Here is a 57,373-nt window from a genome sequence, read left to right as displayed (position 1 = left end):
CCCGGGCGCGGGCGGCGATACGCAATTGGTAGCGCGAGTAGCGGCGGTGCCCGCCGGCAGAGCGTTGCGGGGTGATCAGTTGCGCCTCGTCCAGGCTGCGCAGGAACGCTTGGGTAGTGCCGAGCATGTCGGCGGGCCCGGCCCATCGTGTAGACGGGATAGTCGTCGTCGTCAAACTTTTCGTTCGCGGTTGGCATGTCTCCCGCGTCGGCTCCGGCCGCGCCGGTGTTGTCGGAGACTGCGCTCACTCTGGCACGGTCAATTAAGCGTCACCTACCCGCCCGCGATCGGGACCGCCATCGGAGGCGCCCCCATCCGGATGATGCCTGCTGGACAGGCAACAACGACGGAATCACGAGCCTATAGCTGGTATTCGGCTTCAACAACTAACTGGCCGCTTGAGAACCGCAGGTCGAGCCGGTTCCCATGTTCACGGCGCCCCGCCGAGGGCACTATCATTTTCCACTCTGCGCCATGGCTATTTCGGGATCATCACCACCAGCGGCGACGACCCCGCGGACGAGGCCGACGCCACTTCGCACACGAAGCCGGGCGACTCATGCCAGTCACACGACAGCCCGCAGTGTGGAACCGGATCCACGATTCACCGGTGACGCGAGTCAGTGCAGGTCGTACGTCCACACCTGGCCGTTGTCCCGGATATTGAAGACGATGGTGCCCGCCTGCGAGAGCGGCGGCGAGTTCGCGTAGCTGATGGCCGCGGGGACGTCGGCCCACAAATGCGCTACCCACGAAGTCTGATCGAGCAGATCCTGTTTCTTGATATCGGCTGCCTCGTTCGCCATGTGAACAACTGCCGAATCCATGCCTGCGGTCATGATTTCCTCCATTTCGCGTAAACGTTCTTTGCCTGCGAAATCGCCCCGCAACGGACGATCCGATTCCCCGAGTCTTCGCCTCGGATGTCGTCGTCTCACGAGTAGTCGACTACGGGTTCCTACCCGGCGATACTCATCGGGACGCGGGGCGGGGTGATCGCTGGATCCGTTCGCGAACCTCGTCATGTGCGGTCCGGTGCTGACCGGCGCGAGCTGTTACTCCACCGCTGTGCGGCGGGGTCGTCGCCGATCTTCCACATATTTCAAAGTTGTACGGACTTTAGCCGCGCGAGGTCGGATGCAGGTAGTCGCTACTCGTGTCACGGCCGCAGAATCGGCGAAGCATCCTTACCGGGCGATTTCATCCGACTGATTCGCGAAAGGATATGTGATGGCCGATCTTCCTACACCTGGTGCACGAAGCCGCGAATTGTGCGGCACCATGGCAGTTCACCATAAACTGCTCCAACAGAGCGAAAGCTACCGACAGCGTTCGGCGATGTTCGAGAACCGCGCGCTCGCCTACGAAGGCCGTATGCGCGCACCGATGCGCACCGGTCCGATCACGATCCCCGTGGTCGTCCACGTCGTCCACAATCCCGCGTTCCCGGCCGAGAACATCAGCGCGGCCCAGGTCGAGAGCCAGATCACGGTGCTCAACCAGGACTTCCGGGCGACCAATCTCGACCGCGTCGGCGTGCCGACCGTCTGGACCGATCGTATCGCCGACTGTCGAATTCAATTCGCCTTGGCGACAACCGATCCTGATGGCAATGCGACCGACGGCATCACCCGGACCGCCACCGCGAAGACATTCTTCAGCGCCGAAGCCGACGATGTGAAAGCCACCGCGACCGGCGGCGCCGATCCCTGGCCGAGCGACGAATACCTCAACCTCTGGGTATGCGCCGATCCGCAGACCGCGCCCGGAAACTCGATTCTCGGTTACGCGCAATTCCCTGGCGGTCCCGTCGACACCGATGGCGTCGTCATCGCGACAACCTGCTTCGGCACAATCGGAACCGCCACCGCGCCGTTCCACCTGGGGCGCACCACGACGCACGAAGTCGGGCACTGGCTGAGTCTGCGCCATATCTGGGGCGATGACGGAAGCGGCTGCTCCGGTGGCGATCTGGTCGACGACACGCCCAACCAGGCCACCCAGAACTTCGGCAAACCCCAGTTCCCGCACATTTCCTGCAACAACGGCCCCAATGGCGACATGTTCATGAACTTCATGGACTACACCGACGACGCGGCGATGTTCATGTTCACCACCGGCCAATCCTTGCGGATGAACGCGTGCCTGGATGGGCCGAGGGCCTCGTTCCTGGTCGCCGCTCGCGCTCCGGCCGGGGATCTGCGACCGGCGGTGTCCTCCATGGTCGCGGATGCGACGCCCGGACGCGGCGAGGCGGCCGCACCCCGTTCCGTGCCATCGACGAATTCGAGTTCCTCCGGCGGCGCGGGTGCGGTCGCCGACCTCGAGGGCGAGGTAGCGTTGTTGCGTTCATTACTCGACGAGATCAACGGCGTCCTCGCCCGAGCGCCACACTGGTCGGCGCCGGGGACCCGGTGAGGATTGCCGGTGACCGGACCGATCCCCATCCTCGGAATATGGGTGCACTCCCACGAGGAGGACACCGACACGGTGTCCATTTATCGGCCACGTGACTTCCCGTTTCCCCGGTCACGTGGCCGGTCCGGCCTCGAGTTCGGAGAAGACGGCACCGTCGTCGAATACCGTCCCGGCGCCGATGACCGGGCCCGGGCGACGACCGGCTCCTGGCGTGACCTCGGGGACGGCCGTTACTCGATGTCTTTTCCCGCCGAAGGCGCAGCGGAGCCCACTACACGTACGCTGCAATGCGTCGGGGACGCCCTTCTGGTGGACACCGGGTAATCAGCTTCGATCACCAATCCCCCACCTGAAACCCTTGTGGGTCTCGCTGACCTTCGATGTGGCGGCGTCTGGATCGGGATGAGCACCGTGACAGCGGTTCGGAACGAAACCCCGAAGCTATCGGCCGCCTTCGCGCCAACGGATATCTCCTGGTCGTCGGCGACTGACGGGTAGGTAGGACCGGTCAGATATCGGGCGAGCATGCAGCGTGGGCGACGGATCGAGAGTGTGCCTGCATCAGGGGACTAGCGTGCTGCGCCCGAATCGTGGTGGGCCTTTGTTATGGGTGGGGTGCGAGGTCGATGCGGACGTTGTCGTTGTTGCTGATGACGAATACTCGGTCGTGGTTGGCCTTCGTCCACTGGTGCGGGATCAGGAAGAAGCGGTCAGGAGTGCGCGCCAGTAGTAGGAGCCCGCTGTAGGCGTAGCGGTATTTCTCCCCGGGTGTGGTGATCGGGAGAACTTGGGAGCCGCCGCCTTCGATCGCGAGCCGATCGACGCTGAGCAGCAGGACGACCGGACGTGCGCCGAAGCCGGTCTCGACGGTGAGGCGGGCGTCGCGAATGGCGCGCTGATGGGCGTAGGAGCCCACCGCCCACGAGAAGCCGAGGAAACCTAAGCCCAGCAAGGCCAGGATCGGTAGCCATGGGGTGGATTGTGTGCGTCTGCGACCGGCGCCGGGGCGGCTGAAAATGCGGGGATGGGTTTCCCGCAGCGCGATGGCGTACCCGAGGAGTGAGACCGCCGCGATGAGCATGATCGGCATGTATGAACCGAGCCACGGCGGTAGCCAGTCGCGGACGATGACCAGAAGCGCGAAGACTGTGGCCAGGATGGCGCCGCTGATCAAGATGGCCATCGTCCAGCGCCGGAGCGTGGCGACGGGTCGTCGGCTGCGTACGGCAACGGCAAGCGGAACCGACCGAAGTGCGTAGCAGGCGAGCACGACCAGCAAGACGATGGTCACGGGCCAGTAGCTACTGGTGAGGCTGCCGATGACGTAGTCGGGGGTGGACAAACCGAGCATCCCGACATCCACGCCGAAATAGCCGTACCAGGCGCGGGTGTACACCATGCCGAAGTAGTAGAGCACTGCGGCGATAACCGCGCCCTGCGAGGCGATGGCTCCCGCAGCGGTCAGAGCTCGACGAAGACTGTGCCGGCCAGTCGAATCGGCGTCGTCCCCACTCATCGAGGGGGCTCACTGGTCGTCGCTGGGTGAGGCGCAACAGTCGTCGTGATATCGACTCCAGTGCCCGGCCTGCCCGGAAGAATCGGAACCGTCGGTGGCACGTTTGTGGGCGGTGTTGTCGGGATGATGACTCCGGTCGTGCTACTCGCCACGGAGACTGACACGGTTGAGGGGATCACCCGCCCGGTCTCGGGGGATACGGACGGAGTAGCTGAAAGGACCGAGCTGGCAGTCGCCGAGTCGGGAGAGGTGGTCACTGCGCTGGACGTATCAGCTTTCGGGGCGGTTGTGGTCGGAGAAACCGTGGTCGGTGCATCGGGCGACCCGCACGCGGCCAGCCCACCGATCAACAAGCAGGAACAGACCGCAAAAAGCTGCGATACCGATCGCATCAAGCCCTCCTCGGACAGTGGAGAACAGCACGAGTATTTCACAGAACCATTGCGTCAGTGCAGGTTTGAATTCGAATCGGATCCTCGGCAAAGAAGCGCCTCCGGCCACATCACAGCGAGTGACGGCACCTCCCAGGAACCCTACTGCAACATATTTGCCGGCGACGGAGGGCGCCGGTCGCTTTGCCCGGTGCAAGCGCCACAGATTCGACGAAACGGTTCTGTCCACATCGCTCGATCAGCGGCATGAGGGGAGTCCGGTGCGGCGACCCGGATGTGTCGGCCGACAACGGGCCAGCCGCCTCTGCAGCTGTGGACATCGAATATCACACCGCAGTCCGATTCCCTCTCATACCAGAGGGTTACGAGTAACGAGAATCCGGCCGATAGCTTCGGGGTATCGAAATCCGCGCCCCGCTCCGACATCGACCGGCCGACATCGTCGACGGATGGGGGTGGCGTCTCCGGCTCAGCTCTCAGGAAGATCTATGACGACACCTGCCTTGGTCCCCGAGTCATCTCCACGGTCACCGCGGCGCGGCGCCGACGGTGACTACGCCCGTCTGTTGCGCCGGATATCCGACGCGGGGCTGATGAACCGGCGTCCCGTCTACTACGCCGTCCGGCTAAGCCTCGTCGGGGTCGCGTTCGCAGCCTGCTGGGCAGCGTTCGTCCTCATCGGCGATTCGTGGTGGACGCTGCTGGTCGCGGGGTTCATGGCCGTGACGTTCGCTCAGATCGCGCTGGTCATGCACGATGTCGCACATCGCCAGGTTTTCCGGCTACGGCAGCCGACGGAGCTCGTGGGAAGAGTTGTCGGCAACGCCGGCATCGGTCTGGGCTACGGCTGGTGGCAGGACAAGCACACTCGGCATCACGCCAATCCGAACCACGAGGAACTCGACCCCGATGTCGCGCCCGACATTCTGGTCTGGTCACAGCAGCAAGCACGGTCCAGCCGCGGTCTGCCTCGTCTCATCGGGAGGGCGCAGGCGTTCCTGTTCTTCCCCCTCCTGATGCTGGAGGGCCTGAACCTCCATGTGGCGGGCGTTCGGGCGCTGAGAAATCGATCGGTCAAACACCGCGGGTTGGAGGGCGCGCTGCTGTTCGTCCACTTCGCCACCTACCTGACCGCACTGTTCGCGGTTCTGCCCGCCGACAAAGCCTTCGCGTTCCTCGCTGTCCACCAAGGCCTCTTCGGCCTGTACATGGGCTGCATCTTCGCCCCGAACCACAAGGGCATGCCGACCTCGACCGGCGACGACCGCCTCGACTACCTCCGTCGACAGGTGCTGACCTCCCGCAACGTACGAGGTGGCGCGTTGACCGACCTCGCCCTCGGCGGGCTCAACTATCAGATCGAGCATCATTTGTTCCCGAGCATGCCGACGCCGAATCTGCGTCATGCCCAGGTGATCGTCCGCGACTACTGCGCCGAAATCGGCGTGCCCTACCACGAAACCGGGTTGATCTCCTCTTACCGCGAGGCGCTGAGACACTTGCACCATGTCGGCGCTCCTCTACGCACCCCCGATCGACACCCGGGTACCGAAGTGTCACAACGGGATCGTTGAACACAAGCTGGGCGTCACCCCCGCCCCGGAAGCACCCGGCAGATGCTTTACACCGCCATCCGGCGAAAGTCCCAACGCCCGTTGTCTTCCGATGGCTACGCTGACCAGTGCAGATCCGCGCGGTATGCGCGGACGTAGTCCGGCGGTGGCCTACCCAAGCGTCGTCCCTCTCGACACGTTATGTGACACCTACGGCTTGGCCGACAAAGTGATCGGCGGCCCGGCCGTGGCCCTGGAGTCCGGCACCCCGGTGTAGTCGGGCAGCTCCACGCCGTTGATCGCGCGCTCGACCAACTCGGCGAACCACTCCCCGGTGAAATCGGGGCTCGGCTCGGCGTCCGGCCCGGGGACGTCGCGGCTGCGGGCGTTCAACTGGGCGATCTCCTGGTTGGCCTCGACGAACGAGCGCATCCGCGCCTCATAGCCGGCGAACCCGGCCTCCGGGTCCCACCCAGCGGCGGCCAGCTCTCCCGCCAGCAGGTAGGCGCCTACCAGGGCCAGCCCGGTGCCCTGCCCGGACATCGGCGACGAGCTGAACGCCGCGTCCCCGAGGAGCACCACCCGTCCGCTCGACCAGCGGTCCATCACCACCTGGGCGACCTGGTCGAGGTAGAAGTCCGGGGTGTCGTCCAGGTGCGCGAGGATGCGCGGGGTCAACCAGCCCATGCCGGCCATCCGCTCGCGCAGCAGGCGCTTCTGGGCCGCGACGTCGCGATAGTCGACATCGAAGTCCCCCGAGGGGAAGGAAAACATGGCCATCGCCCGGGTGGCGTCCTGGATGGGCCGCAGCCCGGCGGAGCGCCCGGACTCTTGGTAGTCGATCAGCCAGCGGTCCAGCCCGAACTCGTTGGGAACGCTGTAGAAAGCCAGCACGTGCCCGAGGTGGCGGACGAACCGCTCGCGCGGCCCGAAGACCATCGCTCGCAGCGCCGAGTGCAGCCCGTCCGCGCCGACCACCAGCTCGAAGCGCCGCCGGTCGCCGCCCGCGAAGGCCACGTCGACCCCGTCCGCGTCCTGGGTGAGCTCGGCGATCCGATCACCGAAGACGTACTCGACACCGTCACGGGTGTCGTCGTAGAGCACCTGGGACAGGTCCCCGCGCAGGATCTCGATCTCCGAGATGTACCCGTCGCCGCCATCGTCGTCCGCGCGATAGGTCTCCAGCACGTTCCCGTTCCCGTCCACGGTGTACGCGCCGGCCGTCTCAGTGCGAGCCGCGCGCACCGCCGCGTCCAGCCCCATCCGCCGGATGACCTCCTTGGTCACCCCACGCGCGTCCACCGCCTGCCCACCGGGACGCAGTTCGGGGGCACGCTCCACCACGGTCACCTCGGCCCCTCGCCGGCGCAGCCAGTGGGCCAGCGCCGGCCCCGCGATACTCGCCCCCGCCACCAATACCCTGGTACCGCTCACTGCGCCTCCCGCTCACCCGGCCGGATCACTGTCCGGATCGATTGCTCTGACCCACCGCTGTCGGTGTATCCACAGGTATCGACGACGGATCCACAAGAAATTCATCGGCGCAGCCGAGATCGTGTCCACGCTCCTGCGAACACCACACTCGTCTGCCCGATGCCGCACCGACCAGGCCGGGCCGGAGGCGTCCACGGCGGCAACCTCAGTCGACGCAGGGGATGTTGGATCCGATGCTGGTGGTGACGGGTTTACCGGAGTCGGGCGGCGCGTCGGCGGGTTTGGAGGTGGGGGCCCCGGTGGGCGAGGCTGTGCCGGTCGGTGTGGTGGAGCTCGTCGATGTGCCCGCACTCAATTCGTCGGGCATGGTGAAGTCGCTGCCGATCACGATCTCGATGTGGCCGGGGTCGATATTCTTGGACGCGGCTGTCGGTAGCCCGCCGAGCAAGTTCGCGGCCTGGGTGGCGTCGGTGTCGGCGCCTGTGCCGTAATAGACGACCGAGCCGGAACCATCGGTGGAGGCGGCGTTGCCGATGTTTCCTTTGCCGAATCCCTTGTCGGCCAACACTGTCGACACTTTGGCGGCCATACCTGCCGGTCCGCCCGCGTTGACGACGTCGACGGTACTGGTGGGTGTGGTCGTGAGTGCGGTGGGCGTGGCTGCCTGCACGCCGAACGCCGTGCGCACCGTCTTTTTGATGGCGGCCGGATCGATGACGTTGACGTCTTGGCCGTCGATGGTCCGGTAGCCCTGCACCGGCAAGGTCTGGAATTCGATCGGAATCGAACCCGCCTTTCCCATGGTCTGCGCGAAGTCGAGCACGTCCCAGCCTTGGGAGAGCACCACATCGTTCTGTGCGGCGTTGATCAATTGCTGCAGTTTGCCGATGTTGGTGAGTGTGCCGGACTCCGCGAGTTGTTTGGCGACCGAGGTGAGGAACGCCTGCTGGCGGTGGGTCCTGTCGAGGTCGCCGTTGTCGAGTTCGTGACGTTGCCGGACGAACGACAGCGCGTTGGCGGCATCGAGGTGCTGAGGTCCGGCCGGGAACACCGCGCCGGAGTAGTACTCGTCGTCGACGGCGTGATTGAGACAGACATCGACGCCGCCGAGAATGGCGGCCAGGTCGTAGAAGCCGACGAGGGAGACCTCGGCGAACCGGTTGATCGGTACTCCCGTCAGTGCCTTCACGGTCTGCACGATGGATTCGCGGCCGGCCTCGCGGCCCTGGCGTTCCAGTTCGACCTTGTCTTTGACGCCCTGGTTGGCGAGCTTCTGCTCGACCGCCACCTTCTTCAGCCCGTAGGCTTCCTTGATCTTGGCGTGGTCGTAGCCGGGGATCCCGGTGACCGCGACGTAGTCGTCGCGCGGGATGGAGAAGGCGGTGATCTTCTTCAGATCCTTCGGAATGTGTACCAGGATAAGGGAATTGGCGTTGTAGCCGCCCTCGCTGCCGTCGCCGGCGTGCAACCGGTCCATGATTTCTTTGGGTAGGTCGTTGCCGTTGCGGTCTTTGCGGGTGTCCAGTCCGATGAGCAGGAGGTTCATGTCGCCGTCGAGCGCGGCGGCGTCCTCGGAACTGATAGCCCCGGACCGGGCGAACCCGTCATCGACGGCGCGCTCGGTGTAGTAGGCGAATCCGGTGCCCGATACAACGACAACCGAGGTAGCGGCAACGACCAGGCGAAGGGCGGTCCGTGCGACCCTGGCCTGCCACGACGACTGCGCGGTCCGATCGCGGCGGGTGGGCCGCACCGGCACATACCGGTCGGTGGGGCCCTCGGCAGGGTCGGTCGCCTCCGCGGACACCTCGCGAACCCCTTCGACAGGCGTTTCCGGCCGAGCATGACGACCACCGGACCGGGGAACCACGACCGGAATCGGTTCCGTTTCGTCACTCATTCGCCGTCAAGCCTCACGTCACAGTGCCGCGCGGAAACCACCGATAGCACTTCACCAGGTTAGAAATATCCTGCCCGATGTCTGTGCCGAATACACGCCGAGCAAGCACCCGATCGGGTACGCGGTAGCGAAATCCGTGGGCGCGGCATCACGTCACGCGCGCCGATCTCGGTGATGATCGACGACAGGCCGCGCCGGTCGGCATGCGCCGACAGTTCGAGGCGGTTCGATAGCCGCAATGCGGCGAGGTCCCAGGTTCGCCCGGGTTGACGAGAGGTCGGGGCGCCACGCAGGATCGATCGCGAGATGGACGATTCATGCTGGTAGAGCTATTGGGTCCGGTGCGGGTGGTGGCCGCGGACGGGAGGAAGGCGTCGGTCGGGGGGCCGCGGGTGCGGGCATTGCTGGGGTTGCTGGCGCTCGAAGCCGGGCGAGTGGTGCCGGCGGCGCGGCTGGTGGACGGGGTGTGGGGGGAGAACCCGCCGGCGGGGGCGGGGAATGCGTTGCAGACTCTGGCGAGTCGGTTGCGAGCGGCGGCACCGGGCACGGTGCGGAATGACGGGGGCGGGTATGTGCTCGAGCTCACGCCCGAGGACGTCGATGTGCATCGGTTCGGGCGTGAGGTCGAGGCAGGGCGAGCGTTGCTGGCGGCCGGTGAGCCCGAACAAGCCATCGCGTGCTTCGATGCCGCGCTCGCCTTGTGGCGCGGGGAGCCGCTGATCGATGCGGGAGAATCGGAGGCATTGCGGGTCGCTGCGCTGCATTTGACTGAACAGCGGCTCGAGGCGGTCGAACTGCGAGCGGACGCCTTTCGAGCCTTGGGCCGAGGCGGCGAGGTATTGGGTGAGCTCCGCACGGAGGTAGCCGCACATCCGTTCCGGGAGACGCTGGCCGCACGACTGGTGCGGGCGCTCGCGGCAGCGGGACGAACCTCGGAGGCGATACAACAGTTTCAGCGAACCGAGACCCTGTTACTGGACGAACTCGGCACGACACCCGCCGAGGTCCTGCGCTCGGCCCTGGCCGAAATTCACACGAACGCACCCCGTAATCCCGCAGTCGACAAACCTGCGATCGAGACGGCGTCCGGATCGGGTCCGACGGGAGTTACGGAAGCATCGCGAACCAGCGGCGCATCCGCACCGCTGCTGCCCAGGCGGTTCACCAGCTTCGTCGGACGCGGACGCGACGTGGAAGGAGTGCGACGGGCGCTGCGCGAGGCCCGACTGGTGACACTGTCGGGTACCGGGGGCGTGGGGAAGACTCGGCTGGCCGCCGAGACGGTCGGGGCGCACGCCGAGGACTGGGCGGACGGTTTCGCTTTCGTCGAACTCGCCGCACTCGAGCGGGAGCGGCCCGACCGGCCGGCCATGAACGCGGTCGGAGTGGCGATAGCGAACGCGCTCGCTCAGTTCGAGCGACCCGATGAACTGTCCACGGAATGGGCCGATGTACTGGAGCGGACGCTGTCCGGCCGCCGAATGCTGTTGGTACTGGACAACTGCGAGCATGTCGTGGAGGCGACCGCGCGCCTTATTCACGATCTGTTGCAGCGGCTGCCGCTGCTGCGGGTGCTCACCACGAGCCGGGAGCCGATCGGCGTGGACGGCGAGCGACTGTATCCGGTCCGGACCTTGGACCTGCCCGAAGCCGACTCGGATATCGCGGCGGTCACCGCATCGCCCGCGGTCCGGCTGTTCATCGACCGCGCCACCGCGGCACTCCCGGATTTCGCACTGTCCGAACTCAATTCCGCGGATATCCGCGCCATCGTACGCAGCCTGGACGGCATGCCGCTGGCTATCGAACTCGCCGCCGCTCGCCTGCGCAGCCTGCCGCTACCGGACCTCAGCGCCCGGCTCACCGATCGCTTCCGGCTGCTCACCAACAGCACTCGCCACGCGGTCCCGCGCCATCGAACCTTGCACGCGGCCGTCGCCTGGAGCTGGGGACTGCTCACCGATGCGGAAGCCACTGCAGCCCGGCGTTTTTCGATCTTCGCCGGCGGCGCGACCTTGGACGCCGTTACTTCGGTGTGTGGTCCGGACGCCATCGACACGGTCACCTCACTGGTGACGAAGTCGTTGGTCGACTTCGATGGACAGCGCTATCGAATGGCAGAGACCATCCGCGTCTATGCGACAGCGGAATTGACCGCCGCAGGCGATGCGGACGAAGTCGCCCGCATCCATGCCGACTGCTTCTCGGAATTCGCTGACGCCGCCGCCCACGGATTACGCACTACCGCACAACCCGATTGGCTCGCGCGGCTGATCGCCGAACACGGCAATTGCGAGACCGCACTGCGGTGGGCGTTGGACGTCGGCGACGGCGAGCGCGCGGTTCGCCTGTACTCGAACCTCGTCTGGTATTGGCTGCTGCGCGGGTTGCACGGCGACATCTCCGAACGCCGCCGCGAGGTCCTCGCCCTGATCGACGACACACCGCCGCCGGGGTGCACCGGGGCCTATCTGGCCTGCCGGTACGCCGAGGAGCTGCCGGCGTACTTCACCAACATCTGGTGGGGCCAGATCCGAGATGACACGGGACAATTCGAGCGGCTGACCCGCGCGGCCCTCACCGAGGATCGACCTCCGCACCCGATGTTCGTGCTCATACTGGCGCTGCGTGACCTACTCGGCGACGACGACAGCCTGTTGACCGCGTGCACCACCTCCGACGATCCATGGCTACGCGGTAATGCGCTGATAGCAAAAGGTTTCGATGAACTGGGCGGCGACCACCCGGCCCGCGCCCTGCCCACTCTGGAGGCGGCGCTGACCTGCCTGAGCGCGCACGGCGACGCCCGGTCACACAGCCGCGCGCTGATCTCCCTGGCCAGCTACCGGACCCGGATGCTCGGCCTGGACAGCGCCCGCCCGCTGATCGCGAGCGCGCTGGAACTGCTCAGCGCCGACCTGGGCGCCGGTGAGCGCATGGGCGTGCTGCTCTTCGCGGCGGATATGTACCTGGTCGGCGGCGATACGGAGGTCGCGGCAACCTATATCGACCAGGCCGAGGCCCTGATCACCCCGCACATCATCCCCGCGCCTGGGCGCTTCTTGGCGGCGACGCAGGCGCACCTGGCCCACCTGCGCGGCGACAACGACCGCGCGATGGAACTGTACCGGCGGATGTCCGAGCATCCGCTCCCCGACGGCCCGCCACCAGCAGGACGCCACGATACCGTCCGCTTCGTGAACCTGGCCTTCGTGAGCACCGCGCACGCGGCGGCCCTGGTCGCGGCGGGCCGGCCGGACGACGCGCTGCGAGAGCTGGCCATGCCCCGCGATCTGGCCGCCCAGACCTCGGCGGCGCTGCTGGCCGAGGTCGGTATCGGTTACGCCCTCGTTGCTCTGGCGAAGGACGCCCCGGACCAGGCGGCCCGCATTCTCGGCGCAACCGACCGGATCAACCGGAGGGCCGGGGTGATCCGCATCGGCCCGTTCCGGCGGCGGGCGCTCGACCAAGCGGAAGAGGCGCTCGGGCCCGTTCGCCTGGGCGCGGAATTCCTCGCGGGCGCCCGGCTTTCCGACGAGGCGGTGCTCGAACTGCTGCGTACCGTTCGCTGACAGCGGCTGTCAGCGAACGGTACGGGCGGCACTGGATGCTCGGGACACGTATCCCACCGATCCAGGAGTGCTCATGTCAGTTCCTTCGAATACGGAAACAGTTGTTTCCGTGCGTGGTTCCCGCCGACTCGGCGAACGTCTCGGTAGGGCCGGCGCCGTACTGGGAGCCGGGTTCATCATCTCCGTCGGCGGCGGTTATCTGCTCGCCCCGCAGCGAATGGCCCCGGGGTTCGGCTTCACCGACTGGCCGCGCGGCGAGGCCAACGGCTTTCTGAACGTCAAAGGCGTCCGCGATGTGGTCATCGGTCTGATCATGCTGGTCCTGCTCGCGGCCGGGCAGCGCCGCACCCTCGGCGCGACCCTGCTCACCATCGCCCTCATCCCGACCGGCGATATGCTCACCATCCTGGTGCGCCGCGGCTCCACCGCGACCGCCCTGAGCGTGCACGGTCTCACCGCGGGCCTGGTGGCCGCCGCCGGCGCGCTGCTGCTGCGCCGGGAAAATCGCTGAGCGCCCGATGAAGACACTGCTCAATACCGCGCACATCTACATGATCATCGGCCTGATCTCCGGGTTCTACTACCGCGAGATCACCAAGGTCGAACATTTCACCGGGCAGTCGCAGCTCGGTGTCGTGCACACCCACGTGCTGGCGCTGGGCATGCTGTTCTTCCTCATCGTGCTGGCCTTGGAGAAACAGTTCACGCTCAGCGCCCGGGGAAGCCTGTACGGCTGGTTCTTCTGGCTGTACAACATCGGCCTGGCCATCACCGTCGCGTCCATGACGCTGCACGGCACCCTCACCGTGCTGGGCAAGAGCAGTGGTGAGGCGATCGCGCTGGGCGCGGGCGTGGGCCACATCCTGCTGGCCGTCGGGCTGATCCTCTTCTTCATCACCGTCGGCAAATCCATCGACGACAGTCGAACACCGCACAGCGCAGCGGTATTCGCCGAACAGGAGGCATTGTGAACACCGGCCAGGACGGCGCACTGTGGACGCGGGACGCGGTCTCGCTCGCGACGCTGATCGCCGAGGGTGCGGTCACCGCGACCCAGGTCGTCGAGTCGCATCTCGAGCGTATCGAGCAGGCCGACTCCGAGATCGGCGCACTCACCACGGTATTCAGCGAATCCGCGCGCGCCGAGGCGGCCGCGGCCGACCGCAGGGCGCCGACGGGGCCGCTGCACGGGGTCCCGGTCACCATCAAGAACAACCTCGATGTCGCGGGCAGCCCGACCACCTGGGGCGTGGCGGCCTTCGGGCAGGCCGTCGCGACAGCGGACGCACCCGCGGTGTCCGCACTGCGGCGAGCCGGGGCGATCGTCATCGGGCGAACGAACATGCCGGACTTCGCCACTCGCTGGCATACCGACAACGACGAGGCGGGCCCGACGGTGAATCCGTGGAACCCGACTCGCAGCCCGGGCGGTTCCAGCGGCGGTGACGCCGCAGCGGTAGCCACGGGCATGACCCCCCTAGGCCTGGGCACCGACTTCGGCGGTTCACTGCGCGTACCCGCCGCGTTCTGCGGAGTCGCCTCCCTGCGCACCACACCCGGCCGGGTGGCGGTGGCCTCGAGCCTGTCCGGGGCCGCACCCGCGCCGACGAATCAATTGTTCGCGGCGCCGGGGCCGTTGGCGCGCACCGTGCGCGATCTGACGACTGCCTTCGAGGTACTCAGCGACAGCGCTGACCTGCGCGATCCCGGATGGATTCCAGTGCGTGACGCGACCGATACCGCCCTGCCCGCGGTCGCCGTCACGCTCGGTGACGATATCGATCCGCAGGTGCGGGCAGCGCTGCTCGGCTGCGCCGACGCCCTCGAACGCGCGGGGTATCCGGTAGCCGAACTGGATCCGCCGCAATTGGGCGAAGTGGCGGCGGACTACGGCCGATTGGTTTCCACCGAGGTGGTGGTCCAGCGCCGCGAAGCCATGCGGCGAGTCGGCAGCGCCGGACTGAACACCTTCGTGGACGCGGCGATCGACCTGTTCCCGCCGCTGGATCTGGCGGGCTACATGACCGCGCTGGGTGAGCGCCTCACCCGCCGCGCGGCCTGGTCCCGCTTCCTCGCGGAGCATCCGATCGTGCTCGGTCCGGTCTCGGACGAACTGCCCTGGCCGGTCGGCTACGACCTCGGCGGCACCGCACAAGTCGCGACCATGTACGCGGCGCATCGCCTCACCATCGCCGCCAACTACCTGGCCCTGCCCGCGGTCACGGTCCCAGCGGGCGTATCGGCCGAGGGTCTTCCCATCGGTGTCCAGTTGATCACCGCCCCATTCGCCGAGCGCCGCGCGCTGACGGCCGCCGCCCATATCGAAGCGGCCTTTCCGATGCCCACACCCATCTCCCCCGCAACCGACCCGGCCACCCGGAACCAGGCTCGGTCCATCGGCTCGGGCACGACGCGGTGAACATTTCTGTAGCGAAGGGAATCTACATGTCACACAACACATTGCGATCCGCCGTGCGCGGACGGGTACTGCTGCCGGGTGACGAAGCGTTCGATACGGCACGGACCCCGTGGAACCTCAATATCGACCAGCCGGTAGCGGCCGTCGTGCACGTCGAAGACGCGGAGGATATGGCCGCCGTGGTCGGCTACGCGCGCGACGCGGGCCTGTCGGTGACCGCGCAGCCCAACGGCCACGGCGCTTCCGGTGATACCGCCGGCGCCATCCTGATGCGCACGCGCCGACTCGATCGGATCGAGGTGGATCCGGCCCGGCGACGTGCCCGCGTCGGTGCGGGGACCAATTGGGGGCACGTCCAGGCGGCGGCCGCCCGGCACGGCTTGACCGGGCTGGCCGGAAGCTCCCCGGTGGTCAGCGTTGTCGGCTATACCCTCGGTGGCGGATTATCGTGGTTCGGCCGTAAATACGGTTGGGCGGCCGATAGCGTCCGGGCCTTCGACATCGTCGATGCCGACGGTCGTCAGGCCAGGGTCACCGCGGAATCCGACCCGGAGCTGTTCTGGGCACTGTGCGGCGGCGGCGGGGATTTCGCACTGGTGACGGCTGTGGAGTTCGATCTGTTCGCGGCTCCGGCCTTGTTCGGTGGCCTGATCGCCTGGCCGGCCGCGCAGACCGAGGCGGTCCGTGCGGCCTTCCAGGACATCACCGATCACGCACCGGCCGAACTCACGGTCTGGCTCAATCGGCTGGAACTGCCGCAGGCTCCGCCGGTGATCGCGATCGCCGCCGCCTACCTGGGCGAACCGGCGCGCGGACGGGACCTGCTGCGACGGCTGGACACGATCGACGGCATCCTCGCGGACACGCGCCGGGAATTGTCCCCGGCCGAGTTGGGCGCCATCGTCAACGAGCCCACCGCCCCAGGCCCCGGACTGCTGCGAACCGAACTGCTGACCGCACTGGACGAGACCGCCGCCGACATCCTGCTGCACGCACCGATCGATCCGCTGATGGGCATCCAGCTCCGGCAGTTGGGAGGTGCGCTCGCCGAGCCCACCCGAGGCGCGGCTCCGCCGTTCGCGGAGCCCTACGCACTGTCTCTGCAGGCCACCGGCTCGGATCCCGACACCGTTGCCGCGGTACTCGCCACGCAGAAGCGCATCATCGCCGATCTGGGCGCGCGAGTCAGCGGCCGCAAACCGTACACCGTCCTGTCCGCCGGCGACAGTGTCGCGGAGGTTTTCGACACCGGCACCTTGGACCGATTGCGAAAGCTCAAGCAGGCCCGCGACCCACACGGTGTATTCCGCGCCAACTTCCCGATTCTCCACTGAACCTCCGGTTTCGAGACCGAGGTCAGGCACCTCCACACAGCGCTGCCCCGCCAACGTGATCGGCGCGGCAGCGCTGTGCCCGCGACCAGCTATCGCAATCCCTCCGAGGCCGAATCCTGCGCAGATTGCGGGTGGTACCATATATGGCGTGGTAAAGACAACGGTGTACCTCCCCGACGAGCTGGAGCTCAGGCTCGACGCGGAGGCCGCGGCAACAGGGGTGAGCAAGGCGGAACTCATCCGCCGCGGCATTGCGATGCTGCTGGATGCGTCCGACCGGCCACGCAACGACGCACCGCTGCCCGTCTTCCACAGCGGGCGCTCGCGCAGCGCCGACGAGATGCGCGAGGACGTCTACCGGCAGATCAAGCAGCGATCGGCCCGTCGATGATCATCGTCGCCGACACCTCGGCGCTCTTCGCCGCATTCGACGCCGACCAAGACGAACACGAACAGACGCTGCGCGTGATGGAGCGCGAAACCCTGGTCATATCGCCGCTGGTGCTGACCGAGCTGGATCACCTGACCCGCCGCGACCTCGGCTTCACCGCGGCGATGAAGATCACCGACGCACTGCTGGGCCGAGCCATCGACGGCCGCTACCGGCTTGCCGAGTTGAAGCACGTCGACCTGTCTACAGCGCAATCGGTGCGAGCCAAATACGAAGGACTGCAACTAGACCTCGCCGACGCGGTCGGCGTCGCGCTCGCCGACAAATACAAGACCGACTGCATTTTCACCCTCGACCAGCGCGACTTCCGAGCCATCGAACCATTGACGCCCGGTTTCCGCTCGTTCCGGATCCTGCCCGCAGACGCGTAGCAATCTGGGCCCCACGGTCACACTGCATAAGTCCCGCGAATGGCCAGGCGCTTCCCAGTTGCCGATGTTCGGCGTCTCCCGCCGAGAGCACCGCGGCTCTGGGAGGACATCCACTGAGGCCCGCGCCGCCCAGCTCGAACGTCGTGCCGGATCACGTCGCGATCGTCGACGGCCAGGCTCGGTCGTCGATTGTGAGCCAGGGTTCGATGGCTGCGGCGGTGGGGGATATGCCGGTGAATTCGCGGATGTCGCGGTGGAGGTGGGATTGGTCGGCGTAGCCGGTGTCGGCTGCTACTCGGGAGGGGGAATGTCCTTGAACGAGGCGGTGGACGGCGTGGTCGAAGCGGACAAGTTTGGCGGCGCGTTTGGGGGTCAGGCCGATTTGCGTGCCGAAGCGTGACCACAGTCGTTGACGGCTCCAGCCCAGCTCGGCGGCGAGGTGCTCGACGCGGAAACGGCCGCGGCTGAGTTTGATTTGCCGCCATGCCCAGGCGACCTCGGGGTCGACGCGCTGGTCGTGCCGGGACCGCGCGGACAGCGCGGTGTCGACCAGGGCGAACCGGTCGGGCCAGCTGGGTGTCTCGTGCAGGCGCTCGCGCAGCCACCCCGCCTCGCGACCCCAGATGTCGTCCAAGCCGATGATGGTTCCGCCCAGCTCGGCGGGCGGAAAGCCGAGGATTGCTCGGGCGACAACCGGTTCCAGGCGAATCTGGACGCATTCGACGGCGTCGACGCGGACCGGAAGCGCGGTGCCCGCGAGGCCGAGTGTCAGACTGCCCGAATGGCTGCGGCCCGTCGAGTCGCGGACCTCGAAGCCGCACTCGCCGAACTCGACGATCACCGTGACCGCCGGATGTGGAATGACACGCACCTGCTCCGGGCCGTCCCCATGCACATGGAATCCGGCCATATCGACGCCGCGCAGGGCGGGTGGCCGCGCCGGTCGAGCGATGTCCCAAGGCACACGTCGATTGTATGAGCTGCCGCGCACGCTGACATTTCTTCAATACGCGGCCCGCAGTCGTGCCAGAACGTGGTGGTGTCCCAACCAATCGAAGGAGCAACCGTGGACGAAACCACAGCCGCCGCAAGACCGAATCGGTGGCGGCATATCGGGGGGCTGCTGATCGCCACCGTCCTGGCCGCCGTGATCACCGGCTCTACGACCGGCGCGGCGAATGCCGAGACCGACGATTCACACGAGCAGATGGTGCACCTGCCGGGCGGAAACATCCACGTAGTCGCCGACGGAACGCCAGGCGCTCGCGCGGTGGTGCTGCTGCACGGACTGGGTGCCTCGACCGCCTACTGGGATCCGGTGCTGCCCGCATTGCGGGACCGGTACGTCGTGCGCATCGACCTGCTCGGCCACGGCAAGTCCGATAAACCCGACACCGGCTACAGCACGTCCGAACAGGCGAGCCGAGTGGGGGCCGTGCTCGACCAGCTGGGCATACGACAGGCGATCGTCGTCGGGCATTCTTCCGGCGGCTACGTGGCCACCTCGCTGGCCGAACAGCGCCACGACCTGGTGTCGGCGATCATGCTGATCGACTCCGGTCCCCGTTTGGACGCCGTCACCGGCAGCGGTCCGGTCGGCAACCTGCTGTTCGTTCCTGCGATCGGACAGCCCCTGTGGCCGCTCCTCCCGGACGTCGTCCTCCGGCAAGCCATGAGTTCCGCGTTCACCCGGGACGTGCGGATCCCCGACCAGTTCGTCGCCGACCTGCGCGGCATGACCTACCGCAGTCTCACCGCGACCTCCACCGCGTCGGACGACTACCTGCGGGAACGAACCGAACCGGACCGGCTCACCGACCTGGGCATTCCGGCCATGGTGCTCTACGGCTCTCAGGACAAGCGATGGCAGCCGGACTCTTACGAGGACTACCGCCGCGTCCCGGGCATCCGGATCGAGAGCCTCGACTGTGGCCACACGCCCATGGTCGAAGAGCCCGACGGCACCGGCGCCCTCATCCGTGACTTCGTCGGCCGGCACTGAATCGTAGTTGTCGGCCACCTCTGTGTGGTGCCTGCGGGGCCGCAGCTTTCGCTAGTCGTCTTCGCCGGTCGGTCCGTCCAAACCCGCCTCACGCAGGATGCGGGTCAAGGTATCGGTATCGACCGGCCGCTGCGGCTCTTCCTTCTCCGCGACCGGGTTCTCCCGAGCGACAGGCAGCATTTCTTCGTAGCCAGGGTCGCCGGGGTGGAACTCCTCGAAACCGCTGTAGAAGACGCCGTCCTCGGTCTGGCCACGCAGCGGCAGCAGGATGGTCACGCCGTCTTCTGCCCGCTCATCGGGCAGAAACCGCATCCACGCGTCCCACGCAGGGCAGTCGGCCGTCTTCCCCGTGGACGAAGCCTGCCGCCACGAATCAGACCGCCGCGACGCCCCGGGCCGGCGTGGCGAAGCAGACCGGCGCCACGGCTCCGAGTACGCCATGGTCCAGGCCCATCACAGCGCGTCCGCCGAGGGTTTCCGCCCCGGACGCGGGGACACCCGGTTCGCCGCCGCGCGCGCCGGGCCGCCCTCCCGCACGACCGGATCAGAAGGACGAGAAAGCAAACCGGAAAGTGGACGCCTCCGCCGAGTCGGTCGCAGCCCGCCTCGCCCGGGAACTCGCCGACCGCCACGGCGTGCGCGCCTTCGGTTTCGAGACCCCGGGCGTCGCGGTCCAGGTACTGACCGAGATCGTCGCCGCAGTGGACGACGTGCTGCCGCGATACCCGCAAATCGTCCTGCGCGCCATTGGGATCGAAGAACTGGCGAGCGGCGAAGCGACGCGGCTGGAATGGGATTCGGGCGCGACACCTGGCGACTCCGAGAATGCTCCTGATTCACCGGAGAAGCGCTCCTCGGTCGCGTCCGAGGGGGTGCTCACCGCACGCATCGCGCTGGCGGTGGGCGCTGCCACCGACCCGGAGCGTTTACAGCAGACCGTCACCACAGCCGACAACGCGGGCATGCTCGCCCCCGGATGCGCGAGACGGCCCGTGTATTCGTCGATCGTGCGCGAGCTCGGCAGAGCGCTCGACGGAGCAGGCGGCTTTCGCGCTCGCGCCGCCGCACAGCGCGTGCTGGTCAGGGCGTATATGCCGCAACTGAACCCGGAGGACAAGGGCTCGTTGAATCGCACGGTGTCCGGCTTCCAGGAATGGCGGTCGCAGTTGAGCGGCCGCAGCTTCGATTGTGTGAGCGTCCGGCTTGCGAAGGTGAATTTCGTTGAGAGGCAGCGATATTGTGAGCAGCATGCGGTGGATGGTTGCGATGAGCTTGGTGCTGCTGCTGGGCGGCTGCGCGCAGACCACGGCGGGAAGGCCGCAGCCGGTAGCGGGGGCGTCACAGACGGCGTCGTCGCCGCGGGCGACGGCGGCACCGGGGAAGGAAGGGGAACTCAGAGATCGGATCGCTTGGGTTCGGCAAGGTACGCCGGTTGATCTCGCCGACTTCCATTCGGCCCGGATCGAGGGCGGTCCGGTGACCGACCTGCGGGACGATATCGCGTTCGTCAGCCCTACCAGCAAGATCAGTTGCGTCACGGGGACAGCGCTGGGAATGGACGGGTTCGACTGCACGGTCGAACTGAAGGAACCGGTGCCCGCGCCGGGCGAGGGCTACGGCCAATGGTTCGGCGGATACGTGACCTACACGGGGCACCGGTTGACGGTGGGCCAATTCCGCGGCGATCCAGGGCTTTTCATCAACGGTCATGGCCGGACCTTGCCGTACGACAGCACCATCGCCTTCGGCGACTACGCCTGTCGCATCGCGACGACCGGCCTCACCTGCGTGCACCCCGCCCAGGGCACGGGCGTGCAACTGAGCAGCGAGGGCGTCGTCCCGCTCGGCTGCCTGCGCGAACTCCCGCAGACGGAGCGCGAACCGGCCGTCGGCCGCGCTTATGCCTGCTGAATACTCGTTCCCGGGCTCGGATCCCGTGGCCCTCCCACATGACCAAGACCGCCTTCGCTCAGATAGGCCTGAGCAAACAGTCGAGAAGGTCACGGAGCGGATCGTTGTCGCCGCGCAACGATGCGTGCGAAGCCCGTATGTTGTCGTCGCGATCGAGTGAAGACCAGTCGATGACCCATCCCGCCTCATGGCATAGCTGTCGGAAGAAAGCTCGCTGTGTCCTCCCGTTACCCTCACGAAACGGGTGGATCGCGTTGACTTCGGCGAAGTAGTGCGTTAGCCGTTCGACGAACTCAGCACGCGAACATCCCCGCAAATACCGCTCCTTCGCAAGGCCGCCGAACACATCCGCCGAATAAGGCTCGATGTGCTGCGGCAAGCAAAACGGGTCCGACTTTGCGATCCCAACCACCCGGATCTCACCTGCCCAGGAAAATATGTCGCCGAAGATCTCCCGGTGGAACGCCCGAAGGTGATCGAGATCGTAACTGCCGGGTAGAATCCGGGTACCCAGGTCCGCCAGTGCAGCGAGGCTCAAGTCCGCTTCGGCTCGGCGCAACTGCTCAGCGTCGACGATCCCGAGACGGTTGCGCAGCACTCCCGACTCGGGATCTATGTATGGATCCGCCGTCATCGCGGACCATGCAAGCGCCGGACGCGCTCGCGCATCTGGGCTGTGCTGATCTCGCCCTGTGCCCACTGCTGCAGGATCGCGTCCGCATCCGAACTGGGTGATAGCCCCTCGGCTTCGATAGAAGCCGAGGCTTGCCGTACCGATTGAGCACGTTCCGCAGTCAGTTCTTCGAACACTTCGACCGGCACTACCACCGCTTCGGTCTTGCGATGGGAACCGACGCCCACTGGCGTACGGTCACCGCGGCGAAACCGTTCCAGCACTCCGGAGAGCTGCTCACGTGCCTCACGTACCGACAGTGTCTCGATCAACATCTCAATAGTGTACCCGAGTGTGTACACATAAGCTCGCGGGCGCGAGTCTATGCGGATGGCTGGACACCCCATGAAACGCGAACGGCGCCGCCCCTTTCGGAGCGGCGCCGTTCTCAGCGATTCAGCGAATCACTTGATGATCTTCGTGACGCGACCGGCGCCGACGGTGCGGCCACCCTCGCGGATCGCGAAGCGCAGACCCTCGTCCATGGCGACCGGCTGGATCAGCTTGACGGACATCTCGGTGTTGTCACCGGGCATGACCATCTCGGTGCCCTCGGGCAGGGTCACAACGCCCGTCACGTCAGTCGTACGGAAGTAGAACTGCGGACGGTAGTTGTTGAAGAACGGGGTGTGGCGGCCGCCCTCGTCCTTCGACAGGATGTACGCCTGGCCCTCGAACTCGGTGTGCGGGGTGGTGGTGCCCGGCTTCACGACGACCTGGCCGCGCTCCACGTCCTCACGCTTCAGACCACGAACCAGCAGACCGACGTTGTCGCCCGCCTGGCCCTGGTCCAGCAGCTTGCGGAACATCTCGACACCGGTGACGGTGGTCTTGGTGGTCTTCTCGCGGATGCCGACGATCTCGACTTCCTCGTTCACGTTGATCACGCCACGCTCGACACGACCGGTGACCACGGTGCCACGACCGGTGATGGTGAAGACGTCCTCGATCGGCATCAGGAACGGCTTGTCGGTCTCACGAACCGGGTCCGGGATCGACTCGTCGACCGCGGCCATCAGCTCCAGCACCGACTCCGCCCACTTCGGGTCGCCCTCGAGCGCCTTCAGACCGGAGACCCGCACGACCGGCGCGTCCTCGTCGAACTCCTGCGAAGCCAGCAGCTCGCGGACCTCCATCTCGACGAGCTCGAGGATCTCCTCGTCGTCGACCATGTCGGCCTTGTTCAACGCGACCAGGATGTAGGGCACGCCGACCTGGCGGGCGAGCAGCACGTGCTCACGGGTCTGCGGCATCGGGCCGTCGGTGGCGGCGACCACGAGGATGGCACCGTCCATCTGCGCCGCACCGGTGATCATGTTCTTGATGTAGTCGGCGTGACCCGGGGCGTCGACGTGCGCGTAGTGGCGCTTCTCGGTCTGGTACTCGACGTGGGAGATGTTGATCGTGATACCACGAGCCTTCTCCTCGGGCGCCTTGTCGATCTGATCGAACGCGAAGCTCTCGTTCAGATCCGGGTACTTGTCAGCCAGCACCTTCGTGATCGCTGCAGTCAGCGTGGTCTTGCCGTGGTCGACGTGACCGATGGTGCCGATGTTGACGTGCGGCTTCGTCCGCTCGAACTTCGCCTTCGCCACTTCTTTGTCCTCCTGGACTTGTTGGTGCGTGCAATTGCAGCAGTGCGGGGGTCATCCCCGCGGACAACGGGGAAAGGGTTTACAAACGCCCGGGAGCCATTACTCGCCGGTCGCCTTGGCGATGATCTCCTTCGACACGTTGGCCGGAACCTCCGCGTACGAGTCGAACACCATGGAGTAGTTCGCCCGGCCCTGGGTCTTCGACCGCAGGTCACCGATGTAACCGAACATCTCCGAGAGCGGAACCAGCGCCTTGACGACACGGGCACCACTGCGTTCCTCCATGGCCTGGATCTGACCACGGCGGGAGTTCAGGTCGCCGATCACGTCGCCCATGTAGTCCTCGGGCGTCGTGACCTCGACCGCCATCATCGGCTCGAGGATCACCGGACCGGCTTTGCGAGCCGCTTCCTTGAGCGCTTGCGCGCCCGCGATCTTGAACGCCATTTCCGACGAGTCGACGTCGTGGTAGGCGCCGTCGAGCAGCGTGACCTTCAGGTTCACCAGCGGGTAGCCGGCGAGCACACCGTACTGCATGGCGTCCTGGGCACCGGCATCCACCGAAGGGATGTACTCCTTCGGCACGCGGCCACCGGTGACCTTGTTCTCGAACTCGTAGTGCGCGCCGTCCTCGCCGACGAACGGCGCCAGCGCGATGATCACCTTCGCGAACTGGCCGGAACCACCGGTCTGCTTCTTGTGCGTGAACTCGAGCTTCTCGACCGGCTTGGTGATCGTCTCGCGGTAGGCCACCTGCGGCTTACCGACGTTCGCCTCGACCTTGAACTCGCGCTTCATCCGGTCGACCAGGATGTCGAGGTGCAGCTCGCCCATACCGCCGATGACGGTCTGGCCGGTCTCCTGGTCGAGCTTGACCGAGAAGGTCGGGTCCTCTTCGGAGAGACGCTGGATCGCGGTGCCCAGCTTCTCCTGGTCGGACTTGGTCTTCGGCTCGATGGAGACCTCGATGACCGGGTCCGGGAAGGTCATGGACTCGAGCACGATCTGGTTCTGCGGATCGCACAGGGTGTCACCTGTGGTGGTGTCCTTGAGGCCGATGACCGCGTAGATGTGACCGGCCGAGGCCGCGCCGACCGGGTTCTCCTTGTTGGAGTGCATCTGGAACAGCTTGCCCAGACGCTCCTTCTTGCCCTTGGTCGAGTTGATGACCTGGGCGCCGGAGTCGACCTTGCCGGAGTACACGCGGACGTAGGTCAGCTTGCCGAAGAACGGGTGCACCGCGATCTTGAACGCCAGCGCCGCGAACGGCTCGTCGGCGCTCGGCTTGCGGGTGAGCAGTTCCTCTTCCTTGCCGGGCACGTGGCCGGTGGTGGCCTCCACGTCCAGCGGCGAGGGCAGGTAGTCGATGACCGCGTCGAGCATGGGCTGCACGCCCTTGTTCTTGAACGCCGAGCCACACAGCACCGGGTAGAGCTCGGAGGTCACCGTCAGCTTGCGGATGGCGCCCTTGATCTCCTCGATGGTCAGCTCTTCGCCGCCGAAGAACTTCTCCAGCAGCGCCTCGTCCGACTCGGCGACGGTCTCCAGCAGTTCCTGGCGGTACTGCTCGGCCCTCTCCTTCAGCTCGTCCGGGATCTCGACGACCTCGTACTGCTCACCGAGCTTGGTCTCGCCGCGCCAGACCTTGGCGTTGTTCTCGACCAGGTCGACGATGCCCTCGAAGGTGTCCTCCGCGCCGATCGGCAGCTGGATGACCAGCGGCTTCGCGCCGAGGCGGTCCTTGATGGTCTGCACGGTGAAGTAGAAGTCCGCACCGAGCTTGTCCATCTTGTTGACGAAGCAGATCCGCGGCACGTCGTACTTGTCCGCCTGACGCCACACCTGCTCGGACTGCGGCTCGACGCCTTCCTTGCCGTCGAACACCGCGACGGCGCCGTCGAGCACGCGCAGCGACCGCTCCACCTCCACGGTGAAGTCGACGTGCCCGGGGGTGTCGATGATGTTGATCTGGTTGTCGTTCCAGAAGCACGTGGTAGCCGCGGAGGTGATGGTGATACCACGCTCCTGCTCCTGCTCCATCCAGTCCATCGTGGCAGCGCCGTCGTGGACCTCACCGATCTTGTAGGTGATGCCGGTGTAGAAGAGGATGCGTTCAGTTGTGGTCGTCTTGCCCGCATCGATGTGGGCCATGATGCCGATGTTGCGGACCTTGTTCAGGTCGGTGAGCACGTCCTGTGCCACGGAAATCTTCCCCGCTCGTAGCTAGTTGGGATTATCGGGGACGACCCTGTGGTCGCCTCTATGTCAACGCCGGAAGCGGCCGGTGAGTGCCGCCTCCGGCTGTGCCTCCCGACCCAGACGACGGGCCGGGCAGACGTCACCAGCGGTAGTGCGCGAAGGCCCGGTTGGACTCGGCCATCTTGTGGGTGTCCTCACGGCGCTTGACCGAGGCGCCGAGGCCGTTGCTGGCGTCGAGCAGTTCGTTGGCCAGACGCTCGACCATGGTCTTCTCCCGGCGCGCACGCGAGAAGTTGACCAGCCAGCGCAGGGCCAGAGTGTTGGCGCGGCCCGGACGGACCTCGACCGGCACCTGGTAGGTGGCGCCACCGACGCGGCGGGGCTTCACCTCCAGCGACGGCTTCACGTTGTCCAGCGCGCGCTTGAGGGTGACGACCGGATCGGTGCCGGTCTTCTCGCGCGCCTGCTCCAGCGCACCGTAGACGATGCGCTCGGCGGTGGACTTCTTGCCGTCCAGCAGGATCTTGTTGACCAGCTGAGTGACCAGCGGCGAACCGTAGACCGGGTCGTTGATCAGCGGACGCTTGGGTGCGGGGCCCTTGCGTGGCATATCAGCTCTTCTCCTTCTTGGCGCCGTAGCGGCTGCGGGCCTGCTTGCGGTTCTTCACACCCTGGGTGTCGAGCGAGCCGCGAATGATCTTGTAACGAACACCGGGGAGGTCCTTCACACGACCGCCGCGCACGAGCACCATCGAGTGCTCCTGCAGGTTGTGTCCCTCGCCCGGGATGTAGGCCGTGACCTCGACCGAGCTGGTCAGGCGAACACGCGCGACCTTGCGCAGCGCGGAGTTCGGCTTCTTCGGGGTCGTGGTGTACACGCGGGTGCACACGCCACGACGCTGCGGGCTCCCCTTCAGGGCCGCGGTCTTCGTCTTGGCGACCTTGTCGCGGCGACCCTTGCGGACCAGCTGGTTGATGGTTGGCATAGACCGGCTTTCCTTATTAGTTAACGCGGTGTGTGGACTTGGTGTCTGTTTTAAGTTCGCGGCGTTCCCGGGGCCCTTCGTGGAGACAAGCTTCCACTTCGAGGCCCGTCGTTCACGCCGCTGTCATCGAGCTTTCACTCGCACGTCCGGCCACGTTTCTCGCGTCCCGAGGTCGGGCGTGTCGCGCGCGGCGCGGAGCCCTTATTCCGGGCACGCTGGATTCGTCGGCCGCTCTCGCTGGCCTACGGTCACGCACGAACTTGCCCGCATGCTTCCGGGCACAGCGGTCCACGATACCCGTGGCCGGGACACAGGGTCAAAGTGGGTCGGTTCGAAGATCGTCTACCTGGCCAGGTTCAAGGTCATTTCCATCAGCTTCTTGGCCGCGTCGCACGGGTCGGGATGCGCCGAGCCGGGGCGGTAGTTGATCCACCAGCCGATCACGCCGTTGTCCGGCGCACTCGCCGTCACGCCGCAGGAATCAGGGTCCTTCGGCCTGCGTATCTGCAATGCCAGCGAACTCTGAATGGTGATGTTGGTGGTCTCGTAGCCGAGCTTGTTGTTCGTCTGTTTCTCGTTGCTCAGCGTCCCGTTCTCGTACCAGTTGAGCGTGGCCATCCCGTTGCCGCCGGGCGCGCCGATCAGATCCCACATGCACACCGCGCCGAAGAACGACTCGCTGACCGTGACACCCTCGCCGACGGCCTTGCCGATCTGCTCCTCGGACAGGATCATGCATTCGCGCAGCAACTTGTCCAGCCTGGTGTTGACCGGCTGGCTTCCGCCCACCGGCTGCGGCGAACCGGGCACCACCTGACTACAGCCGCCCACGGACAGCGCCACCGCTACCGCCGCGGCGGCCACCGCGCCTCGCCCGCGCAGGACTCGTCGCACGTTCATGCCCTCCCCCTCACTGCATCCGCTGCAGAGTCAGCTCGGCGAGAGCACGGCTGCGGTCGCACGGGTTGCCGGAGCCCGTGCTGAAATTTCCGATGTTCGTCGACCATTCGAAGAAGTCGTCACCGAGTTGCACGGCGAGGTCGCAGATCTGTCCACTCGGATCCAAGGCGGCGAAACCCTCGCGCCCACCGACCTTTATCGGATCGGGGGCTCGGCCGTTCACGGTCACCCACGCCCGCTCACGCTCGATCGGACTCCCTCGATAGGAAGCGAAAGTGATACTGGCAGAACCGATGCCGGCCGACTGCCAATTGCAGCCGACGGCATTGCGGAAGACGCCGGAGATCCGGCCGAGCCCGCCAAGAGCGCGCACCTCGTCGTCGGTCACGTGCCCACACTCCCCGACGAACGGACCCATGGCCACCACTTTGGGCGCAGGCCGCGACGGACCGGGGTCCTCGGAGTCTCCGCTCGAACCGCAACCCGCCAGTGCGAGCACCAAGGCTGCCGCGGTCACGACCGCCGACTTGATCCGCATGGCAAGAACTCTACCGATTGCGCTCCGGGCGGACCGTCCGGCGAACACGGCCGGGCAGCGCTGCCCGCGACAGCCGGGCCGGCCATAGCTGCGCGAGCTCCGATTAAAGATTGCCCCGGGCTTGCTGTTCGCGTTCGATCGCCTCGAACAGAGCTTTGAAGTTCCCCTTGCCGAAACCGAGGGAGCCATGGCGTTCGATGAGTTCGAAGAAGACCGTGGGGCGGTCGGTGAGCGGTCTGGTGAAGATCTGCAGCAAGTAGCCGTCCTCGTCACGGTCGACGAGGATGCCGCGCCGCTGGAGTTCTTCGACCGGGACACGGACCCGGCCGATGCGGGCGCGCAATTCGGGATCCTCGTAGTAGGCCGTCGGCGTCTCCAGGAACTCGACACCCTCCCTGCGCAAAACGTCCACGCAACCGAGGATGTCGCCGGTGGCGAGCGCGATGTGCTGGACACCGGGGCCGCGGTAGAACTCCAGGTACTCATCGATCTGGGAGCGTTTCTTGCCGACGGCGGGCTCGTTGAGCGGGAACTTCACCCGATGGTTGCCGTTGGCGACGACCTTGCTCATCAGCGCCGAGTACTCGGTGGCGATGTCGTCGCCGACGAACTCGGCCATGTTGGTGAAACCCATGACGCGCCGATAGAACTCGACCCACTCGTCCATCCGCCCGAGTTCCACGTTGCCCACGACGTGATCGATCGCCTGGAACAACCGGTTGGGCGCGCCGTCGCGCCGCTGGTAGTTGGAGCGGCGGGCGACATAGCCGGGCAGGTAGGGCCCGAAATAGCCGGAACGGTCGACGAGGGTGTGCCTGGTGTCGCCGTAGGTAGCCAGCGCGGCCGAGCGGACCGTGCCGAAGTCGTCGGTCTCGTCGTGCGGTTCGACCAGGACGGTGGCGCCGTGGGTGCGCGCCCACGCCACACAGCGGTCGACGTCGGGCACTTCGAGCGCGATGTCCACCACGCCGTCGCCGTGTCGATTGTGATGGGCGGCCAGCGGACTGTCCGGGTGCACCGCTCCGGTGATCACGAAACGCGCCGCACCGCTACGCAGCACGAATGCCTTGTGGTCGCGATTGCCGGTCTCCGGACCGGAGTACGCCTCCAACCGCATGCCGAAGGCGGATTCCAGGAAGTGCGCGGTCTGGGTGGCGTTGCCCACCGCCCAGACCAGAGCGTCCCACCCGATGACCGGGAACGGGTCACCGCTGTTGTCGTGGTCCACCAGCCCCACGAGCGTGCGCAGCTCGCCGTCGCTGGGAACGGCGCCGGACCGGGTGTCCGGCAGGTGCTCGATGGTCATGTTCCAAGGAAATCGCCGGTTCCGTCGGCTAGGCAACAGCGCCGATTCCCGGTAGTCAGTGTGGCGAATTCGGCTAGGAAGTGGCGGGCCATGCTGGACAATTTGAATAGCATGAGCGGGCCGGGCAGCGAGCCCGGTGCGGCGAACGGAGGCCGGCATGGCGCGCACATCGGCGAAGCTCGACGAACTCGATCTCGCCATCCTGTCCGCGATGCACGAGTACCAGAAGGCGGGCATTCTCGAACTGTCCCGGCGGACCAGAGTGGCAAGGGCCACCGTGCAGTCCCGGATCGCGCGCATGGAGGAGTCCGGCGTGATCGCCTCCTACGACCCGCAGATCGATGTCACCGCCGCGGGGTTCGACGTGCAGGCCTTCGTCACGCTGGAGATAGCCCAGGGTGCGCTGGACGCGGTGGCCTCCGAGCTCGACGCCATCCCCGGCGTGCTGGAGGCCTACGCCACGACCGGCACCGGCGACGTGCTGTGCCGGATCGGGGCCGACTCGCACGCGGGGTTGCAGGCCGTGCTGCTGAGCATCGACCGGACCTCTTCGGTGGTGCGCTCGCACAGCGTCATCGTTCTTTCCACCGTGGTGTCCCGCCGGGCGCTGCCCCTGTTGCGCACGTTGAGCCCGACCGGGACGACCAAAGCGCCCGCCTACCGACCAGCCCGCGAGCAGTGAGCGACCCCGGTCAGGGGCGCAGGCCGGCGTGCACGTCGAGGATTTCCACGCTGCCCTGCTTGTCCGCCTCCAAGAAGGCGAGCAGAGCATGCGCCTCCGCCTCGACATCCGCGCGCTCCGCCCCGGTCCAGTTCCGGGTCGGACTGATGCGGAGCCGGGCGGTTCCCGCGTTCGTGAAGATCTTGTACATGCCCGCGAGAAAGCCGTCGACCAGCACCGGCGAGACCTGAGCCGCGAAGGCGCGCAGCGGAGGGGCCGCGCCGTCGGGCACGATGCGGGTCCGATCCTGGTGCGACAGCAAGGCGTTGTCGTACCAGCCGAGCAGCCGCACCGGGGCGGGAATGTCCGGATCGGCAAGTTCACCGTCGGCGATGTCGTAGAGCGTCCGACCGCGCTCGTCGGTGTAGGTGCGCACCCGGTCGCCCAGTTCCGCGACGGCCTGCTTCATGCCGAGCAACTTCGACCAGGTCTGCATGTCCATGGTGCTCGCAGGCCCGAAAGCACGTAGATAGCGGAAGATCAACTCCGCCAAGGGATACGAGGGGTCCAGCGGCGCACCCAACCAAGGCTCGACCCGCGACCAGATCGGCCTGCTGTTGTCCTTCCACTTGCCGCGCGGCGGGGTCTGCAACACCGGGAGCTGGTACAGCCAGGTCTGCAGCACCGCGCCAGGGTCGCGGTCGGGGTACAACTCCGCGGCGCGGGCGCGCAGGTCCGCCGCGGACGTCGGCTCGTCGGCGAGCGCGGCTTCGCCGTGCCCGCGCACCTCCTCCGGATCCAGTCCGACCATGGCGCCGTAGTTGAAACCATTCCGGAACGGCACCTTCTCCAGTTCCGGCTGTATGTGCGGCGCGATCCGCACCGCGTCGGGCGGCGTGACCAGGTGAATGGTGCCGCGCATCAGGGTGATCCGAACCAACGACCGGTCCTCCAGCGCATCCGAGACCGTCGCCGGATCGAAATCCGCTACGCGGCTCCACAATGCGACGAACGGCGGCAGCGAATCCTGCGCCTGCAACCCGACGAGATGGTCGCACATCTCGTGCACCGTCAACCGCGAGCGCTCGAGTAGATGCTGGCGAGCCAGCAGGGTCCGGTTCAGTACCCGGTTGGACAGCTTCATGACGCGGCCGGAATGCCTCAGCGCAGGGTGACCACGACCTTGCCGGTGGCCGTCCGGTTGTCCAGCGAGGCGACCGCCTCCGCGGCCTTGTCCAGCGGGTACAGCACCGGCTCCGGCGGGGCGATCTTGCCGGAGGCCAGCAGCGGTTCCACCTCGGCCCACTGCTCCTGCAGATAGCCCGGATGCGACATCACCCACTCGCCCCACGCCGCGCCGGTCACCTCCACGTTCTTCAGCAGCAGCCGGTTGACCTTGACGGTCGGGATCTCCCCCGCGGTGAAGCCGACTACCAGCAACCGGCCCGCCGAGCCGAGCGACCGAACGCTGTCGGTGAAGCGGTCGCCGCCGACCGGGTCGAGCACGATGTCGACGCCGCGGCCGCCGGTCAGTTCCTTCACCGCCGCCAGCCAGCCGTCGGTCAGCACCACGTCGGTGGCCCCGTTGGCGCGCGCGACCTCGGCCTTCGCCTCGGTGCTCACCACGGCGATCACCCGGCCCGCCCCGAGCGCCGCCGCCATGCGCAGCGTCGAGGTGCCGATGCCGCCCGCGGCGCCGTGCACGAGCACCGTCTCACCTTCCGCCAGCCTGCCCCGGGTACGCAGGCAGAAGTGCACGGTGAGGTCGTTGAACAGAATGCCCGCGCCCGCCTCCAGCGAGACGTTGTCGGGGAGCCGGAACACCATCTGCGCGGGCGCGACGGCCGTCTCGGCCAGCGCGTTGCCCAGCATGGTCAGCGCGATCACCCGGTCACCCGGTCGCACGTGCGCGTCCTCGGGCGCTTCCCGGACGATGCCCGCGACCTCGCCGCCCACGACGAACGGCAGTTCGGGTTTCATCTGGTAGAGGCCGCGCGTCATCAGCACGTCCGGGAAGGCCACACCGGCCGCGTGCACGTCGATCACGACCCCGCCCGGGAAAGCCGCGGGCTCCGGAATATCCACGATCCGGATCGCTTCCGGGCCTTCCAGCTTGCTGACCTGGGCTGCGCGCATGTGCCGACCTCTCTGTCCTCGCACCGGCCTGATCCGCGGCCGGCGCCACACCGACAACATAACCGGCGCGGTCCGACGACGCCCGTCCGGACGCCCGATTTTGCTATGCTGGCCGCGACCTCGCGGTCGGGAGGGAAGGGGGATTCATGGTCGAGCAAAACCAATCGCAACCTGCGACGACGATGCAAGTCGATCCGGCGGCGCTGCGCTCGTTCGCGCAGACTCTCCGTACGGAGGCCACCTCGGTCGCCGACCTCGGCGGCGGCGAGAGTCTCGGTGCCGTCGTCGGGGCGCTGCCAGGCACCGAGTTCGGCCCTGCGGCCCAGCGCGCGAACGACGCCGCGCACCGCTGCCTGGAGCGGATCGGCTCGCGGCTCAGCACGGTCGCCGACAACCTGCACAACGCGGCGGGAAAGTACGAGCTGGTCGAGGACGACTTCGCGGCGAAACTTCGCACCATAGGACTCCAGGTGCCATGACGCTCAGCATCCCAGACGTCGAGAACTGGCGGCCGGAGCAGCTCACGGCGGCGGGCGCGCTCGCCGAACGGATGTCGCAGGGCCTGGACACCGCGGTCGGCAAGGGCGCGGACGACACGAAAGCACTCGCCGACGCCGAGCAGTGGTCCGGTTCCGCTGGCAACGCCGCGAACGCCAGGATGCAGACCGAGAAGACCCGCGCTTCCGCGGTGAGCGCCGCCCTGCTCGAGCTGAAGACGGCGCTCACCACCCAGGTGCAGAACCTCGCCGAAGCGAAAGCCAAGGTATTGAGCCTGCGCGACGACGCGCTGAACCAGACGCCGCCGTTCGACGTAGCGCCCAACGGCACCGTGGACGCCAAGACGCGCATCGACTATCTGCGCTCGCACGCGGACAAAGCCGACGTCGAAGGGCTCGTCTTCCAGGAAGCACTACAGGCGGCCTCGCGGACGTGGGAGCTGACCAACGCCCTGAAGACCGCCGATGACGTGGCGAACCAAGCGAAGACGCAGGTCGAGAGCGCGGCCGGGAAACTGGAGGCGGCGTTCGCCGGGCTCGGCGAGCCCAGCGCGAACGTGCCCGCGGCCCCCACCACGCCCGCCGCCACCGCACCGGCCGCCGCATCGGGGACCCCCGTCGCCGCACCGTCGTCGCACCAATCGAGCCAGCTGACGTCCGGGCACCACAACTCCGGGTCGCCGCACGGCACCTCGTCGAGCACGCCGTATCACGGTGGTACGAGTTCGTCCGCGCCGTCGGGGCCCATGCCGACCGGTGACGTCGCGCAGTGGATCGCCGAGGCGAAGCAGAAGCTCATCGCGATGGGGTACGACCCAGCGCAGATCGATGAGCGGGCCATCGCGCTGATCATCGAGCACGAATCCGCGGGCAATCCATACGCGGAGAACCGCTGGGACAGCAACTGGGTGGCCGGGCATCCGTCGAAGGGTCTGATGCAGACCATCGACAGCACGTTCAACGCGTACAAGGCGCCGGGCCACGACGACGTCTGGAACCCGGTCGACAACATCATCGCCGGCGTGCGGTACTCGATCGACCGCTATGGTTCGCTCGGCAACGTCCCGGGTGTCGCTGCCGTGAACTCGGGCGGCGCGTACCAGGGGTACTGACCCCGCGCACGGCCATGCTTCAGGCCCGCCGAGCCGCCGCGACCGTGCGTCGGATTCTCTCGCGCGCGCAAGACCCCGTTTTTGCTGGCCCAGATCCCCGCAGACGGACTATTAAGGAGGTACGGACGGCTCGACGCGAGGGTGTGACGTACGCCCCGTAAAGTCGTCACAACAGCACCGCACGAAGAAAACGCGGCACACCGTGCAGCGCGAGGAGCACAAGTGTCACTCGATCAGCCACTCGCCCCGCTTCCCGAGGAGGGCATGGGCTTTGCTTCGGCGTGGCCCATCCGGGCTGGCGATGTGGATCCCTACGACCGGTTGCGGTTCGACGCCGTCGCCCGCTACCTGCAAGATATCGCCTGGGAAAACCTGCACAGCACGTTCTTCCACCGGTCGGACCCGAACTGGATCGTCCGGCGCACCGTCATCGACGTCATCCGGCCGATCCTGTGGCCGGACGACGTGCAGCTGCTGCGGTGGTGCTCGGCGATGTCCACCCGGTGGACCAATATGCGTGTGCGGATCACCAGCGGCAACGGCGGATTGATCGAGACCGAGGGCTTCTGGATCAATATCAGCGAGTCCACCGGCATGCCCGCGCGGATCAGCGACGAGGGCCTCGCCTACCTCGCCCGCACGTCCACCGAACACCGCCTGCGGTGGCGGCCCTACCTGACCGACGCCACACCGCCGGAGTCGGACACCGACTTACCGTTCCCGGTGCGGGCCACCGATATCGACCAGTACAACCACGTCAACAACGCCTGTTACTGGCAAGCGGTGGAACAGTTCCTGGTCGAATATCCCAAACTGCTCGCGGGTCCACACCGCGCGGTGATCGAATACGTGGCGCCGGTGCTGGCACGCCAGCACGTGAGCGTGCGCAGCCGGTACGAACCCGGGGATCGGACCGGCCAGCCGGTGTTGCGGCTGTGGTTCGTGGTCGGCGGGACCACCACGACCGTGGTCCGCATCATGCCCATTCCCGCCACTCCGAGTATTTAGGCCGTACCAGTCGGGTGGCGCGGGATTTGCGTTCAGGTCCTGCGTCGAGTGCTACTCGGGTTTTGGGCGTACCCGGTGAGTTACCAGTGTGCTCTCCAAACGCGTCACCGCTGGCCATGGGGCCGACAGTACCGTGTGACCTGCGGCCAATTGCCATCTACTTGTCAAGAATCCGGCCGACGTGTGTCTGGGACCCTGTTGCATAACGCAGTGTGTTGATCTCACCCCCTTCGAGCCGGGGTGACGAGGAAGACGGGTGGGCAGCACGGATCCGACGCGCGCCGCGATCTGTCGCCGTCGATCCACTCGTGGGCGGACAACAGTGAGGGTTGGTGCCGCTTAGGATTGCTGTTCGCACTTAAGTAGACCTGTTTGACGTGGCGCGTAAGAGAGTACGAGAGATCGGATGGACAGTGTGGACCGTGCGGCAGTCCCTAGTTCTTCGTGGTGACCATGACCTTGTCACGCGCGGTGCGACGCTGCCGAACACTCTCGATACAGCCATCACGTTGCAATCGAGACAGCAGCGCGCGGTGGGCAGGATCGTTGGGCATCTCAAACTTCTTCCCCAGTTGGTTCAACAACGGGTAGTCCCCCGGGAGTTGGGTCAAGATCTGCTCGATTTCGGGCGCTGTGACTTCGTCCTCGTTCAGGAGTGCTAGCAGCCTGACCGTGACGTCTGCGTCGTGGGTGGCCACCGCGATACGCTCGATCTCGCTCCGCTTCACATGGTAATTCCTGCGAAGCGCGTATCGACTGGCCGCGAGGAGTGCGGCGCGTGAGCTGGTTGGTGTATATGCCGCAAGCGATTCGAGAAGTTTGTCAGGGATAGCGTCGTCGATGCTGGATCCGGCGTTGGCGAAGATTTGCTCGGTTGCGGACTCCCCGATGAAGGACGGGTCGGCGAATTCGGCGAACTCGACCGAGGCAAGGATTCCGGGGCGAAGCGTGTCCCAGTCCTCGCACGGAAAGTGTGCGAAGGTAGCAGCGGAGTCGGCGCAGATGCGTCGCTCGACTAGGAGTGCCAGCAGTCGACCATGCTCAGCCGTCACCTCGGTCACCTCCACCCATTCCGTGAGGTCCATCTCTTTCACCAGGTGGGTGCGAAAATCGGCATCCGGCAACGTCGACGAAGCGTTCAATACGGCAAGGGCTACGGACATCTTCATGTCTGCGAACTTCGAGGACTCCTGCGGATCTGCCTCGCCGGCGTCGGTGACTTGTGGCTGTTCGGCGGTGCAGTCGATGGCACCCGCCTGGACGAGGAGTGCAGCGAGCGCATCGTCGATCGACCCGACCTTGGAGATGTAGGTGTGCACATTGGTGAGGGAGGCGTCGAACCGTGACATCTGAGCAAGAGTCGACCACAGCGGCTCCTCGACTTCATCGGCCAGGTTCGTGATGCGACACGCAGCTGCCGAGTTCGCTATGAGGTTGTCGATGTGCCCGGGAAGCCACGGGTTCGTCGAGGCATTCCTTTCGTCATCTGCGGTGGACGCGAGGTCGTTGAGAATAGCGGCGAACGCTGCGGGGTCGGTGATGGTGAACTCAGTGTCGGTATCAGTGAGGTATGCGGACAGGTACGCAGCGGGGTCAGCGAGTGCGTCGGCGTAAACGTCGGAGTTGCAGACGCGCAGCACGTCCAGCCCTATGGTGGCTGCACCTGTGGCAGCTCTCAGATTTGCTGCGGTGAGTGTGTACCGATCCGCGACTACGAGCTGGTGGCGCATCCGTGGACAGACGAGCGCAAGATCCTCGCATACGAAGTCCGCCTCGTCCAGCAGATATGCAGTGGCGTCGGTAACCGTATCGGGGTGGTCTCCGGTGATCGCATGGATCTCGCCATAATGGCGGTCGAGGAAGACCCGCACGTCCTCATCGAGGGTGTAGCGCGTGCTTGCATCGACGTTCAGGAGTGCGGTGTTCATGAACTTCACTCGGTTGTCGATGTCGAGCTGTGCATCACGAACCAAGAAGGTAAACACCGCGGGCCAGTGTTGCGTCAGCCACTTGACGACTGCGTCTTGCTGGTGACCACCGGTAAGGTAGGAGTTCAGGAATTCGCGCTCAAGGTCACCTTGGCGGGTGATGATGTGCTCGAGCAATACGTCCGCCAGCGGCTGCAATGCGAGCGGACCCGAGTCGAGTGTCGTGGTTTGGGCAAGTATATGATCAAGGATGTCGATGTTGTAGGCGCTGAGGTCGTTGATGAACGACCCGTCTGTTTCCCGAAGTACCGCGTCGATGTCGGCTGGGGTGAGTTCCCCGTGGATTTCGGGAGTGTTGTTGCCGACGTTCTTCATCAAGAACTTCATGGCCTTCGCGCTGACTCGGCCGCCGTAGTACTGCGAGACGTACACGCCGTAGTACGGGTCGATGTAGTTGTTGGCGATCAATTCGGCGGCGAGAGTGGAATCCAATAGCTCGTCCATGAGAGTCGCGAAGTTTCGTGGAGTGCCGTCGTCGTTGAGCGTGAACTCGCTCAACTCGAGCAGGGTGACGAAGTCGGCATGTCGCAACCGGACAAGCTTGCTGTCCAGTTCCGCTTTCTCTCGGGCAAGCTCTGCGGTCGCGTGCGCTGTCCAAGCCTCGAGGTCGAGTTCATTGACGACAAGTTTCTGTACATCGTTTCGATCCATTCGGACTTCGCGGCGGTTGCTGTACTGAGTGAACGTGATGCCCCATGGCTGGGAGGTGGCAAAAAGCTTCTCCCAGAAGTCAATCGACTGGGCCGCATCGGGATTGTGGTATTCGCCGTCGATAACGTACCCAGAGTGCCTTTCCTGTTGGGTGGTAGCTCGTCTCATCGACTCCACCAGCCATTCCAGCTGGTCGCGTAAATTTCCCAGCCGCGCTTGCAAAGCTGTCGTGGTAGCTGAGCTGTTGTTGATGTCGCGGATACGGTCCTCGCAGGAGGCGATCGCGGAGCGAACTAAGTTGCGGCGAGCCGTATCGAGCTTGTCGAGGTTGCCCTTGCCGAGCATGATCTGCTCGAAATCCTGCAAGTGCACGTTTTTGTACACCACCATCGCGAACAGCTTGTTCGGGCTCAGGTCTCCAACGCCTTTGTTGTTAGTGATAAGGCGGTGTGCAAACACTGAGTATTCATTGCGGATGTTTGTCAGCAGTCGCATGTCGGGCAGCCTGCGCGCTACCAGGTCGATGAGTTCGCCTGAGACCTGCGTCGGGCCGTCGGCTTTCATCAAGCGTTCGAGTAGGTCGCGAGCGTTGTGGTGGCTGATGAACGGGACCAGAGGGATGACGATGTCGAAGAACTTCGTTCGGTTGGTAAGCACCAACTCGGCGTCTACCGCATCCCAACCAGCGACGGCGGTATCGTCGGCGTCCCTGGTGTGGTTGGAGTCATGTCCCATATTCTCGAAGACGCTGTCACGGATCGCGTAGATGAACCGGATCGGACGACGACGGATCTGCTTGGACGAGTTCAAAACGGTGTTGAGTTCACGCAGAGCCTGGAAGATGTGCGGGTCGTTGAACCTGTCAAGGTCTTCAAGGATGACGATCTCGACCTTCACGCGCGCAAAAAAATACACGATCTCGTCGAGGAACTCGTCGAAGTAGGTGCTGTCGGCTTTGGTCAATGTCACCGACGTCCCGGCCGCGGAAAATTGTGAGACCACATAATTTCTGGTAGCTAGGCGCGCCCAGGTCAACGCTAGAACAATACAAACGATCAAACCCGTCCATGCGAGGGCCAGGACCCACCAGCGATGGTCGCCCTGTATCGGCTTCAGGTCGACCTTTCCCAGCAATAACCACAGCACAACGCCCCCCACAGCGACCTGAAATAGCGTGACGAAGAACGATGTAGCGAACGACCGGGTCGAGATACGACGGAACCGCGACTGCGGCACCCGGCGTGGCACCTCGCGGTGTAGGAGTTGCTTGACGAACTCCTTCTCGATGCGGTTCGTCAGGGTTTCGTCCCCTTCAGCCACACCCAGATTCGACAACGACACCCGCAGCACTCGCCGCCCATGACGACGTTCGGTCTCATCGAGCACGCTCGACTTGCCAGCTCCATACCGCCCAGTGAGCGCAATGTTGCGCACTGATGGCTCGGTCAACGCCGCCTCCAAGTGCTCGGCATACAGCTGGTGCTCTTCGTGCTGGTACACCGAACTAAGTGGAAACAGGCGACCGCCAGCCGCCTCGGTCGCCTCGCGGCGATCACGAAACCGTTGCAGCAGTGTTCTCACTCGTTCACCTCGACTTCTCCCGGCACCATCCGGTCGCGCTTGACAAGATCACTGACCTGTTCTGAATGTCGACCAACTTCTCCCGCCGTGTGTGGAAGTAGACGAGATCTGTTGGCATGCAGCGTGTATTGCATCCATGGTCGAGCCTAGGTCCTCATATCGTTTGCGGTTGCCAGACATCGAGAAGTACTTGAGTACGCAGATCGCCACCGCTGCGTCGTGGTCCGGGTGCCGATCACACTGGTCGCATAGTCACTAGAACACTCCTGATAGGGCTGTCCGAGCGAAAGGTCTCCATGGGTCGACGGTCTGTCGGTGTCGTTAGCCCACGGCCGCGTGGCCGCGGAGTTGATTGCGAACAAGATAGTCGTCAATGCTGCATCCAAGCGCCAGAAGGACCAGAACCAGAACGCCAATCACGCCCAGAGGTCATGTCAAGACATACCTCAGTACCGGTTCGGCCTGGCACCCAACCGACCCCGGCCGCAGGGGCACAGCGATGCTTCTCGCGCAGCAAATCGGCCAACCGCCATGTAGACCCTGGACTTTCCTCGCTCACGCCTATCCTCCGCTAGCGATCGTTGCCAGAGCACGGCCGCGTCTGACACCAGCAGCCACTTTGTCGGCGCGAAGCGGGCTAATCGACTGTGCTTAAACTATCGGTAGCGGTCGGATGTTGTTTCACCCGAACTTTCGGGGTCGCCACCCCTCATTTTGGTTCGATACGCGATCTAGCCGGAGCGGCGGCGTGCGACCTCGTTGAGTGCGGGGCCGATCTTGTCACCGATGAGTGCGGTCACGTCGGCGTGTGGCTGGTGTCGCCGCACGTACGATTTGCGCAGTACGCGGGAGGTGTTGCCGAGTTGGTCGGCGACCTTGGTGACGTCGAGTCCGGCTGAGATGCCTTCGGTGCCGAGGTGTTTGCGCAAGCTGTGGGGTGTGACGCCTTCGGGTAGCCCGAGCGCGGCGGCCAGTCGCCGCCAGCGTCGGCCCATGCTTTTGAGGTTGCGTGGCCCGCCGTCGTCTAGATCGAAGAACAATAGGTCTTCGGGCCAGTCCGCATCTTCCGGGCGCGGCGGCAGCGCCAACCGAACCTTCTTCAACCGGCGTATCCGGGCAGCCAGTATATCGAGCACCACTCGCGGCAGCTGAACGGATTTGGTGATGAACTTGTCCTGGTTCAGGTCTTCGGCGTCGTGTGCGGTGTAGTCGGTCCACACCTGCGCGGAGCCGCCGCGGGTGCGGACTGCGCCGCGTGGGGTGAGGATCCCGGTGTCGAAGTCGATGTCGGACTCGCACACGCCCAGTGTCTGGCCCAGCCGCCATCCGGTCGCGGCGACGAACACCACCCAATCGGCGAGATCGTAGGACTCACAGAACTCCGCAACGGTGGGCACCCGGTGTTTCCACGCCCGCTTGCCCACGCGCTTGTCGAGGGTGGGGCATGGTGCGTCGGAGGTGTAGACGTCGAACAAGATGCGCCCCACCGTCACGGAGTCGATGAATGCGGCACCGCCACGGCGGCGGGAGAAGTTGCCCGGTTTCGGCAGCAGCGCTTCGCGGACCGGGTTGCCTGACGGAAGTGCGCCGACTCGGATGCAGAATCGGAACATCCCCGACAGGATGTTCTCCTTCAGGATGCGCGGGGCACTGCCGCCGCGTTCTCGGGCTACGTGGCCGAGCATGTCTTCGATAACGGCGGTGTTGATCAGGCCGATCTCGCGGCGTCCGTACTTCGGGATCACGGTGTCACGCATCATCGGCTCGTAGTTGTTGATCGTCTCCTCGAGCCGTCCGCGCGTGCGCAGATCGTCCTTGTACGCGGCCCACGCTTGGGCGAGGGTGGAACGTTTGGTCAGCGTGCTGGCGAGGGTGACCGAGGAGTCGATCCACTCTTGTGCGGCATCGAAGTAGGCGCGGCGGGCGCGTTCGCCGGTCCGGTCCGGTTTGGCGCGGCCCCGGCTGTCGGTCTCCGGCGGGGATGAGCGGGTGATGCGGTGGTAGTTGCCGTTCCAATCGCGGGGCCGTCCCGATGCCGTCCACACACCCGGCAGCGTGGGGTGCGGTTTCACGTTCGGTTCGGGGACAGTGCCCGGGTCCAGTTCCGGGCGGCCACGTCTACTCTGAACCATGCCTCTATTCCTTTGGAGGGTGTAGTGGTGTTGGCCTCCGTCGCCCGCTGCTGCTAACAGCGGGACAAACCGGCGGGGGCCGACTTGTTTCTAGGGTTGTCCGCCGCGTTCGTGGTCGAGCGCCGCGCCGAGGAGAAGCACGATCTCGCGCAGGGCCTGTGCGCGGCCGTGCTCGGACAGTTGCAGATACATTGGTGCCGTCACATCGGTGAACATTCGTAAGGCGCTAGTGTCGTCGGGCTTGCCGCGCGGGTTGTTGTCGAGCGCTCGGGTGAGTTTGAGCAGCGTCGCCGCTTGTGGTGTCCGGCCGGTCTCCAGATTGCTGATGGTCTTGGCTGGCACCCCGGCCAGGCGTGCCAGGTCTTCCTGGGTGATGTTGCGGTTCTTCCGTTCGGCCGAGATCTGCCGAGCCACCTCCTTGCGCTCATCGACGGTCATGTCCTCGAAGTCTTCGAGCGACCGGTCCTGCTCGTTGCGTTGTTCCACGGGAACACACGCTACCATTTCTTTCTAGAAACTTATCGTTCATTCTGGAGTCGAATCAGTCGCCGGTGGTGGTGCCGCCGCGCCGGGTCTGGTGTTCCTGTTCGGCGATCCATGCCTGGACGTCGGTGCGCCGGTAGAAGATCTTGCGGCCGAGAGCGAAGGAGGCGGGGCCGTAGCCGATGTGCCGCCAGTAGCGCAGGGTGCCGATGTTGAGCTTGTATTCCTGCGCCAGTTCGGCGGTGGTGAGCCAGTCGTTGCGCCGGTGGGGGTGTGCGGCGCTGGCAGCGGGGGTAGTGGGTTCGTGGTCAGGCATCGGAGTTCCTATCTCGAGAGACGGGCGGGCGGTGCTGGAGGAGGTCGGTGAGACGGCGAGGGGTGAGATGCCGGGTGCCTGCGGGATGTTCGGCGAGACTCGCGTCGGGCCGTAGCGCCGCCGATCCCGGGCCGGGCACCCCGGGGCATCCGGCCGCCCCGCAATTGGCGGTAGACGCGCATTCGGGGCGGCGGGCGCGGCAACCGGGTTCGGTCCCGGCTGCGGTGTGTGCGTGTAGCCCGCGACCGGCGACGGCGCTGGGGTGTGGGCGTCCAGAGATGCTGGTGTGGCAGGGCATGGCTCATGCCGCGCGCCCGTCGAGAGCTATCTCTTCCCCGCTGTCGTCGGCGAGGTCTGCGGTCCCGGCCTCTGTGTCGCCGGGTTCGGTGAGTGGGGCCAGCGGCGGCATCCGGTCGAGGTCGATGTCGGTGTCGCCGGGATCGGCGCTGGTGGCGAGTTCGCCGGGGTCGGTGGTGATGAGCGCGTTTTCGGTGGGTGAGGCCAGCGACCCGAACACGGCGCGGTCGGTGCCCCCGACCGCGAGCAGACCGCTGCCGCGCCCGGCGGCGAGCAGGAACTGTTGTTCGCCGTCGGAGAGGCGGAACGCGGCGGCGACTTCGTCGATGGCTTGTGGGGCTTGGCGCAGCAGGATCTGGGTGGCGGCGTTGGAGACGATCGCGCGCCCGAGTTCGGTGGAGAGGACGTCGGCGCTGTCCTGGGTGGCGACGGTGAGCCCGGCCCAGTGTTTGCGGAAGCTCTTCGCGGCCCGGAACAGGAATTCGGCGGCGGCGGGTTGGCGCATGAGTAGCCACGCTTCGTCCACGGTGATCATGCGGGGCCGTCGATCGGCTGGGCTCGACACGCGCCGCCAGGTCGCGTCCAGTACGAGCAGGGTGCCGATCGTCTTCAGCTCCTCGGGGAGCTCGCGCAGGGAGAACACGATCAGTCCGCCCTCGGGGTCGGTGGTGGTCGGCCCGTCCAACAACCCGGCGTAGGCCCCGCCACCGACGTACGGGTGCAGGGCAGCGGCCAACTCCCCGGCGGCGGGAGCGGCGAGCCTGCCCAGTTGCTCACTTAGCCCGCTCAGCGTCGGGGCGGGCCGAGTCCAGGTGGCTGGATCATCGGTGATTCCGACAGCGGCGTAGGTCGCCGCCAAGGCCGTGTCCAATGCTGCCCGCTGCGCAGGGTTCTGGTCGCCGAGCAGGACTTGGACGAGGGTGTGCAGGAACAGTTTCCGTCGTGTGAGGGCGTCGGTGGGGGCGGTGCGGCGGCCGTCGGGGCGGGTGTGGACTTCCAGGTCGAACGGGTTGAGTCGCCCCTCGGTCGTGCCGAGGCGGATGTGGGTGCCGCCGACCGCTGTGGCGAGGCGCCGGTATTCGTCTTCGGGATCGATGACGACCTGCTCGATGCCGCGATACAGCGAGCGCAGGATCTCGGTTTTGACCAGGTAGGACTTGCCCGCGCCGCTGCGGCCGAGGATGACGAGGTTGTGGTTGTGGGCTTCGGGGGCGAATCGGTCCACGAACAACAGCCCCGAGGCGGCGTCGCGGCCGTAGAGAACGCCCTGCGGGCGGTCGGCCTGTGCCGGGTCGGCGGCGGGTAGTTGTGGTGAGTCGAAGGGGAACGCCGCGGCGAGGGCGGTGGTGTCGAAGGTCCGCTGCACCCGGATCAGATCGAGCCCGAGAGGCAACGTGGTGACCCACGCTTGAGCGGCGCGGTAGGACAGCGTGCAGGCGTCCACGAGCAGGCTCGCCGCCAGCGCCCGCACGGCGGCGACCTCGTCGGCCAGCTCGGCCTCGGTGTCGGCGTGCACGGTGAGATACACCCCGACCCGGAACAGGCGCGCTTCGGCGCGGGCGACGCGGGCCGAGAGGTCGGCGGCGTCCTCGACGGCGACGTCGACCTGCGGGTCGGTCAGGCGGCCTCGGCTGACGTCGTGCATACGGGAAGACTCGAGGCGTGCCTGTTGGCGGCGCAGCCGGGTGGCGGCGGTGGCCGGGTCGATAGGGTCGATATGCACCGCGACCTCGACCCGGCCGGGATGCGAGAGCAGGGGCGCGAGCCAGCCGGCGGTCACTTCTCGTGGGTAGCCGGTGACCGCGAGGGTCGCGGTCCAGTCCGACCCGATCTCCAGATGCCGGGTACCGATCGTGAGTGATTCCGGCGCGAACCGGTCGAGGCCCTCTCCGGTGAACGGGTCCGGTGCCCGGGTGTCGGGATCGGTGGTGATGATCACGTCGGCGGCGGCGATGTCGGCGGCGGCCGAGACGAGGCCCTCCGGGTTGGTGCAGCTGGTCAGTACGGCGGTAGCGGCCACGTCATCGAGGGCGGTGACCGAGATACCCAGTGGGGAAAGGACATCGGCGGCCTCGTTCATCCTCCGCAGCAACCGCGACTCGGCCGCTCGGCGAGCGCCGGTCGACAGGGCGCGCCGTGCTCGGCTCCGTCCGGGCAACCTGGCACGCAGCCCGGTGGCGGCCAGGCTCTCGGTGGGTTCGCGCCAGATCAGCAGCACTTGGCGGTGGGTCGGGTCCTCGCGTGCGGTCAGTTCGGCGAGGTGATCGGCGTGGTCGAGCGCGGCAGCGGCGAGGTCGGGTGACATCTGCTCGGCGGCGGTGTGCAGACCGGTGATGTGCTCGGTCAGGTCCAGGCGCGCCGAGCGCACGAGGATCTGTACGGGTTGGCGCAGGGTGTGGAGCCAGCCCGCGAGCTGACCGACGAGGCTGTCCTGTTCGGCCGGGGTGCGCAGCGAGAGGTTGAGGGTTCCGGCGACCGCGATGACGGCGAGCCCGTCGGCGCCGAGGTCGATCACCCCGACAGCACCGCTGCCGCTGTTGGACACCGACTCGGGCAGGCGTACCTGATTCGCGGACAACTCGGCGGGGACGGGTGGGCGAGGCCGGGATCGATGGGCACGGGCGGTGATCCAGCGTGGCGTCTCGGCGCGGGTGCTTCCGCGTGATCGGACGAGGTGCCGTGGGCGGTAGCGGTGGCGGATCGCGGCCACGAGCAGCAGGTCGGCCGACAGCCCGTCGCGGCGGGTGAGCACCGCGACCGCGACCACGACGAACACCGGGGCCGCGACGGTGACGAACACCGCCGGAGCGATGACCGTCCTGGTCGCGGCCCAGCCCGAGTACAGCAGCAGGGCCGCCGTGGCGAGGACGGCGAGCTGGCGGGCGGTGAACGGCCCCAGGATGCGGTCGGAGCGGTCGACGTCGGCGGGAATGCGCACGATGGTGCTCATCACAGGGTGCCTCCTCTCGGTGCGCGTGGCGCGCGGCGGCGCACGGGCAGATCGGGCATGGGCAGATGCAGCTGCCGCCCCGCTGGGCGCGCCGGGGCGGGCGCGGGTGGCTGCGGTGGGTTCGGCGGCGGCGGAACAGGTTTGACCCGGGTGACCGGGAACGGCAGCGGGTACTGGCCGCTACGGGTCGGCCGAAGACGCGCGTAGGGATCGGCCGGGGTGGGTTCGGTGAAATCGAACGCGAGCTGTTCGGGCCGCCGCCGGGGGCCGGGGCGTTCCGGTGGCGGGACCGGAGCCGGTGGCGGTGGTGTGGGCCGGACACGGCGCACCGGGATCGGGAGCGGGTACTGGCCTCCGGCCCCGGCCCGGATGCCCCGGTACGGGTCCGGCGGGGTGAAGTCGAACGCGAGTTGCCGTCCACGCGGCGTCCGGGACGGGCGAGGAGGCGTGGTACCCGCCGGGTCGGCCGGTGTCGGGCTGGGTTCCCGCGCGACGCGGCGCACTCCTTTCAAGGGCAGCATGAGCTGTCCGTCGCGTGTCGAGCGCGCCCGCGCATACGGGTCGACAGGTCCGCCGCTGCCAGTGGCGGTGCGAGGCGTGCGCGCGACACGGGCGGGACGTGGCCCGCGCCGGGCCGGTGTCGCCGAGGCGGCGGTCCGGGCGCTGCTCGCGGTGGTGGCCCCTTTGAGCAGGCCGAGGGTCTTGTAGGCGATGAAGCCACGCGCGAGCGACCCGACGAAGCTGCGGCCTTGGCCGATCTTCAGGACCGACAGCAGCCAGAACGGAGTTTTGATCAGCACGAACATCAGCGCGAGAGCCACGGTGAGGTCGGCGATCTCGTTGGCGTCCGGGCCGAAGAGGTGCCATCCGCCCGGGGCGAGCAACACCCGCAGCACGGTCACCAAGATCAGTGACTGCACGACCTGGATCGCCAGGCAGGCGGCGAACGAACGCCACCACCACCGCGCCACGCCGTCGATGCCGGGCAGTGCGTGACACATCAACGCCAGCGGTGCCGCCACGATCAGCACGATCGTGATCGAGACACGGATGACGTAGCTGATGAGCAGCACGAGCAGCATCACCACCAACGCCAGGTGCAGCAGCAGGAAAAAGCCGTGGCTCTGGCTGGTCACCGCGAGCTCGGCCAGGGCATCGGCCGCCGACCCGGAGTCGACACCGTCTCCGGCCACCGCACCCGCGAGGACGTTGGCGAACCCGATCGCCGCCGTGGCGATCATCATGCTCAGTCCCCCGGTGACGAACCCGACCACCAGCCGGGGCGCGAGTTCGCGGATCGACCATTGGGTCTGCAGGGTCTCGCGCGCCATCAGCAGCACCCCGGCCGCCATCACCACCAGCACGTACAGGGCGGTGACGATCTGCCACGACTGGTTCCACAGCACACCGATCTGCGGTATCTGCCCCGGTTCCGGTGTGGTGAGCAGGGTTTCCGACAGCAGTTCGAGCAGAGGGTTGAGCGCGGACTCGACGATCCGCTGGAAGAACCCGTCGATCGCGTTCTCCACGCACCCGTTGATGTTGGTGACCCCGCACTCGGCCGACCCCGACCCCGACCCCGGCGTCGGCTTCGGGGTCGTGGTGCCGGGCGTGGTCGGCGAGGCCGGGCTGGTGGTGGAGGGCGGGGTCACCCACCGACTCGGCGGAGTTGTCGTGGTCGGTGGTGTGGTTATCGGGGCGGGTGTGGCCAGTGTCGGGGTCACCGGCACGGTCGGTGTCGGTGTCGGGGACTGGGCGGAGGCACCGGTAGCGCCGGTGACGGCAATCAGGACCGCGGCGAGCACCGCCGCTGCGACGGCGGCAGCGGTGCGCGCGGTTCGTGAGTACTGGACGGGGACGGGTGCGGGTGGGGCCTGTGCCGAGGTGTTCACGGTCAGGCTCCGATGATGGACTTGAGAACGGTGACGATGGCCGGTGCCAGCATCGCCAGCGCGTAGCCGATGCAGGCGGCGCGGAACGCGGTCTTGGCCTTTTCGATCTCGCTGGGATCGCCGCCGCCGAGCAGATAGCGGGCACCGGCGATGGTCAGGAACAGTGTCGCCAGCCCGGCGAGGATCCCCACGATCCAGTTGCGGGCGTTGTCGATCACCTCACCCAGCGACGAAGCGATTGCCAGTACTTCGGTGTGCGGCGGTGCGGCCGACGCCGATCCGGCCACGAGCACCAGCAGCGCCACAGTGGTGCCCAGCGCCGCGAGGATCCTCGGCCACCGGCGTCGCAGCACCAGCTGTCGAATCGAAGCCCGCGCCTGGCTGAGGTGTTCACGGTGCGCGTTCATGCCGCAGCCTCCTGCCCGTGCTCGGTGCTCGACTGCACCGGTGCCGCAGAGTGCCGGTTCGGCCGGCGACCTCGCCGCGGTGACCGGGCGGGCGGCGCGAGCGCGGTGACCGCCTCGGCCTCGACTGTGCTCGTCCGCTGCGGGTCGACGTCCCGGCGGCGGTCGCTCAGCCACGCCAGCAGCGCGCGCTCGGCGCGGGGGCGCGCCTTGCGGAGCTTCCACAGCGACACCCCGCGCTCGGCCGCCAGCGCGGTCAGCGATCGCCCCTCCCATCGCGAGGCCGCGATGAGTTCGGCCGCCTCGTGCGAGATCACTCCAGCGGCCACGGCGTGTGCCAGGACTGTCTCGGGGTGGCCCGGCCCGGCCACGATCGCCTGCACCCGTTCACCGAGCGGGGCGAGGTCGCGATCGAGGTCTCCGACCACCGTCGCGCCGGTTTGCTGCTGGTAAGCCGCCTTGAGCATGGCGCGGTAGGCGCCCCACCGCAGCCGATGCCACACGCCCGGCTCATCCAAGCCGACGCGCGGGAGGTGCCCCAGGAAGGCGGTCAGCACTTCGGACTCGATGTCATGGCGTGCGCTGTGGCCCAGCGTCGCGTACTCGCCTGCGGTCCGCGACAGCATCGGCGCGGCCAGTCCGGCGCAGGCCAGCATCGCGCCCTCGCCCTCGGCGCGGACCCTATCGATCAGCCACACCCAGATCGCGTCGACCTCGGCCATCGGCGTCGCCGAGTCCCACAGCCGCTCGCGCAGCTGCCCCCACGTCCGCACCGCACCGGCGGGGACGGGCGCGGGTGTCGGCACCGGGCGCGGATCAGTGGGCAGCGCCTCGGCGGCGATCTTCTCGAAACCAGACCGCACCACGGCCAGCGCCGAGCGCGGCTTTTCGACCGGCACCCCATATTTCACGACGTGCGTATTCGTCACCACAGATCTCCTTGATCGATCAAAACTTCCGACCTCACAAGGACACCGAACACCCCTATCCGAAACGCATCCAAACCCTATCCAAACCACACCCAAAACCTATCCGAAACATATCCAAGTCACATCCTCGGCGAGCTGGCGAATATCGCGCTACCAGATCGACACCCCTCCATCACCCGCAGCAACTCGCCGTCTATCACTCCTACTACCAGCAGATGTGAATGCGCGGATAGGTCCAGGATATGACTTGGATATGTTTCAGATAGGGTGCGGATAGGCCCTCCTGACGCATGGGCAACCGGTCGAAAAGTTTCTCGAATATTTTGACCACACCCTTGCGCCGAACGGAGTTACGGCCCGCAATTTCCGGCTCAGGAAATTCTCAGAAAAATTCTTGGATTGCCGTGTCCCGAAATCGGCTTTTTGGCGGAAGTAAGCGAGTACACACCGCTCTCTCGCTCAGGAGGCCGTTATGACCGCCAGTTCCCGCCGACCCCGTTCCACCTCCGCCGCCGTGCGGGTCCCCTCGACCCTGTGGGCGCTCGGTCCCGAGCCGCTCGATCCCGACGACCGCTGGCCCGACAGGGCTTTGGTCCACACGGTCACCGAATTCTCCGAACCGGGTTCGCGAGTGATGCTGCTGGGCTGGCCTGCCCCCGTCGCCCGGGGCGCGCTGCGGATCATCGAGCCCGACACCGCCGCAGCGCTCGCCGCGATCGGTGAGTTGGACCGCCACGGCCTCGATGCCCCCACCGACCGGAACTGGCCCGCCGAGCCGGTGGATCTGGTCATCGCCAGCCTGCTCGCCGAGCACCTCGACCCAATCGCCGCCGCCGAGCACGTCACCTCGCTCGCGACCGAAGTGATGACGATGGGCGGTTTGCTGGTCGTTCTCTCCCGCTGCCGCCACAGCGACTCCGGCGTCCTACACGACCCCGCCGGTTTCGTCGTCGCTGCCGCCCAGGCCGCCGATCTGCTCTACCTCCAGCACATCATCGCCGCACCCGTCAGCGGCACCACCATCACCGCCGCGCCCGCCGACCCGGCTCCCTCCCGCAACGCGCGCCACCGGGTCGCACACACCGACGTCTTCGTCTTCCTCCAGCCCGCCCATGGCTGAGCCCACACAGCCCTTGCCCCACCCGAACTCTCCCGCGAAGGACGCCTCCATGACTCTCGATCCCGTCGTCACCAACACCGCCGACGTCGGCTCCGCGATCCCCGCACAGACCGGTTCGGCCGCGCGGCCGGTATCGGTGTGGGCGACCGCGCAGAACGCCCCCACCGCGCAGCGGCGGGGCCACTACCACCCCGACAGCACCGCCCACCCCGCGAAGATGTTCCCGGCCATCGTGCAGCACGCGGTCGCCACCTACACCCGTCCCGGGGACCTCGTGCTGGACCCGATGTGCGGCATCGGCACCACCCTCGTCGAGTCCCTGCATCTGGGCCGCCGCGCGGTCGGCGTGGAGTACGAATCGCGGTGGGCGGAGCTGGCGCGCAACAACATCGAGCTCGCCCGCGAAGCCGGGATCGATCTCGACGCGAATGTCTACCACGGCGACGCCCGCAAGCTGCCCGAGCTGATCCCGGCACAGCTGCGCGGCCAGGCGAGCCTGGTCATCACCTCCCCGCCCTACGGCGACTCCTTGCACGGGCATGTGCGCGCCAACCGCACCCAGCCGGTCCTCAAGACCAACCACCGCTACGGACAAGTCCTCGACCGAGGCAACCTGGCCAACGTCGGACTCGGCCGCCTGCTCTCAGGATTCACCAAGATCCTCGCCGGGGCCGCCGAATACCTCGCCCCCGGCGGACATGTCGTGATCACCGCGCGGCCGTGGCGTCAGCACGCCGAGCTGGTGCCCCTGCCCAGCCACCTCTACACCTGCGGGGAACTGGCCGGGCTCGTGCCGGTGGAGCGGTGCGTGGCACTGCTGGGCCGCCTGTCCGACGGCGAACTCGTCACACGGTCGAGCTTCTTCCAGCGCGACTTCGTCGTCAAGCAGCGGGCCGCTGGGTTGCCGATTCACCTCATCGCGCATGAGGACGTCGTCATCCTGCGCAAGCCCGAGGCCACCAGCGCCGTGTCCGAGCGTCGCCGCGCGAGTGGGCGACTCCCCTTCGGCACGTCGGCGACCTTGCCGACCCCTGATGCTACCGGCTCGGGATCGGTGGCCGCGTGAACATCGCACAAGCCCCCGAGCAGGGGTGGCTGGGCCGGGCGCTTGTCGCGCCCGGTCGGGCCTTGGCCGATCTGATCCACGCTGCCGAACGAATCGCCTCGACTGGGGATGGGCTCGTCGTTGTCCTGGCCGTGCTCGGGGTGCTCGCCGCGGTGCGGATTCTTGCCCGGGGGCGTCGGCGCCGGCTGAGTGCACGTGCTCGCCAGATCACCGTGCTCACCCCACCCGAGGTCGATGCCAAAGGCGCACTGGCGTTCTGGGCGCACCTCATCGGGCAGCTACGCCCAGCCTGGGCGCGAGTGCTGTTGGGGCAGCCGCATCTGGGGTTCGAGTACACCGTCACCCCGGAGGAGGGGGCCGCGATCCGGCTCTGGGTGCCCGGCGCGATCCCACCCGGTCTCATCGAACGCGCCATCGCCTCGGCGTGGCCCGGCGCGCACACCGACACCCTCGAACCCGCCCGGCCCCCGCTACCCGTCCCGGTGAAGGGCGTGCGGCGGGTCGTGGCCGGGGGCGAGTTGCGGCTCGGGCGCCGTGAGGGACTCCCGTTGAGTACCGATCACTCCGGTGATCTGGTGCGCAACCTGATCACCGCCGCCGACGACCTCGCCCCCGGGCAGGCCACCTGCGTGCAGATCCTCGCACGCCCGGTCACCGGCCGCCGCGTCGCGCGAGCCACCCGCGCCGCGGCGAGCACCAGCACCCGCGCTGGCGTCGTGGCAAGGCTACTGCGCGAGGCCCTCAACCTGCTCACTCCCGGCACGAGCACCGCCCGCGTCTCCCACACCGCCGCTCGTGTGGGAGACGCGCGGACCACCGACCGCCAAACCTCCCTGGAATACAGTGCCGCTGCCCGCGCGGCAGCGGCCAAAGCGCGAGGCGCGCACTGGGAGACGGTCGTTCGCTACGCCGCCTCGATCCCGGTCTCCACCGACCCCGACGACATCGCGCCGACAGCACAGGCGCGAGCGGTGGCGCGCGGTCGCGCCGACGCTCTCGCCACAACGTTCGGGGCGTGCACCGACCACAACTACTACCGGCGTCGGCGTCGCCTGCGCCTAGAGCGGTTGATCCGGCAGCGGCGTCTCGGGCGCGGGGACGTGCTGTCGGTGCCCGAACTGGCCACGATCGCGCATCTGCCCACCGACGACGGCCTACCCGGCCTGAAGCGCGCCGGAGCCCGCGCCCTGTCCCCCGCCCCGGAGATCCCTGTCGGCGGCGAGCACACGAAACCGCTCGGCATGGCCGACACCGGAACTCGCCGCCCGGTCGCGGTCAAAATCTCCGACGCCCGCCATCACCTGCACATCCTCGGCCCTACCGGTGTCGGCAAGTCCACCCTGCTGGCGCGCACGATCCTTGATGACGCCGAGGCCGGGCGCGGAGTGATCGTGATCGACCCGAAGGGCGACCTCGTCACCGACGTGTTGTCGCGGTTGCCCTCTCGTATGGGCGATCGGGTCACGCTGTTCGACGCCGACTCCTCTGCCCCGCCGCCGTGTGTGAACCCACTCGATATCGGCCGGATCGGGCGCGCGGGAATGGATCTCGCCGTCGACAACCTCGTGACGGTGTTCCACCGGATCTTTCACCAGTGGTGGGGGCCGCGCACCGACGACATCATGCGTGCCAGCCTGCTCACCCTCTGCGCCCAGCCCGGCACCGCCACCCTGGCCGACCTGCCTCGCCTGCTCACCGAGCCCGCGTTCCGGGCGCGGGTCACCCGCACCGCCAAAGACCCGGTCCTGCGCGGGTTCTGGGACAGTTACGAGCAGCTTTCCGACACCGGCCGCGCCCAGCTCACCGGGCCACTGTTGAACAAGCTGCGCGCGTTTCTGCTGAGACCGTTCGTCCGCTCGGCGATCGCGGGTGGCCCCTCGACTGTCGAGTTCGCCGACATCCTCGACAACGGCGGCATCTGCCTGGCCCGGCTCCCGAAAGGCTCTCTCGGAGAGGAAACCTCGCGTCTGGTCGGGTCGCTGCTGGTGGCGCGGACGTGGCAGGCGGTGACCGCGCGAGCACGGGTGCCCGCCGCCGACCGGCCCGACGCCGCCCTCGTGCTCGACGAGGCGCAAAACTTCCTCAACCTCTCGACCCCGATCGAGGACATGCTCGCCGAAGCCCGAGGACTGCGCCTGTCGCTGCTGCTGGCGCACCAGAACTTGGGCCAGCTCTCGCGCGAACTGCGCGACGGCATCTCGGCCAATGCCCGCAACAAGATCGTCTTCGCTGTCAGTCCCGATGACGCCCGCGATCTGGCCCGCCACACCGACCCGTGGTTGTCCGAGCACGACCTGTCCCACCTCGACGCCTTCCACGCCGCCGCCCGACTGCTGGTCGACGGCCGCAACGCGCGACCGTTCACCCTCACCACCAGACCCCTTGCCCCGCCGATCCCCGGGCGCGCCCGCGAGATCGCCGCCGCCGCCCAGGCCCGCCTCACCGCCGATCCCCTCAACTCCGCACGGTCCTGACCCCGCCACGCCCCGAGAAAGGCTCCCGCACCGATGATTTCCCGTCCCGACAGGCAAGCCGATACCCGGGCCCCGCGCCCGGCCTGGTCACCGACCACCAGCCCGGAGAAGAGTTCGGTGGTGCGTGCGTTGACCGGGCGCGACCGCTGGATTCTGCGCATGGTCTACGAGCACCGGGTCCTGACCACCGACCAGCTCGCCGACCTGGCGTTCCCGACCGCCAAGATCGCCCGCCGCCGCCTGGCCATCTTGCACACCTACCGGGTCCTGGACCGGTTCCGGCCCATGCGAACTCGTGGCACCGCCCCCTACCACTGGACCCTCGCCCCCGCCGGAGCAGCGATCCTCGCCGCGGAAGCCGGGGTTAGTGTCCGCGAGCTCGGCTACAACCACCAAACCACGCTCTCGGTCGCCCACAGCCTGCACCTGACCCACACCCTCGGCGTGAACGAGTGGTTCACCGCCCTGGTCGCCCACCCCTCCAGCGGTGCGCGGGTGTCGCGGTGGTGGTCGCAGACCCGCTGCCAACGACTCTGGGGCGACCTAGCACGCCCCGACGCCCACGGCCGCTACACCCGCGGCGAGGACCTGCTCGACTTCTTCCTCGAATACGACCTCGGCACCACAGCCCTGCCCCGGGTCGCGGCCAAGCTGCACGGATTCGCCGAGCTCGCCCGAACCACCGGGGTCATCGTCCCGGTCCTGTTGTGGGTGCCGACCACCACGCGGGAGGCCAACGCTCGCGCGGCTTTGCGCCGGACGTGGGAGCGGTTGCCCGACCCCGAGGCGGTGCCGGTCGCTACCGCCGCCGCCGAGTTCCTCGGCTCGATCTCCGGGAAGAGTCCGGCCGAGCAGGTTTGGCTGCCGCTGCACACCGACTCCGGCCGCAGGCGCCTGCACGAACTCGGCACCGTCTGGCCGCGACGGACCCCACCCGAAGACGGCATCGACCCGGAGGCGACCTGGGCACCGCTGAGCGGAGCCGTCGCCCTTGCCCCTCCGCCGCCGAGTCCTCCGGCCTCCGAGCACTGGTGAGCTAGCGATGCTGGTCAAGGCACTCGGAGCGGGATTCGCGGGGGTGGTGTTCCTCACGGTCGTCATCGCGGCCGTGGTCAGCGCCGTCGTCGTGTTCGACCACGCGCTCACCGCGCCCGCTCCGGGAGCCTCGACCGGCACCGGCTCGTCCCCGAGTACCGAAGCGCAACAGGACATCCCGGGCGAGATGCTCGTGCTCTACCAGGCCGCTGCCGGGGGCTGCTCCGGGCTGGACTGGTCGGTGCTCGCCGCGATCGGCAAGATCGAAACCGACCACGGCCGCTCACCACTGCCGGGAGTGTCCTCCGGCGAGAACAGCTCCGGTGCTGGCGGGCCGATGCAGTTCCTGGCCTCGACCTTCGAGTCGGTGACCACGCGGCATCGCCTGCCTGCTGGTGGTGCGAGCCCGCCCTCGCGCTACAACCCCTCCGACGCAATACACGCCGCCGCGTTCTACCTGTGCGACTCCGGCGCACCCGGCGACCTCCGCGCGGCGATCTGGGCTTACAACCACGCCGACTGGTACGTCGACCAGGTCCTCGACAAGGCCGCCCGCTACCGCGCCACCGTCCCCTCTGGCGGCGACTGCCAGACCGGCTCACCACCGAACCGGACTGCCGCGCAGGTGATCTCCTTCGCCTGCGCCCAGCTCGGGCTGCCGTACGTGTGGGGCGGCAACGGACCCGCCGTGAACGGCGGCTGGGACTGCTCAGGACTCACCCAAGCCGCCTACCGCGCCGCCGGGATCGCCATCCCCCGCACCACCTACGACCAAGTCCAGACCGGCGCACCGGTTTCCGAGGACCAGCTCGCCCCCGGGGATCTCGTGTTCTACGGCACCGCCGCCGACGTCCATCACGTCGGCATCTACCTCGGCGGCGGCCAGATGGTTCATGCGCCGACCTTCCACGAGCCCGTCCAGATCTCGTCCTACCGGTGGAAAGACGACGACTTCTACGCGGCCAGAAGACCCGCCCCCGCCCACGACGACGACTCCCACGCCGCCCCCTAACCCCTTGTACGAACGGAGAAGCCCATGCGCCACAACCACTCTCGAGCCGTCCGCGCGGCGCTGTGCGCGGCCATCGCCGCGACCACCGTGACGGCCGGTGTCGCCGCCGCAGAACCCACACCGGGGCGGCCCGGTACCCCGTGCCCACGATGGACCGCGCTGCTGGTACCGGGCACCTACGAGACAACTCCCACCGCCACCGGCCAGACGACACCCGGGATCCTCACCCAGCTCGGGGAATCGCTCACCGCCCGCTACGGCAACGACATCGAGGTCCGAACACCCGCCGCACCCATCACCGGTGCGGGGGCGGTGAGCGGAATTGACCTCGCCGCGGCGGTATCGAAGCTGTGCTCGGACACGCGAGCCGTTTTGGCCGGCTACGGCCAGGGCGCCGAGGTCACCGGCGACCTCGCCACCACCATCGGCAACAACAAAGGCCCGATCCCGCCCTCCCGAGTCGTGGCCGTGACACTCGTCTCCGACCCGCGCCGTGACGCAGCCACCACCCAGCTCGGCACCCCGGCCTCCGGGCAAGGCGTCACCGGTCCGCGTTCGCAGAGCTTCGGCGAGCTGACCGACCGGGTCCGAACGCTGTGCCTCGAGGGCGACAGCTACTGCTCGACCACCACGGCCGAGTCACCGGTCCTCGCCGCGGTCAGCCGCGCCTTCACCACCACCTCGGCACCCTCCACCACAACCACGGCGAAGGTCCCCACCACCACGACGAGTGCACCGACCACCGGGACGACATCGACCGGTCAGCTCAGCGCGTCCCAGGTTCTCGCCCAGGTGGTCACGGTCCTCAACGGGCTGGCGAGCTTCACCGCGAACGTGCCCGCGATCGTGGCTGACCTCGCCCAGCTGCCCGGCCTGATCTCTGCCGGGGATCTGCGGGGCCTGCACCGCGTCTCGGGGGACCTGAACAATCAGTTCGCCCCGCTGGTCCAGTTGGCGGACGGACTCGACCTGCGCCTGGTGGCGCGCGCCCTGGCGTTGGCCGCCCCGCTGGACAACACCGGGGCCGCCACGATCGCGGCCGAGATCGTCGGTGTCCTGGCCGGTCTCGACATCTCCCGCATCGCCACCGACATCGGCCGCGCCCAGGAGATCGCCTGGACCGCTGTGGAAACCCTCGCCGACGGTGATCCCGTGGCGGCGGTGCTGGCGCTGACCGGGCTGGCTCCGATCGCCGCCGATCTCCTCTCGGCCACCGCCAGCGCGTTCACCGGCACGCAGTTCCCTACCCTGACCCAGACCTACACCGCCACCACGGCCGGGGCGGGCACGGCGGGCACCACCACCGGCACGGGCACCGCCGTTCCGGCCCCCCGGAACGGCCATACGGCCACGTTCGACGCCACCGGATACGACACCGCCGCCCCCGTGCTGACCGAATGGATCGAACAGGCCATCGACCGCATTAGGTAGCCCCGCGCTGGCCCGCACAGCGCACAGGAAACGGCCGGTGGTGCCGAGCGAATTGCTCGGCACCACCGGCCGTTTCAGTCGGTAGGCGGGCTAGGAGACGAGCGGCGGCACGGCGCGCGGGGTGAACGCGGCCGGGGCGCCACCGTCGCGGAACCGCCACGACGGCAGCCCCTCTGGCACCTCCTCGGCCTGCTCACCGTCGCCGCCGTCACTGGTGCCCCCCTCGTCACGCCCGGTCACCGTGGCCGGGGTCGCGGCGACGACCGCCCGTGCGGCGGCGTCGCGGTCGGGGTACAACGTGCCGGTCAACGGCCCGGTCATGATCCGCACCGAACCGGTGAACGGGAAGAACTCGCCCTCGGTCCGATTGAGCCGGTACCGCAGAACGATCGGCACCCACGGCACCAGCGACGGCAACACGGGCATGTTCAGCTCACGCACGGCCGCATCCGCGATCTCGACCCACAACGCAAGGCTGTCAGGAGCCTCGGTAGAGGCGGCGAACACCCGATACAGGGCCGAGGCCAGGATCGCGGGGGTAGGAGTGGAGTACATAATCGAACACCTTTCTCAGGGGATACATTGAGAGGCGCGGTGTCGGACTCCCCGGAGGTAGTAGCTCCGGGGATTCCGGCATCGCCCGTTGTCAGGACGCGAGGGTGAACTTCTTCGGGGCCGCGCTGGTCTGGCGAGCGATCCCGTTCTTGGTCAGGGTGACCAGGGCGTTG

The 57,373-nt window shown here is 67.1% G+C and carries 51 protein-coding genes and 1 pseudogene (2 of these 52 running past the window's edge); 24 read left to right on the top strand and 28 right to left on the bottom strand.

Annotated elements, in window-relative coordinates:
* Together AB0L97_RS27330 and AB0L97_RS27325 are read right to left on the bottom strand one after the other, a co-directional pair.
* Window positions 1-146 (bottom strand): annotated as a pseudogene (locus AB0L97_RS27330) (MerR family transcriptional regulator) (it extends 110 nt beyond the left edge of the window).
* Window positions 147-620: 474 nt separating this feature from the next.
* The gene (locus AB0L97_RS27325; protein WP_364434805.1) at window positions 621-839 is read right to left on the bottom strand and encodes a hypothetical protein; all 219 of its coding nucleotides are present in this window, start codon (window positions 837-839) and stop codon (window positions 621-623) included.
* 499 nt (window positions 840-1,338) lie between these two features.
* Between AB0L97_RS27325 and AB0L97_RS27320 the strand changes: the two genes are divergently transcribed.
* Complete coding sequence (locus tag AB0L97_RS27320; protein ID WP_364434802.1) at window positions 1,339-2,418, top strand: zinc metalloprotease; 1,080 nt, start codon at window positions 1,339-1,341, stop codon at window positions 2,416-2,418.
* A 9-nt stretch (window positions 2,419-2,427) separates the two neighbouring features.
* Entirely contained in the window at window positions 2,428-2,742 is a 315-nt protein-coding gene (locus AB0L97_RS27315; protein ID WP_355079989.1) for a hypothetical protein, read from the top strand.
* Window positions 2,743-3,022: 280 nt separating this feature from the next.
* On the opposite strand, the gene AB0L97_RS27310 is transcribed toward AB0L97_RS27315, so the two are convergent.
* On the bottom strand, window positions 3,023-3,934 hold the full coding sequence (locus AB0L97_RS27310) for a hypothetical protein (RefSeq protein WP_355079991.1): 912 nt from the start codon (window positions 3,932-3,934) through the stop codon (window positions 3,023-3,025).
* 880 nt (window positions 3,935-4,814) lie between these two features.
* On the opposite strand from AB0L97_RS27310, the gene AB0L97_RS27305 reads away from it, so the two are divergent.
* Complete coding sequence (locus AB0L97_RS27305) at window positions 4,815-5,900, top strand: acyl-CoA desaturase (protein WP_364434797.1); 1,086 nt, start codon at window positions 4,815-4,817, stop codon at window positions 5,898-5,900.
* A gap of 189 nt (window positions 5,901-6,089) precedes the next feature.
* On the opposite strand, the gene AB0L97_RS27300 is transcribed toward AB0L97_RS27305, so the two are convergent.
* Both AB0L97_RS27300 and AB0L97_RS27295 read right to left on the bottom strand, forming a co-directional pair.
* Entirely contained in the window at window positions 6,090-7,313 is a 1,224-nt protein-coding gene (locus AB0L97_RS27300; protein ID WP_364434794.1) for an FAD-dependent monooxygenase, read from the bottom strand.
* Between the two features lie 205 nt (window positions 7,314-7,518).
* On the bottom strand, window positions 7,519-9,120 hold the full coding sequence (locus AB0L97_RS27295) for an LCP family protein (protein WP_364434791.1): 1,602 nt from the start codon (window positions 9,118-9,120) through the stop codon (window positions 7,519-7,521).
* Window positions 9,121-9,530: 410 nt separating this feature from the next.
* On the opposite strand from AB0L97_RS27295, the gene AB0L97_RS27290 reads away from it, so the two are divergent.
* The 7 genes from AB0L97_RS27290 (at window position 9,531) to AB0L97_RS27260 (ending at window position 17,360) form a co-directional block, all read left to right on the top strand.
* Window positions 9,531-12,785, top strand: a complete 3,255-nt coding sequence (locus AB0L97_RS27290; protein WP_364434788.1) for a BTAD domain-containing putative transcriptional regulator — start codon at window positions 9,531-9,533, stop codon at window positions 12,783-12,785.
* Window positions 12,786-12,858: 73 nt separating this feature from the next.
* A complete protein-coding gene (locus AB0L97_RS27285) occupies window positions 12,859-13,296 on the top strand; it encodes a DUF4267 domain-containing protein (RefSeq protein WP_355080001.1) in 438 nt (145 codons plus the stop codon).
* 7 nt (window positions 13,297-13,303) lie between these two features.
* Window positions 13,304-13,756, top strand: a complete 453-nt coding sequence (locus AB0L97_RS27280; RefSeq protein WP_364434784.1) for a DUF2871 domain-containing protein — start codon at window positions 13,304-13,306, stop codon at window positions 13,754-13,756.
* Complete coding sequence (locus AB0L97_RS27275) at window positions 13,753-15,204, top strand: amidase family protein (RefSeq protein WP_364434781.1); 1,452 nt, start codon at window positions 13,753-13,755, stop codon at window positions 15,202-15,204. Before AB0L97_RS27280 ends, AB0L97_RS27275 begins: the two co-directional genes overlap by 4 nt.
* A 26-nt stretch (window positions 15,205-15,230) precedes the next feature.
* Complete coding sequence (locus AB0L97_RS27270; protein ID WP_364434778.1) at window positions 15,231-16,538, top strand: FAD-binding oxidoreductase; 1,308 nt, start codon at window positions 15,231-15,233, stop codon at window positions 16,536-16,538.
* A 148-nt stretch (window positions 16,539-16,686) separates the two neighbouring features.
* Window positions 16,687-16,929 carry a CopG family transcriptional regulator gene (locus AB0L97_RS27265; protein ID WP_364434775.1) on the top strand — a complete coding sequence of 81 codons (243 nt, stop codon included), beginning with the start codon at window positions 16,687-16,689 and terminating at the stop codon, window positions 16,927-16,929.
* A complete protein-coding gene (locus AB0L97_RS27260) occupies window positions 16,926-17,360 on the top strand; it encodes a PIN domain-containing protein (RefSeq protein ID WP_364434772.1) in 435 nt (144 codons plus the stop codon). Before AB0L97_RS27265 ends, AB0L97_RS27260 begins: the two co-directional genes overlap by 4 nt.
* Before the next feature lie 151 nt (window positions 17,361-17,511).
* On the opposite strand, the gene AB0L97_RS27255 is transcribed toward AB0L97_RS27260, so the two are convergent.
* The gene (locus AB0L97_RS27255; protein ID WP_364434769.1) at window positions 17,512-18,324 is read right to left on the bottom strand and encodes a helix-turn-helix domain-containing protein; all 813 of its coding nucleotides are present in this window, start codon (window positions 18,322-18,324) and stop codon (window positions 17,512-17,514) included.
* A 102-nt stretch (window positions 18,325-18,426) separates the two neighbouring features.
* Here AB0L97_RS27255 and AB0L97_RS27250 point away from each other — a divergent pair, with 102 nt between their 5' ends.
* Window positions 18,427-19,362, top strand: a complete 936-nt coding sequence (locus AB0L97_RS27250) for an alpha/beta hydrolase (RefSeq protein ID WP_364434766.1) — start codon at window positions 18,427-18,429, stop codon at window positions 19,360-19,362.
* A 51-nt stretch (window positions 19,363-19,413) separates the two neighbouring features.
* Here the strand turns inward: AB0L97_RS27250 and AB0L97_RS27245 are convergent, their stop codons facing one another.
* Window positions 19,414-19,674 (bottom strand): hypothetical protein, encoded by a 261-nt coding sequence (locus AB0L97_RS27245; protein ID WP_364434763.1) that lies wholly within the window; start codon window positions 19,672-19,674, stop codon window positions 19,414-19,416.
* A gap of 260 nt (window positions 19,675-19,934) precedes the next feature.
* Between AB0L97_RS27245 and AB0L97_RS27240 the strand changes: the two genes are divergently transcribed.
* Both AB0L97_RS27240 and AB0L97_RS27235 read left to right on the top strand, forming a co-directional pair.
* A complete protein-coding gene (locus AB0L97_RS27240; RefSeq protein WP_364434760.1) occupies window positions 19,935-20,798 on the top strand; it encodes a hypothetical protein in 864 nt (287 codons plus the stop codon).
* Window positions 20,799-20,838: 40 nt separating this feature from the next.
* The gene (locus AB0L97_RS27235) at window positions 20,839-21,273 is read left to right on the top strand and encodes a hypothetical protein (RefSeq protein WP_364434757.1); all 435 of its coding nucleotides are present in this window, start codon (window positions 20,839-20,841) and stop codon (window positions 21,271-21,273) included.
* Window positions 21,274-21,331: 58 nt separating this feature from the next.
* Here AB0L97_RS27235 and AB0L97_RS27230 read toward each other — a convergent pair whose 3' ends face one another.
* The 9 genes from AB0L97_RS27230 to hppD form a co-directional block, all read right to left on the bottom strand.
* The gene (locus tag AB0L97_RS27230) at window positions 21,332-21,907 is read right to left on the bottom strand and encodes a Fic family protein (protein ID WP_364434754.1); all 576 of its coding nucleotides are present in this window, start codon (window positions 21,905-21,907) and stop codon (window positions 21,332-21,334) included.
* On the bottom strand, window positions 21,904-22,221 hold the full coding sequence (locus AB0L97_RS27225; RefSeq protein WP_364434751.1) for an antitoxin VbhA family protein: 318 nt from the start codon (window positions 22,219-22,221) through the stop codon (window positions 21,904-21,906). The genes AB0L97_RS27230 and AB0L97_RS27225 overlap by 4 nt, the downstream gene beginning before the upstream one ends.
* Window positions 22,222-22,350: 129 nt before the next feature.
* A complete protein-coding gene (gene tuf / locus AB0L97_RS27220; protein WP_067809956.1) occupies window positions 22,351-23,541 on the bottom strand; it encodes an elongation factor Tu in 1,191 nt (396 codons plus the stop codon).
* Between the two features lie 99 nt (window positions 23,542-23,640).
* A complete protein-coding gene (fusA, locus tag AB0L97_RS27215; protein WP_355080017.1) occupies window positions 23,641-25,743 on the bottom strand; it encodes an elongation factor G in 2,103 nt (700 codons plus the stop codon).
* Between the two features lie 136 nt (window positions 25,744-25,879).
* Entirely contained in the window at window positions 25,880-26,350 is a 471-nt protein-coding gene (gene rpsG, locus AB0L97_RS27210) for a 30S ribosomal protein S7 (RefSeq protein WP_014353063.1), read from the bottom strand.
* 1 nt (window position 26,351) lies between these two features.
* Window positions 26,352-26,726, bottom strand: coding sequence for a 30S ribosomal protein S12 (gene rpsL, locus AB0L97_RS27205; RefSeq protein ID WP_039801925.1), 375 nt, complete (start codon window positions 26,724-26,726; stop codon window positions 26,352-26,354).
* A 342-nt stretch (window positions 26,727-27,068) separates the two neighbouring features.
* On the bottom strand, window positions 27,069-27,626 hold the full coding sequence (locus AB0L97_RS27200) for a DUF3558 domain-containing protein (RefSeq protein WP_355080019.1): 558 nt from the start codon (window positions 27,624-27,626) through the stop codon (window positions 27,069-27,071).
* A 10-nt stretch (window positions 27,627-27,636) separates the two neighbouring features.
* Window positions 27,637-28,164, bottom strand: coding sequence for a DUF3558 domain-containing protein (locus AB0L97_RS27195; protein WP_364434744.1), 528 nt, complete (start codon window positions 28,162-28,164; stop codon window positions 27,637-27,639).
* A gap of 103 nt (window positions 28,165-28,267) precedes the next feature.
* Window positions 28,268-29,470 (bottom strand): 4-hydroxyphenylpyruvate dioxygenase, encoded by a 1,203-nt coding sequence (gene hppD, locus AB0L97_RS27190; protein WP_355080023.1) that lies wholly within the window; start codon window positions 29,468-29,470, stop codon window positions 28,268-28,270.
* A 157-nt stretch (window positions 29,471-29,627) separates the two neighbouring features.
* Between hppD and AB0L97_RS27185 the strand changes: the two genes are divergently transcribed.
* Window positions 29,628-30,152 carry an Lrp/AsnC family transcriptional regulator gene (locus AB0L97_RS27185; protein ID WP_355080025.1) on the top strand — a complete coding sequence of 175 codons (525 nt, stop codon included), beginning with the start codon at window positions 29,628-29,630 and terminating at the stop codon, window positions 30,150-30,152.
* A gap of 10 nt (window positions 30,153-30,162) precedes the next feature.
* On the opposite strand, the gene AB0L97_RS27180 is transcribed toward AB0L97_RS27185, so the two are convergent.
* Together AB0L97_RS27180 and AB0L97_RS27175 are read right to left on the bottom strand one after the other, a co-directional pair.
* Entirely contained in the window at window positions 30,163-31,275 is a 1,113-nt protein-coding gene (locus tag AB0L97_RS27180) for a winged helix DNA-binding domain-containing protein (protein ID WP_364434739.1), read from the bottom strand.
* Between the two features lie 17 nt (window positions 31,276-31,292).
* Complete coding sequence (locus AB0L97_RS27175; protein ID WP_355080029.1) at window positions 31,293-32,267, bottom strand: NADPH:quinone oxidoreductase family protein; 975 nt, start codon at window positions 32,265-32,267, stop codon at window positions 31,293-31,295.
* 146 nt (window positions 32,268-32,413) lie between these two features.
* Here AB0L97_RS27175 and AB0L97_RS27170 point away from each other — a divergent pair, with 146 nt between their 5' ends.
* The 3 genes from AB0L97_RS27170 (at window position 32,414) to AB0L97_RS27160 (ending at window position 34,884) form a co-directional block, all read left to right on the top strand.
* Window positions 32,414-32,746 carry a type VII secretion target gene (locus tag AB0L97_RS27170; RefSeq protein WP_364434735.1) on the top strand — a complete coding sequence of 111 codons (333 nt, stop codon included), beginning with the start codon at window positions 32,414-32,416 and terminating at the stop codon, window positions 32,744-32,746.
* Window positions 32,743-33,876, top strand: coding sequence for a transglycosylase SLT domain-containing protein (locus AB0L97_RS27165; RefSeq protein ID WP_355080033.1), 1,134 nt, complete (start codon window positions 32,743-32,745; stop codon window positions 33,874-33,876). Before AB0L97_RS27170 ends, AB0L97_RS27165 begins: the two co-directional genes overlap by 4 nt.
* Window positions 33,877-34,098: 222 nt before the next feature.
* The gene (locus AB0L97_RS27160; protein ID WP_364434730.1) at window positions 34,099-34,884 is read left to right on the top strand and encodes an acyl-ACP thioesterase domain-containing protein; all 786 of its coding nucleotides are present in this window, start codon (window positions 34,099-34,101) and stop codon (window positions 34,882-34,884) included.
* Between the two features lie 434 nt (window positions 34,885-35,318).
* Here the strand turns inward: AB0L97_RS27160 and AB0L97_RS27155 are convergent, their stop codons facing one another.
* From AB0L97_RS27155 to AB0L97_RS27130, 6 genes are all read right to left on the bottom strand, one after another.
* Window positions 35,319-39,104: a hypothetical protein gene (locus AB0L97_RS27155; protein WP_364434727.1), complete on the bottom strand. Its 3,786-nt coding sequence runs from the start codon at window positions 39,102-39,104 to the stop codon at window positions 35,319-35,321.
* A gap of 731 nt (window positions 39,105-39,835) precedes the next feature.
* Window positions 39,836-41,236: a site-specific integrase gene (locus tag AB0L97_RS27150; RefSeq protein ID WP_364434724.1), complete on the bottom strand. Its 1,401-nt coding sequence runs from the start codon at window positions 41,234-41,236 to the stop codon at window positions 39,836-39,838.
* 90 nt (window positions 41,237-41,326) lie between these two features.
* The gene (locus tag AB0L97_RS27145) at window positions 41,327-41,722 is read right to left on the bottom strand and encodes a helix-turn-helix transcriptional regulator (protein ID WP_364434721.1); all 396 of its coding nucleotides are present in this window, start codon (window positions 41,720-41,722) and stop codon (window positions 41,327-41,329) included.
* Window positions 41,723-41,777: 55 nt separating this feature from the next.
* Window positions 41,778-42,035, bottom strand: a complete 258-nt coding sequence (locus AB0L97_RS27140) for a helix-turn-helix domain-containing protein (RefSeq protein WP_364434718.1) — start codon at window positions 42,033-42,035, stop codon at window positions 41,778-41,780.
* A gap of 301 nt (window positions 42,036-42,336) precedes the next feature.
* Complete coding sequence (locus AB0L97_RS27135; RefSeq protein WP_364434715.1) at window positions 42,337-45,282, bottom strand: PrgI family mobile element protein; 2,946 nt, start codon at window positions 45,280-45,282, stop codon at window positions 42,337-42,339.
* Window positions 45,282-46,811 (bottom strand): hypothetical protein, encoded by a 1,530-nt coding sequence (locus AB0L97_RS27130; RefSeq protein ID WP_364434712.1) that lies wholly within the window; start codon window positions 46,809-46,811, stop codon window positions 45,282-45,284. Before AB0L97_RS27130 ends, AB0L97_RS27135 begins: the two co-directional genes overlap by 1 nt.
* Before the next feature lie 10 nt (window positions 46,812-46,821).
* On the opposite strand from AB0L97_RS27130, the gene AB0L97_RS27125 reads away from it, so the two are divergent.
* Window positions 46,822-47,190 (top strand): hypothetical protein, encoded by a 369-nt coding sequence (locus tag AB0L97_RS27125; protein ID WP_364434709.1) that lies wholly within the window; start codon window positions 46,822-46,824, stop codon window positions 47,188-47,190.
* Here AB0L97_RS27125 and AB0L97_RS27120 read toward each other — a convergent pair.
* A complete protein-coding gene (locus tag AB0L97_RS27120; protein ID WP_364434706.1) occupies window positions 47,177-47,581 on the bottom strand; it encodes a pilin in 405 nt (134 codons plus the stop codon). The two genes, AB0L97_RS27125 and AB0L97_RS27120, sit on opposite strands and share 14 nt — an antisense overlap.
* Window positions 47,578-48,507 (bottom strand): hypothetical protein, encoded by a 930-nt coding sequence (locus tag AB0L97_RS27115; RefSeq protein ID WP_364434703.1) that lies wholly within the window; start codon window positions 48,505-48,507, stop codon window positions 47,578-47,580. The genes AB0L97_RS27120 and AB0L97_RS27115 overlap by 4 nt, the downstream gene beginning before the upstream one ends.
* A 472-nt stretch (window positions 48,508-48,979) precedes the next feature.
* On the opposite strand from AB0L97_RS27115, the gene AB0L97_RS27110 reads away from it, so the two are divergent.
* Genes AB0L97_RS27110 through AB0L97_RS27085 form a run of 6 tightly spaced genes read left to right on the top strand, consistent with a single transcriptional unit; the run spans window position 48,980 to window position 56,645 of the window.
* Window positions 48,980-49,627, top strand: a complete 648-nt coding sequence (locus AB0L97_RS27110) for a hypothetical protein (RefSeq protein ID WP_364434700.1) — start codon at window positions 48,980-48,982, stop codon at window positions 49,625-49,627.
* A gap of 49 nt (window positions 49,628-49,676) precedes the next feature.
* Window positions 49,677-50,693 (top strand): DNA methyltransferase, encoded by a 1,017-nt coding sequence (locus AB0L97_RS27105; protein WP_364434697.1) that lies wholly within the window; start codon window positions 49,677-49,679, stop codon window positions 50,691-50,693.
* On the top strand, window positions 50,690-53,167 hold the full coding sequence (locus tag AB0L97_RS27100) for a DUF87 domain-containing protein (protein ID WP_364434694.1): 2,478 nt from the start codon (window positions 50,690-50,692) through the stop codon (window positions 53,165-53,167). Before AB0L97_RS27105 ends, AB0L97_RS27100 begins: the two co-directional genes overlap by 4 nt.
* Before the next feature lie 33 nt (window positions 53,168-53,200).
* Complete coding sequence (locus AB0L97_RS27095) at window positions 53,201-54,202, top strand: replication-relaxation family protein (protein ID WP_364434690.1); 1,002 nt, start codon at window positions 53,201-53,203, stop codon at window positions 54,200-54,202.
* 7 nt (window positions 54,203-54,209) lie between these two features.
* Window positions 54,210-55,214, top strand: coding sequence for a bifunctional lytic transglycosylase/C40 family peptidase (locus AB0L97_RS27090; RefSeq protein ID WP_364434687.1), 1,005 nt, complete (start codon window positions 54,210-54,212; stop codon window positions 55,212-55,214).
* 24 nt (window positions 55,215-55,238) lie between these two features.
* The gene (locus AB0L97_RS27085) at window positions 55,239-56,645 is read left to right on the top strand and encodes a cutinase family protein (protein WP_364434684.1); all 1,407 of its coding nucleotides are present in this window, start codon (window positions 55,239-55,241) and stop codon (window positions 56,643-56,645) included.
* A gap of 90 nt (window positions 56,646-56,735) precedes the next feature.
* Here AB0L97_RS27085 and AB0L97_RS27080 read toward each other — a convergent pair whose 3' ends face one another.
* A complete protein-coding gene (locus AB0L97_RS27080) occupies window positions 56,736-57,200 on the bottom strand; it encodes a hypothetical protein (RefSeq protein ID WP_364434681.1) in 465 nt (154 codons plus the stop codon).
* A gap of 91 nt (window positions 57,201-57,291) precedes the next feature.
* Window positions 57,292-57,373 carry the 3' end of a hypothetical protein gene (locus AB0L97_RS27075; RefSeq protein ID WP_364434678.1) on the bottom strand. It continues 746 nt past the right edge of the window, so only the last 82 of its 828 coding nucleotides appear in the window; the start codon falls outside the window, past its right edge; its stop codon occupies window positions 57,292-57,294.

Origin of the sequence: Nocardia sp. NPDC051911 (assembly GCF_040681035.1) — a bacterium.
Taxonomy (GTDB): Bacteria; Actinomycetota; Actinomycetes; order Mycobacteriales; family Mycobacteriaceae; genus Nocardia; species Nocardia sichangensis.
The sequence above is the reverse complement of the archived record's forward strand: the minus strand, read 5'-3'. Positions and strand labels throughout refer to the sequence as shown.

Excerpts from the sequence above, each read along its gene's own strand:
- AB0L97_RS27270 (WP_364434778.1), top strand. The coding sequence starts at position 15,231 with ATGTCACACAACACATTGCGATCCGCCGTGCGCGGACGGGTACTGCTG.
- rpsL (WP_039801925.1), bottom strand. The coding sequence starts at position 26,726 with ATGCCAACCATCAACCAGCTGGTCCGCAAGGGTCGCCGCGACAAGGTC.
- AB0L97_RS27200 (WP_355080019.1), bottom strand. The coding sequence starts at position 27,626 with ATGAACGTGCGACGAGTCCTGCGCGGGCGAGGCGCGGTGGCCGCCGCG.
- AB0L97_RS27095 (WP_364434690.1), top strand. The coding sequence starts at position 53,201 with ATGATTTCCCGTCCCGACAGGCAAGCCGATACCCGGGCCCCGCGCCCG.
- AB0L97_RS27090 (WP_364434687.1), top strand. The coding sequence starts at position 54,210 with ATGCTGGTCAAGGCACTCGGAGCGGGATTCGCGGGGGTGGTGTTCCTC.
- AB0L97_RS27150 (WP_364434724.1), bottom strand. The coding sequence starts at position 41,236 with ATGGTTCAGAGTAGACGTGGCCGCCCGGAACTGGACCCGGGCACTGTC.
- AB0L97_RS27135 (WP_364434715.1), bottom strand. The coding sequence starts at position 45,282 with ATGAGCACCATCGTGCGCATTCCCGCCGACGTCGACCGCTCCGACCGC.
- AB0L97_RS27140 (WP_364434718.1), bottom strand. The coding sequence starts at position 42,035 with ATGCCTGACCACGAACCCACTACCCCCGCTGCCAGCGCCGCACACCCC.
- AB0L97_RS27195 (WP_364434744.1), bottom strand. The coding sequence starts at position 28,164 with ATGCGGATCAAGTCGGCGGTCGTGACCGCGGCAGCCTTGGTGCTCGCA.
- AB0L97_RS27085 (WP_364434684.1), top strand. The coding sequence starts at position 55,239 with ATGCGCCACAACCACTCTCGAGCCGTCCGCGCGGCGCTGTGCGCGGCC.
- AB0L97_RS27175 (WP_355080029.1), bottom strand. The coding sequence starts at position 32,267 with ATGCGCGCAGCCCAGGTCAGCAAGCTGGAAGGCCCGGAAGCGATCCGG.
- AB0L97_RS27105 (WP_364434697.1), top strand. The coding sequence starts at position 49,677 with ATGACTCTCGATCCCGTCGTCACCAACACCGCCGACGTCGGCTCCGCG.
- AB0L97_RS27245 (WP_364434763.1), bottom strand. The coding sequence starts at position 19,674 with ATGCGGTTTCTGCCCGATGAGCGGGCAGAAGACGGCGTGACCATCCTG.
- AB0L97_RS27260 (WP_364434772.1), top strand. The coding sequence starts at position 16,926 with ATGATCATCGTCGCCGACACCTCGGCGCTCTTCGCCGCATTCGACGCC.
- AB0L97_RS27320 (WP_364434802.1), top strand. The coding sequence starts at position 1,339 with ATGTTCGAGAACCGCGCGCTCGCCTACGAAGGCCGTATGCGCGCACCG.
- AB0L97_RS27170 (WP_364434735.1), top strand. The coding sequence starts at position 32,414 with ATGGTCGAGCAAAACCAATCGCAACCTGCGACGACGATGCAAGTCGAT.
- AB0L97_RS27120 (WP_364434706.1), bottom strand. The coding sequence starts at position 47,581 with ATGAACGCGCACCGTGAACACCTCAGCCAGGCGCGGGCTTCGATTCGA.
- AB0L97_RS27285 (WP_355080001.1), top strand. The coding sequence starts at position 12,859 with ATGTCAGTTCCTTCGAATACGGAAACAGTTGTTTCCGTGCGTGGTTCC.
- hppD (WP_355080023.1), bottom strand. The coding sequence starts at position 29,470 with ATGACCATCGAGCACCTGCCGGACACCCGGTCCGGCGCCGTTCCCAGC.
- AB0L97_RS27305 (WP_364434797.1), top strand. The coding sequence starts at position 4,815 with ATGACGACACCTGCCTTGGTCCCCGAGTCATCTCCACGGTCACCGCGG.
- AB0L97_RS27180 (WP_364434739.1), bottom strand. The coding sequence starts at position 31,275 with ATGAAGCTGTCCAACCGGGTACTGAACCGGACCCTGCTGGCTCGCCAG.
- AB0L97_RS27110 (WP_364434700.1), top strand. The coding sequence starts at position 48,980 with ATGACCGCCAGTTCCCGCCGACCCCGTTCCACCTCCGCCGCCGTGCGG.
- AB0L97_RS27280 (WP_364434784.1), top strand. The coding sequence starts at position 13,304 with ATGAAGACACTGCTCAATACCGCGCACATCTACATGATCATCGGCCTG.
- AB0L97_RS27290 (WP_364434788.1), top strand. The coding sequence starts at position 9,531 with ATGCTGGTAGAGCTATTGGGTCCGGTGCGGGTGGTGGCCGCGGACGGG.
- AB0L97_RS27080 (WP_364434681.1), bottom strand. The coding sequence starts at position 57,200 with ATGTACTCCACTCCTACCCCCGCGATCCTGGCCTCGGCCCTGTATCGG.
- AB0L97_RS27225 (WP_364434751.1), bottom strand. The coding sequence starts at position 22,221 with ATGTTGATCGAGACACTGTCGGTACGTGAGGCACGTGAGCAGCTCTCC.
- AB0L97_RS27230 (WP_364434754.1), bottom strand. The coding sequence starts at position 21,907 with ATGACGGCGGATCCATACATAGATCCCGAGTCGGGAGTGCTGCGCAAC.
- AB0L97_RS27185 (WP_355080025.1), top strand. The coding sequence starts at position 29,628 with ATGGCGCGCACATCGGCGAAGCTCGACGAACTCGATCTCGCCATCCTG.
- AB0L97_RS27165 (WP_355080033.1), top strand. The coding sequence starts at position 32,743 with ATGACGCTCAGCATCCCAGACGTCGAGAACTGGCGGCCGGAGCAGCTC.
- AB0L97_RS27310 (WP_355079991.1), bottom strand. The coding sequence starts at position 3,934 with ATGAGTGGGGACGACGCCGATTCGACTGGCCGGCACAGTCTTCGTCGA.
- AB0L97_RS27325 (WP_364434805.1), bottom strand. The coding sequence starts at position 839 with ATGACCGCAGGCATGGATTCGGCAGTTGTTCACATGGCGAACGAGGCA.
- AB0L97_RS27125 (WP_364434709.1), top strand. The coding sequence starts at position 46,822 with ATGTTGGTGACCCCGCACTCGGCCGACCCCGACCCCGACCCCGGCGTC.
- rpsG (WP_014353063.1), bottom strand. The coding sequence starts at position 26,350 with ATGCCACGCAAGGGCCCCGCACCCAAGCGTCCGCTGATCAACGACCCG.